52 protein-coding genes and 1 tRNA gene (1 of these 53 only partly in view) are annotated in these 57,291 nt (G+C 57.0%); 27 read left to right on the forward strand and 26 right to left on the reverse strand.

All coding sequences use genetic code 11. From position 1 onward, the window contains the following. From GQF00_RS14200 to GQF00_RS14235, 8 genes are all read left to right on the forward strand, one after another. A protein-coding gene (locus tag GQF00_RS14200) for a bifunctional prephenate dehydrogenase/3-phosphoshikimate 1-carboxyvinyltransferase (RefSeq protein WP_161319796.1) crosses the window boundary here: on the forward strand, positions 1-173 show its 3' end. Its footprint begins 2,071 nt before the window's first position; only the last 173 of its 2,244 coding nucleotides appear in the window; its start codon lies off the left edge, out of view; it ends in the stop codon at positions 171-173. Further along, positions 170-847 carry a (d)CMP kinase gene (cmk, locus tag GQF00_RS14205; RefSeq protein WP_161319797.1) on the forward strand — a complete coding sequence of 226 codons (678 nt, stop codon included), beginning with the start codon at positions 170-172 and terminating at the stop codon, positions 845-847. The genes GQF00_RS14200 and cmk overlap by 4 nt, the downstream gene beginning before the upstream one ends. 177 nt (positions 848-1,024) lie before the next feature. Beyond that, positions 1,025-2,707 (forward strand): 30S ribosomal protein S1, encoded by a 1,683-nt coding sequence (rpsA, locus tag GQF00_RS14210; protein ID WP_161319798.1) that lies wholly within the window; start codon positions 1,025-1,027, stop codon positions 2,705-2,707. Between the two features lie 69 nt (positions 2,708-2,776). Next, positions 2,777-3,127: an integration host factor subunit beta gene (gene ihfB / locus GQF00_RS14215; RefSeq protein WP_161319799.1), complete on the forward strand. Its 351-nt coding sequence runs from the start codon at positions 2,777-2,779 to the stop codon at positions 3,125-3,127. A gap of 46 nt (positions 3,128-3,173) precedes the next feature. Beyond that, positions 3,174-3,404 (forward strand): lipopolysaccharide assembly protein LapA domain-containing protein, encoded by a 231-nt coding sequence (locus GQF00_RS14220; protein ID WP_161319800.1) that lies wholly within the window; start codon positions 3,174-3,176, stop codon positions 3,402-3,404. Next, on the forward strand, positions 3,401-4,570 hold the full coding sequence (lapB, locus tag GQF00_RS14225; RefSeq protein ID WP_161319801.1) for a lipopolysaccharide assembly protein LapB: 1,170 nt from the start codon (positions 3,401-3,403) through the stop codon (positions 4,568-4,570). The genes GQF00_RS14220 and lapB overlap by 4 nt, the downstream gene beginning before the upstream one ends. Before the next feature lie 460 nt (positions 4,571-5,030). Next, positions 5,031-5,726, forward strand: coding sequence for an orotidine-5'-phosphate decarboxylase (gene pyrF, locus GQF00_RS14230; RefSeq protein ID WP_161319802.1), 696 nt, complete (start codon positions 5,031-5,033; stop codon positions 5,724-5,726). Positions 5,727-5,816: 90 nt separating this feature from the next. Further along, positions 5,817-6,137, forward strand: a complete 321-nt coding sequence (locus GQF00_RS14235) for a helix-hairpin-helix domain-containing protein (protein WP_237440527.1) — start codon at positions 5,817-5,819, stop codon at positions 6,135-6,137. A 138-nt stretch (positions 6,138-6,275) separates the two neighbouring features. On the opposite strand, the gene GQF00_RS14240 is transcribed toward GQF00_RS14235, so the two are convergent. Together GQF00_RS14240 and GQF00_RS14245 are read right to left on the reverse strand one after the other, a co-directional pair. Next, the gene (locus tag GQF00_RS14240; RefSeq protein ID WP_370519508.1) at positions 6,276-7,604 is read right to left on the reverse strand and encodes a succinylglutamate desuccinylase/aspartoacylase family protein; all 1,329 of its coding nucleotides are present in this window, start codon (positions 7,602-7,604) and stop codon (positions 6,276-6,278) included. 20 nt (positions 7,605-7,624) lie between these two features. Then, the gene (locus tag GQF00_RS14245) at positions 7,625-9,505 is read right to left on the reverse strand and encodes an ATP-binding cassette domain-containing protein (RefSeq protein WP_161319803.1); all 1,881 of its coding nucleotides are present in this window, start codon (positions 9,503-9,505) and stop codon (positions 7,625-7,627) included. A 297-nt stretch (positions 9,506-9,802) separates the two neighbouring features. Between GQF00_RS14245 and GQF00_RS14250 the strand changes: the two genes are divergently transcribed. Then, on the forward strand, positions 9,803-10,921 hold the full coding sequence (locus GQF00_RS14250; RefSeq protein ID WP_161319804.1) for a sterol desaturase family protein: 1,119 nt from the start codon (positions 9,803-9,805) through the stop codon (positions 10,919-10,921). Positions 10,922-11,005: 84 nt separating this feature from the next. Then, positions 11,006-11,413 (forward strand): SMI1/KNR4 family protein, encoded by a 408-nt coding sequence (locus tag GQF00_RS14255; RefSeq protein WP_161319805.1) that lies wholly within the window; start codon positions 11,006-11,008, stop codon positions 11,411-11,413. 160 nt (positions 11,414-11,573) lie between these two features. On the opposite strand, the gene trmY is transcribed toward GQF00_RS14255, so the two are convergent. Beyond that, positions 11,574-12,176 carry a tRNA (pseudouridine(54)-N(1))-methyltransferase TrmY gene (gene trmY, locus GQF00_RS14260; RefSeq protein ID WP_161319806.1) on the reverse strand — a complete coding sequence of 201 codons (603 nt, stop codon included), beginning with the start codon at positions 12,174-12,176 and terminating at the stop codon, positions 11,574-11,576. A gap of 300 nt (positions 12,177-12,476) precedes the next feature. Between trmY and GQF00_RS14265 the strand changes: the two genes are divergently transcribed. From GQF00_RS14265 to GQF00_RS14280, 4 genes are all read left to right on the forward strand, one after another. Continuing rightward, entirely contained in the window at positions 12,477-13,172 is a 696-nt protein-coding gene (locus tag GQF00_RS14265) for a hypothetical protein (protein WP_161319807.1), read from the forward strand. Positions 13,173-13,313: 141 nt separating this feature from the next. Then, positions 13,314-14,369: a restriction endonuclease gene (locus GQF00_RS14270; protein ID WP_161319808.1), complete on the forward strand. Its 1,056-nt coding sequence runs from the start codon at positions 13,314-13,316 to the stop codon at positions 14,367-14,369. 131 nt (positions 14,370-14,500) lie between these two features. Beyond that, positions 14,501-15,394, forward strand: coding sequence for an FRG domain-containing protein (locus GQF00_RS14275; RefSeq protein ID WP_161319809.1), 894 nt, complete (start codon positions 14,501-14,503; stop codon positions 15,392-15,394). Between the two features lie 655 nt (positions 15,395-16,049). Further along, the gene (locus GQF00_RS14280; RefSeq protein WP_161319810.1) at positions 16,050-16,265 is read left to right on the forward strand and encodes a TIGR02450 family Trp-rich protein; all 216 of its coding nucleotides are present in this window, start codon (positions 16,050-16,052) and stop codon (positions 16,263-16,265) included. A 156-nt stretch (positions 16,266-16,421) separates the two neighbouring features. On the opposite strand, the gene GQF00_RS14285 is transcribed toward GQF00_RS14280, so the two are convergent. Next, a complete protein-coding gene (locus GQF00_RS14285; RefSeq protein WP_255461770.1) occupies positions 16,422-18,458 on the reverse strand; it encodes a propionyl-CoA synthetase in 2,037 nt (678 codons plus the stop codon). Between the two features lie 208 nt (positions 18,459-18,666). On the opposite strand from GQF00_RS14285, the gene GQF00_RS14290 reads away from it, so the two are divergent. Next, complete coding sequence (locus tag GQF00_RS14290) at positions 18,667-18,969, forward strand: antibiotic biosynthesis monooxygenase (protein WP_161319812.1); 303 nt, start codon at positions 18,667-18,669, stop codon at positions 18,967-18,969. A 235-nt stretch (positions 18,970-19,204) separates the two neighbouring features. On the opposite strand, the gene GQF00_RS14295 is transcribed toward GQF00_RS14290, so the two are convergent. The 3 genes from GQF00_RS14295 to GQF00_RS14305 all read right to left on the reverse strand — a co-directional run bounded on the left by GQF00_RS14295 (position 19,205) and on the right by GQF00_RS14305 (position 24,777). Then, the gene (locus tag GQF00_RS14295) at positions 19,205-20,518 is read right to left on the reverse strand and encodes an APC family permease (RefSeq protein WP_202560505.1); all 1,314 of its coding nucleotides are present in this window, start codon (positions 20,516-20,518) and stop codon (positions 19,205-19,207) included. A 15-nt stretch (positions 20,519-20,533) separates the two neighbouring features. Beyond that, positions 20,534-23,848, reverse strand: a complete 3,315-nt coding sequence (mscK, locus tag GQF00_RS14300; RefSeq protein ID WP_161319813.1) for a mechanosensitive channel MscK — start codon at positions 23,846-23,848, stop codon at positions 20,534-20,536. A gap of 260 nt (positions 23,849-24,108) precedes the next feature. Beyond that, positions 24,109-24,777, reverse strand: a complete 669-nt coding sequence (locus GQF00_RS14305) for a tRNA/rRNA methyltransferase (RefSeq protein WP_161319814.1) — start codon at positions 24,775-24,777, stop codon at positions 24,109-24,111. 175 nt (positions 24,778-24,952) lie between these two features. Here GQF00_RS14305 and GQF00_RS14310 point away from each other — a divergent pair, with 175 nt between their 5' ends. The 3 genes from GQF00_RS14310 to GQF00_RS14320 all read left to right on the forward strand — a co-directional run bounded on the left by GQF00_RS14310 (position 24,953) and on the right by GQF00_RS14320 (position 28,021). Then, on the forward strand, positions 24,953-25,975 hold the full coding sequence (locus GQF00_RS14310; protein WP_161319815.1) for a phospholipase: 1,023 nt from the start codon (positions 24,953-24,955) through the stop codon (positions 25,973-25,975). A 70-nt stretch (positions 25,976-26,045) separates the two neighbouring features. Beyond that, positions 26,046-27,386, forward strand: coding sequence for a peptidylprolyl isomerase (locus GQF00_RS14315; protein ID WP_161319816.1), 1,341 nt, complete (start codon positions 26,046-26,048; stop codon positions 27,384-27,386). Continuing rightward, entirely contained in the window at positions 27,386-28,021 is a 636-nt protein-coding gene (locus GQF00_RS14320) for a YdcH family protein (protein ID WP_161319817.1), read from the forward strand. The genes GQF00_RS14315 and GQF00_RS14320 overlap by 1 nt, the downstream gene beginning before the upstream one ends. Here the strand turns inward: GQF00_RS14320 and GQF00_RS14325 are convergent. The 10 genes from GQF00_RS14325 to GQF00_RS14370 all read right to left on the reverse strand — a co-directional run bounded on the left by GQF00_RS14325 (position 27,988) and on the right by GQF00_RS14370 (position 39,332). Then, complete coding sequence (locus tag GQF00_RS14325) at positions 27,988-28,923, reverse strand: PA2778 family cysteine peptidase (RefSeq protein ID WP_161319818.1); 936 nt, start codon at positions 28,921-28,923, stop codon at positions 27,988-27,990. The two genes, GQF00_RS14320 and GQF00_RS14325, sit on opposite strands and share 34 nt — an antisense overlap. 13 nt (positions 28,924-28,936) lie before the next feature. Then, complete coding sequence (locus GQF00_RS14330) at positions 28,937-29,326, reverse strand: PA2779 family protein (protein ID WP_202560506.1); 390 nt, start codon at positions 29,324-29,326, stop codon at positions 28,937-28,939. A 47-nt stretch (positions 29,327-29,373) separates the two neighbouring features. After that, the gene (selD, locus tag GQF00_RS14335) at positions 29,374-31,545 is read right to left on the reverse strand and encodes a selenide, water dikinase SelD (protein ID WP_161319924.1); all 2,172 of its coding nucleotides are present in this window, start codon (positions 31,543-31,545) and stop codon (positions 29,374-29,376) included. Next, positions 31,545-32,318 (reverse strand): PhzF family phenazine biosynthesis protein, encoded by a 774-nt coding sequence (locus GQF00_RS14340; protein ID WP_161319819.1) that lies wholly within the window; start codon positions 32,316-32,318, stop codon positions 31,545-31,547. The genes selD and GQF00_RS14340 overlap by 1 nt, the downstream gene beginning before the upstream one ends. A gap of 138 nt (positions 32,319-32,456) precedes the next feature. Beyond that, positions 32,457-33,944 carry an ABC transporter permease gene (locus tag GQF00_RS14345; protein ID WP_161319820.1) on the reverse strand — a complete coding sequence of 496 codons (1,488 nt, stop codon included), beginning with the start codon at positions 33,942-33,944 and terminating at the stop codon, positions 32,457-32,459. Beyond that, positions 33,941-34,588 carry an ATP-binding cassette domain-containing protein gene (locus GQF00_RS14350; RefSeq protein WP_161319821.1) on the reverse strand — a complete coding sequence of 216 codons (648 nt, stop codon included), beginning with the start codon at positions 34,586-34,588 and terminating at the stop codon, positions 33,941-33,943. The genes GQF00_RS14345 and GQF00_RS14350 overlap by 4 nt, the downstream gene beginning before the upstream one ends. Positions 34,589-34,590: 2 nt before the next feature. Beyond that, positions 34,591-35,466 carry a putative selenate ABC transporter substrate-binding protein gene (locus tag GQF00_RS14355; protein WP_161319822.1) on the reverse strand — a complete coding sequence of 292 codons (876 nt, stop codon included), beginning with the start codon at positions 35,464-35,466 and terminating at the stop codon, positions 34,591-34,593. A gap of 403 nt (positions 35,467-35,869) precedes the next feature. Next, entirely contained in the window at positions 35,870-38,185 is a 2,316-nt protein-coding gene (locus GQF00_RS14360) for a fatty acid cis/trans isomerase (protein WP_161319823.1), read from the reverse strand. Positions 38,186-38,313: 128 nt separating this feature from the next. Then, positions 38,314-38,766, reverse strand: a complete 453-nt coding sequence (locus GQF00_RS14365; protein WP_370519509.1) for a DUF3429 domain-containing protein — start codon at positions 38,764-38,766, stop codon at positions 38,314-38,316. Between the two features lie 71 nt (positions 38,767-38,837). Further along, on the reverse strand, positions 38,838-39,332 hold the full coding sequence (locus GQF00_RS14370) for a DUF1643 domain-containing protein (RefSeq protein ID WP_161319824.1): 495 nt from the start codon (positions 39,330-39,332) through the stop codon (positions 38,838-38,840). A 57-nt stretch (positions 39,333-39,389) separates the two neighbouring features. Here GQF00_RS14370 and GQF00_RS14375 point away from each other — a divergent pair, with 57 nt between their 5' ends. Further along, entirely contained in the window at positions 39,390-40,106 is a 717-nt protein-coding gene (locus GQF00_RS14375) for a nitroreductase (RefSeq protein ID WP_161319825.1), read from the forward strand. A gap of 143 nt (positions 40,107-40,249) precedes the next feature. Here GQF00_RS14375 and GQF00_RS14380 read toward each other — a convergent pair whose 3' ends face one another. After that, positions 40,250-40,765: an Hsp20/alpha crystallin family protein gene (locus GQF00_RS14380; RefSeq protein ID WP_161319826.1), complete on the reverse strand. Its 516-nt coding sequence runs from the start codon at positions 40,763-40,765 to the stop codon at positions 40,250-40,252. Between the two features lie 186 nt (positions 40,766-40,951). Between GQF00_RS14380 and GQF00_RS14385 the strand changes: the two genes are divergently transcribed. Beyond that, positions 40,952-41,167, forward strand: a complete 216-nt coding sequence (locus GQF00_RS14385) for a dodecin (RefSeq protein WP_161319827.1) — start codon at positions 40,952-40,954, stop codon at positions 41,165-41,167. A 159-nt stretch (positions 41,168-41,326) separates the two neighbouring features. On the opposite strand, the gene GQF00_RS14390 is transcribed toward GQF00_RS14385, so the two are convergent. From GQF00_RS14390 to GQF00_RS14400, 3 genes are all read right to left on the reverse strand, one after another. Next, entirely contained in the window at positions 41,327-42,988 is a 1,662-nt protein-coding gene (locus GQF00_RS14390) for a DEAD/DEAH box helicase (RefSeq protein WP_161319828.1), read from the reverse strand. A gap of 340 nt (positions 42,989-43,328) precedes the next feature. After that, positions 43,329-44,201: a MaoC family dehydratase gene (locus GQF00_RS14395; RefSeq protein WP_161319829.1), complete on the reverse strand. Its 873-nt coding sequence runs from the start codon at positions 44,199-44,201 to the stop codon at positions 43,329-43,331. A gap of 228 nt (positions 44,202-44,429) precedes the next feature. After that, positions 44,430-45,083: a TetR family transcriptional regulator gene (locus GQF00_RS14400; RefSeq protein ID WP_161319830.1), complete on the reverse strand. Its 654-nt coding sequence runs from the start codon at positions 45,081-45,083 to the stop codon at positions 44,430-44,432. Positions 45,084-45,269: 186 nt separating this feature from the next. On the opposite strand from GQF00_RS14400, the gene GQF00_RS14405 reads away from it, so the two are divergent. The 4 genes from GQF00_RS14405 (at position 45,270) to GQF00_RS14420 (ending at position 49,134) form a co-directional block, all read left to right on the forward strand. Beyond that, the gene (locus GQF00_RS14405) at positions 45,270-46,394 is read left to right on the forward strand and encodes a ferredoxin reductase (protein WP_161319831.1); all 1,125 of its coding nucleotides are present in this window, start codon (positions 45,270-45,272) and stop codon (positions 46,392-46,394) included. Between the two features lie 21 nt (positions 46,395-46,415). Next, entirely contained in the window at positions 46,416-47,558 is a 1,143-nt protein-coding gene (locus GQF00_RS14410; RefSeq protein ID WP_161319832.1) for an acyl-CoA desaturase, read from the forward strand. Positions 47,559-47,727: 169 nt separating this feature from the next. Next, positions 47,728-48,744 carry an AraC family transcriptional regulator gene (locus GQF00_RS14415; RefSeq protein ID WP_161319833.1) on the forward strand — a complete coding sequence of 339 codons (1,017 nt, stop codon included), beginning with the start codon at positions 47,728-47,730 and terminating at the stop codon, positions 48,742-48,744. 111 nt (positions 48,745-48,855) lie between these two features. Next, positions 48,856-49,134 (forward strand): hypothetical protein, encoded by a 279-nt coding sequence (locus GQF00_RS14420; protein WP_161319834.1) that lies wholly within the window; start codon positions 48,856-48,858, stop codon positions 49,132-49,134. Between the two features lie 92 nt (positions 49,135-49,226). Here GQF00_RS14420 and GQF00_RS14425 read toward each other — a convergent pair. From GQF00_RS14425 to GQF00_RS14435, 3 genes are all read right to left on the reverse strand, one after another. Continuing rightward, positions 49,227-49,314, reverse strand: a tRNA-Ser gene (locus GQF00_RS14425). 143 nt (positions 49,315-49,457) lie between these two features. Continuing rightward, complete coding sequence (locus GQF00_RS14430; RefSeq protein WP_161319835.1) at positions 49,458-49,895, reverse strand: YiiD C-terminal domain-containing protein; 438 nt, start codon at positions 49,893-49,895, stop codon at positions 49,458-49,460. After that, positions 49,892-50,449, reverse strand: coding sequence for a nitroreductase (locus GQF00_RS14435; protein ID WP_161319836.1), 558 nt, complete (start codon positions 50,447-50,449; stop codon positions 49,892-49,894). Before GQF00_RS14435 ends, GQF00_RS14430 begins: the two co-directional genes overlap by 4 nt. 156 nt (positions 50,450-50,605) lie before the next feature. Between GQF00_RS14435 and GQF00_RS14440 the strand changes: the two genes are divergently transcribed. Beyond that, positions 50,606-52,153, forward strand: a complete 1,548-nt coding sequence (locus GQF00_RS14440) for an adenylate/guanylate cyclase domain-containing protein (protein WP_161319837.1) — start codon at positions 50,606-50,608, stop codon at positions 52,151-52,153. Positions 52,154-52,238: 85 nt separating this feature from the next. Here the strand turns inward: GQF00_RS14440 and GQF00_RS14445 are convergent, their stop codons facing one another. Together GQF00_RS14445 and GQF00_RS14450 are read right to left on the reverse strand one after the other, a co-directional pair. Next, positions 52,239-53,897 (reverse strand): hypothetical protein, encoded by a 1,659-nt coding sequence (locus GQF00_RS14445; RefSeq protein ID WP_161319838.1) that lies wholly within the window; start codon positions 53,895-53,897, stop codon positions 52,239-52,241. 122 nt (positions 53,898-54,019) lie between these two features. Then, positions 54,020-55,621 (reverse strand): GMC family oxidoreductase, encoded by a 1,602-nt coding sequence (locus tag GQF00_RS14450; RefSeq protein ID WP_161319839.1) that lies wholly within the window; start codon positions 55,619-55,621, stop codon positions 54,020-54,022. A gap of 106 nt (positions 55,622-55,727) precedes the next feature. Here GQF00_RS14450 and GQF00_RS14455 point away from each other — a divergent pair, with 106 nt between their 5' ends. After that, entirely contained in the window at positions 55,728-56,363 is a 636-nt protein-coding gene (locus GQF00_RS14455; protein ID WP_161319840.1) for a DUF3047 domain-containing protein, read from the forward strand. Between the two features lie 271 nt (positions 56,364-56,634). Further along, the gene (locus GQF00_RS14460; protein ID WP_161319841.1) at positions 56,635-57,195 is read left to right on the forward strand and encodes an HNH endonuclease; all 561 of its coding nucleotides are present in this window, start codon (positions 56,635-56,637) and stop codon (positions 57,193-57,195) included. The last annotated feature ends 96 nt before the right edge of the window (positions 57,196-57,291 follow it).

The raw sequence follows: 57,291 nt of genomic DNA on the forward strand, positions 1-57,291 counted from the left end.
GTGGTGGCGAAATCCAGTCCCACGGCGATCACCGCATCGCCATGAGTTTTGCCATGGCGTCCCTGCGCGCCAAGGGCACCATCACCATTCATGATTGTGCCAATGTGGCCACCAGCTTCCCGGGCTTTGCCCAGCTGGCGTCCCATGCGGGCTTGCAACTGGAGGAAAAATGACGGAAACCGCCGTATTGACCATCGACGGACCGGTTTCCTCCGGTAAAGGCACGGTGGCCCGGCTGGTTGCTGCCCGTCTGGGTTGGCACCTGCTGGATTCCGGCGCGCTTTACCGTGTCCTCGGTTATCACGCCAGAAATCAAGGGGTTGCGCTTCATGACGAGCCTGCCGTGGTGGCGTTGGCCAAGTCTCTGCCGGTGCGCTTTGTGGAGCAGCAGGGCGAAACGGCCGTGATTCTGGCCGGCGAAGACGTCTCCAACATCATTCGCCAGGAAAGCGTGGGCGAACTGGCCAGCCAGGTGGCCGTATTGCAGCCAGTGCGAGATGCCTTGCTGGCCCGTCAGCAGGCGTTCGCCGAGTCCCCGGGCCTGGTGGCCGATGGCCGTGATATGGGCACCGTGGTGTTTACCTCCGCCCCCCTCAAGGTTTACCTCACCGCCAGCGCCGAAGAGCGCGCCAGACGGCGCTTTGAGCAGTTGAAGCAGAAGGGCTTTGGTGCTACCCTCGCGACCCTTGTTGAGGACATCCGCAACCGGGATGATCGTGACATGAACCGTGAGGTGGCGCCATTGCGCCCGGCAGACGATGCCGTGGTGATTGATTCCACCACCATGACGGTGGATGACGTGGTTAACCGGATTCTCGACGAGGCTGCTGCTCGCCAACTGGCCTGACAAGCAGTTCACACCTATCGGAACCCTTCGGCAGTAGCTGTCGAGGGGTAATTGCGATTCTGTGACCATGCGGTTGATCTGTCGCTCCCTTACAAAGTAAGCCAGCTGGGGAGGGCGGGTCCAACTATCCATAACCCATGTCTGCTGGTTGGCATGTGAATGTAAACAGAGAGACACATGACTGAATCTTTTGCTGATCTTTTTGAAGAAAGCCTCAAGGACCTCGACGTTGCTCGTGGTTCCATCATCAAAGGCACCGTTGTATCCATCGATAGCGATTGGGTCACTGTTAACGCGGGCCTGAAATCCGAAGGCATCATTGCCCGGGACGAATTCATCAACGAGGCAGGTGAACTGGAAATCGCCGAAGGCGATGAAGTAGATGTAGCCGTAGACGCCATCGACGATGGCATGGGCTTCACTCGCCTGTCCCGTGAAAAAGCCAAGCGCGCCGAAGTATGGGGCGAGCTGGAAAAAGCTTTCGACGAAGACGAGATCGTGAAAGGTCAGATTTCTGGCAAGGTAAAAGGCGGTTTCACTGTGGACATCGGTCCGATCCGCGCCTTCCTGCCGGGCTCTCTGGTAGACATCCGTCCGGTGCGCGACGTTGCTCACCTGGAAGGCAAAGAGCTGGACTTCAAAGTCATCAAGCTGGATCCCAAGCGCAACAACGTGGTCGTTTCCCGTCGTGCGGTAATGGAAGCTGAGCACTCTCAAGAGCGTGAGCAGCTGCTGGAATCCCTGCAGGAAGGCATGGAAGTCAAAGGTATCGTGAAGAACCTGACCGACTACGGTGCGTTCGTAGACCTGGGCGGTATCGACGGCCTGCTGCACATCACCGATATGGCCTGGAAGCGTATCAAGCATCCGAGCGAAATCGTGGAAGTTGGCCAGGAAATCGACGTCAAGGTACTGAAGTTCGACCGCGAGAAGATGCGTGTTTCCCTGGGTCTGAAGCAGCTGGGCGAAGATCCGTGGCACGACATCGTGGGCAAGTACCCGGAAGGTGCCAAGGTCAAGGCCAAGGTTACCAACCTGACCGATTACGGCTGCTTTGCCGAGATCGAAGAAGGTGTCGAGGGTCTGGTTCACGTCTCCGAAATGGATTGGACCAACAAGAACATCCACCCGTCCAAGGTTGTAGAGATCGGCGACGAAGTGGAAGTGATGATCCTGGACATCGACGAAGATCGTCGTCGTATCTCCCTGGGTATCAAGCAGTGTCAGTCCAACCCGTGGGATGCCTTCGAGCAGAAATACCAGAAAGGCGAGCGCATTTCCGGCAAGATCAAGTCCATCACTGACTTCGGTATCTTCATCGGCCTGGAAGGCGGTATCGACGGTCTGGTGCACCTGTCAGACATCTCTTGGGAAGAGCAGGGCGAAGATGCCGTGCGTAACTTCAACAAGGGCGACGAGCTGGAAACCGTGGTTCTCTCCATCGACGCAGAGCGTGAGAGAATTTCCTTGGGTATCAAGCAGTTGACAGACGATCCGTTTGCTCAGTATGTTGCAGCTAACGATAAGGGCGCAATTGTTAAGGGCAAGGTTACTGCGGTAGACGCGAAAGCGGCCACCGTGGAGCTGGCTGAGAATGTCGAAGGTACCCTGCGTGCCAGCGAAATCAGCCGTGACCGCGTTAACGATGCGACCGAAGTGCTCAAGGTTGGCGACGAAGTGGAAGCCAAGATCGTCAACGTTGATCGCAAGAACCGTGTACTGAGCTTGTCCATCAAGTCGAAGGATCAGGCTGATGAGCGTGAGGCCCTGGACACCCTGTCTGAACAGCAGGATGCCAATGCGCCGAAGACCATCGGTGATCTGATCAAGCAGCAGATGGAAAACAGCAACGAGTCTTAATCGGCTCCTCCCGAGGGGCCGGCAATGATGCCGGCCCCACTGGGCTGGGAGCCCAGGGAGCAAGCTGTAATGGCGTTAACCAAGTCAGAACTGATTGAGCGTATTGCCGACCGACAGTCCCAACTGTCGCCCAAGGACGTGGAACTGGCAGTCAAGACGCTTATCGAAGAAATGGCCGATTCCCTGGCCGGCGGAGGTCGTATCGAAATACGCGGCTTCGGCAGTTTTTCCCTTCATTTCCGCGCCCCCCGTGTGGGACGCAATCCCAAAACCGGTGCCAGCGTCGAGCTGCACGGTAAATATGTTCCCCATTTCAAGCCTGGCAAGGAGTTGCGCGAACGCGTCAACGAATCCCTGCAGCTGGAAAGTGGTGATAATCAGGAACCGGGATCCGATGGCAGCCAGGTGGCAGCCAGCTAATCACTCCATGCTGTAACCGGCGTTTGCCGGAAAGAGGAAACCTGCCATGCGTAATCTGTATCGCATCCTGGTGATTCTGGCTGTGGTGGCCGTATTTTTTGTCGCATTCCTGTTTGTCACCAGTAATCGAGATCTCGTGACATTGGACCTGCTGGTGGATGAGTGGCACTGGGACGTTTCTCTGGGCGTACTGGTGATTGGTGTATTGGCAATCGGCCTGTTGGCCGGATTACTGGCCGGCATCGGCCTGCGTGGTCTCAAGAGCCTGTTTTCATGAATGAATCCCTTTGGTTGATCCCGCTGTTCTTTGTTGCCATTGGCGCGGGCTTCTTCCTCGGGCGACGCGAGAGCAAGCGTCGCCAGCGTCGTCGCATGGCCTCCCTGTCCAAGGATTACGTGGCCGGCATCAACTTCTTCCTCAATGAAGAGCCCGACAAGGGCATTGAAGCCCTCTTGAAGGGTCTGGATGTGAGTGAGGAAGGTCTGGATACCCATCTGGCCCTGGGCCGTCTGTTTCGCAAGCGAGGCGAGTTTGATCGCGCCGCCCAGCTGCATACCCATCTTCTCGAACACGGCGATTACGCCCGCCCGGTACAGGAAGAGATCCAGCTGGAGCTGGCCCAGGATTACCTGGCCAGTGGCATCTTTGACCTGGCCGAGCAGGTTCTGCTGGAAATGCTGGACCAGAATTGCGAAGCGAAGGACGAAGTCTGCAATCAACTGATGGGGCTGTACGAGCAGGAGCGGGACTGGGTCAACGCCATCAGCATGGGCGAGCGGCTGACGAAGAGTCGCCCGGAACTGACTACCGTGCTGGCCCAGTATTGCTGTGAGCAGGCGGAAAACCTGGTGCGCGACAAGGACATCAATCCGGCTCGCCGTATGCTCCGCCGCGCGCTGTCCTTCGACAACAAATGCGTGCGAGCCAGCTTTCAGGAAGGCGAGCTGGAAATGGCAGAGCAGAACTGGGATGCCGCCATTCAGGCGTTCCAGCGAATCTGGGTACAGGACAGTGACTTCTTCGATGAGGTTCTCGACAAGCTGCGCACCTGTTATGAATCCCAGGGCAAGGAAGAAGACTTCATCCAGATGCTGGCCGATTACAGCGCGGAAAAGCCCAGCACCACTCGTATCCTGTTATTGTCCGAGGCGCTCAAGCATCGATACGGCGATAAGGAAGCGGCCGATTTTATCGGCGAATACATGAAGGCCAACCCGTCCGTGCGCGGCCTCAACAAGATCCTCGACATGAGTTTGGCGGGTATCGTGGAAGGTGAAGCCCGCGAGCACCTGGATGCGTTGCGCCAGCTGTCTGAAAAACTGGTCAACAACAAGTCCCTCTACAAATGCCGCCGCTGCGGCTTTGAAACCCCGCTCATGCAATGGCGCTGCCCAAGCTGCAAACGCTGGGGCACCATCAAACCGGTGGTGAAGGAAGTTTAAAAGCAGCTGTGAGCCATGAGCTATCAGCTGTGAGCTTCTAGCCAGGCTCGACTGGATTGGTATAGGCCTAAAGGTCCTGATTTCCTCGGCCCTTCTACAAAGCTGCTGTAGGAGTTCCCTTCCAGGGGACGAACCGTGCGAAGCACGGAATCGACCGCTGGGCGATCAGACATTTCCGGGCTCGACAGGCCAAGAAAGAATGATCTCCCTTCGGTCGCCTCGCTACGCTCGGTTCGCGGCCGAACGTCCGCTCCTACAGTGGGCTGTCCCCTCTTCACCTTGGCATTTCCGACCTGCAAAGCCCTGCTCCTCAGCAGTTGTGCGCGGCCACTACCCGGTCAGCGGCCGCATAATCTTCCCCGCGTTGCAGCTTGTAGCTTGAAGCTTGCCGTTCCTTTCTTGAACCACTTCCAAGCAACGCCTACCATACCCCCGCCACCCACCACCCAGGATGCCTGCCATGACTATTTCCAGCCCCGTTGTTGTTGCTCTGGATTATCCCGATCAGGCACAGGCCCTGGCCATGGCGGACCAGCTGGATCCGGCCAAGGTGCGGGTGAAAGTGGGCAAGGAAATCTTTACCCGCAGCGGTCCCGCTGTAGTGGAAGCCCTGCACGGCAAGGGTTTCGAGGTATTCCTGGATCTCAAGTTCCACGATATTCCCAACACCGTGGCCGGCGCCGTGGCGGCGGCAGCGGACATGGGCATCTGGATGGTGAACGTGCATGCCTGTGGTGGCCAACGGATGATGGAAGCGGCAGCCAATGCCATTGCCAATCATGCCAACCGCCCCTTGCTGATTGCGGTCACCGTGCTGACCAGCATGGATGCCTCCGACCTTGAGCAAGTAGGGATAGTGGACGCCCCGCAAGTGCAGGTGCGTCGGCTTGCCGAATTGTCCAGGGCTTCCGGCATGGACGGTGTGGTGTGTTCTGCCCAGGAGGCAGTCATGCTCAAGGAGGCTTGCGGCAAGGACTTCGCCCTGGTGACGCCGGGTATCCGTCCTGCCGGTGCCGATGCGGGGGATCAGCGCCGTGTGCTTACGCCGGTGCAGGCCCGTGATGCGGGGGTGGATTACATGGTGATCGGTCGCCCCATTACCCAGGCCGTTAAACCTACAACGGTAGTCGACGAAATATTACAAAGCCTTTCCTGACTCGCTGACATGAATTGCCCCCTCTGACTGATAACCGTTAGGGGGGCAGCCTTTTATGGTGCTCTCTCCAATTATCAGGAGATCAAAACCATGAAAGGAATCAAGATCGTTTTCGCTACCCTCATGCTGGCTTTTGCAGGCCTGTCCCAGGCCGTGGAAGTCACCCCGGTTAAGCCTCAGAGCGATGCCACCGAGCAGGCCGCAGCAAGCGCCGCCGACCGGATTAACCTGAATACTGCTGATGCATCCCAGCTGCAGGAATTGAAGGGGGTTGGCCCGAAAACCGCCGAATCCATCATTCAATGGCGTGACGCCAATGGTCCCTTCACCAGTGTGGATCAGCTGCTCGCCATTAAAGGGATTGGGGAAAAGACCCTGGCAAAAATGCAGAGTCAGCTGACCGTCCAGTAGTTATAAACCGTACCGTCAGAATGACGCCCTGCGCCGGTCGGCGCAGGGTCATTGATCGTTGACGCTTCTGCAATTTCTGCGATGGCGCTGGAATGATTGCGCACGAATGCAGGGGATGCGCCCTGTGTTATAACGGTATTATTCTTCCGTGGTATCGTCCGGATCCACAGGCTCGCCGGACACGGCTACACCCCCGTCGATTTGCGCGCGGCTGGCGGAGTGGGGGGCCGCGTCATTGTCGTCGCCGCTCTCTTCTTCCGGGCCGGGGTGCGACTGTCCCTTTTCCTTGCTGGCCTTTTCCGCCTGGGCTTCCACTTCTTCCGTGGATTTCACCTCACCGATCCGAAAGGCCGCAAAGCCGGCATGAACCACCTGGTTCACGGCCATACCCAGCACCCGGCCATCGTAGGGCGCGATAATGGCGCTGCCGGTATTGCTGATGGGGTCGGTAACGGTACCGAGGATTTCTCCCTTTTTGACCTTGTCGTTGAGCTTCACTTCTGACAGCAGGATGCCGCCCTGGGCAGCGCGAATCCATTCCGATTCAAAGAACACCGCTTGCGGCGCGCTCCAGAACCGGCTCGCTTTACGCATTTCCAGGTTTTCCAGCAGTGTTTCCAGCGCCTGTACACCATAGTTCACGGCCTGAGGTTCAAGGCGATTGGGGCCGCCGGCTTCCATGGTCACGGAAATGATGCTGTCTTTCACGGCTGCGTCGCGCAGCATGCCGGTGGCGCCAGGGCTGTGCAGCACGGTCATGCCACCAAAATGCTTGGCGAAGGCCACCACATCCGGATTGTCCAGATCCGCCCGTAACTGGGGCAGGTTGACGCGCTTCTGGGAGCCGGTATGCAGATCCACCAGATAGTCACAATGGCTGACGATGTTGCTGTACAGGGAATGAGCAACCCGCGAAGCGGCACTGCCTTTGGCATAGCCCGGGAAGTAGCGGTTCAGGTCCCGCCGGTCACTAAGGTAACGACTGCCACTGCGGAAGCCGTCCAGATTCACGATTGGTACCCCTATCACCGTGCCCGCCAGCTGATCCGGTTCCAGCTCATACATCAGGCGGCGCACCATCTCGATGCCGTTGAGTTCGTCGCCATGAATGGCGGCGGTGAGGCAGAGCAGGGGGCCGGGCTTCTGGCCATGGGCGACGAGAACCGGTACCGGAGTGGCAATGGAGGCGAACGACTGATCCGGCGTCCAGTGCAGGGTGGCAAAGCTGCCGGGTTCCACCTTGCGATTGAGCAGGGCCAGCGATGTCTGCTGCGGTGCCGGAGTCTCAGGGGTGGCTTCCTCCCCCGCCGGTGTCACATGGGCGGGTTTGGCGGGTGCAGGGTGGTCGGTTTCCTGTTGGCGCTCAACCGCACGCTCCTCATCTTCCGCCTCATTGGCCTGCAGCGGTGGGCTGACCAGTAACAGGCCGGTGCTGAGGATGACCAGAAAGCGAATCAATGAATGCACAACCACTCCTTTCGTTGGGTTCAGCCGAGCTGGTCCAGTTCGTCCCAGCGGGCGTAGGCGGCTTCCAGTGCCGTCTGCAGCTCGGTTTGTTCCTGTTGGGCGGCAGCAATGTCAGCCGGATCACCCTTGTAGAAAGCGGGATCGGACATGCGGGTCTGTACCGCATCCAGATCGCCCTCCAATTGTTCAATGGTGGCGGGAAGTTGTTCCAGCTCCCGTTGATCCTTGTAGGACAGCTTCTTTGTCTTGGGCGCTTCCTGCTTGGCCGGTGCCGCCGGCTTGAGGCCTTTGACGGCCTTTTCCTTCACAGGTTCCGGCCGTTGGCGAATCCAGTCCTGGTAGCCGCCCACATAGTTGTTTATCTGACCGTGTTCGAAAACCAGAGTGGAGGTCACCACATTATCGATGAACTCCCGGTCGTGGCTGACCAGCAGCAGGGTGCCCTGATAGTTCATCAATTGCTCTTCGAGCAGGTCCAGGGTTTCCGCGTCCAGGTCGTTGGTGGGCTCATCCAGCACCAGCAGATTGAACGGCTTGGTGAACAGCTTGGCCAGCAGTAGCCGGTTGCGCTCACCGCCGGACAGGGATTTGACTGGCTGGCGCACCCGACTAGGGTCAAACAGGAAATCCTGCAGGTAGCCGATCACATGCTTGTTCTGGCCATTCAGGGTGATCACATCGGAGCCCTCGGCCACGTTGTCGATCACGCTCTTTTCTTCGTCCAGGGTGTCGCGCAGCTGATCGAAGTAGGCCACCTGTAACTGGGTGCCTACCTTGACGGTGCCGGTGTCGGGTTCTAGCCGGTCCAGCAGCAGCCGGATCAGGGTGGACTTGCCGCAGCCGTTCGGGCCGAGGATACCGATCCGGTCGCCACGCATCAGGGTGACGGAAAAATCCTTCACGATCTGCTTGCCGCCCACGGCGTAGCTGAGGTTTTCTGCCTCCACCACGATCTTGCCGGAGTTGTCGCTGCTCTGGATGGTCAGGTTGGCGGTGCCGGTGCGGCTGCGCCGCTGGGCAAACTCGTCCCGCATGGCTTTCAGGGCGCGTACACGGCCTTCGTTACGGGTGCGGCGGGCCTTGATACCCTGACGAATCCATTTCTCTTCCTGGCTGAGTTTCTTGTCGAACTCGGCGTTGGCTTTCTCTTCCGCATCCAGCTGGGCCTGTTTGCCCGTCAGGTACTTTTCATAGCTGCCCGGCCAGCTGGTCAGCTGCCCACGGTCCAGCTCGATGATGCGGGTGGCCAGGGCGCGGATAAAGGCCCGGTCGTGAGAGATGAACACCAGGGTGGCACCGTAGCTTTTCAGAAATTCTTCCAGCCACTGGATGGATTCCATGTCCAGGTGGTTGGTGGGCTCGTCCAGCAGCAGAATGTCCGGCTCCTGCACCAGCGCCCGGGCCAGCAACACCCGGCGCTTCATCCCGCCGGACAGCCCGGCAAACTGCATGTCGCCATCCAGGCTCAGTTTGGACAGGGCGGTGTCCACCCGCTGGGACAACTGCCAGGCGCCACGGGCCTCGATCTCGCTGCTCAGCACCTCGAAGCGCGCCAGCATCTTGTCGTCGGCGTCGGCCAGCTGGTGGCTCAGCTCGGCATGCTCGCTGAGCAGGGCACCATGCTCACCGAGCCCCAGGGACACCATGTAATGCACGCTATGGTCCTGATCGTCCGGCACTTCCTGCTCCAGCCGGGCAATGCTCAGTCCCTGGGTTTGTTCGATGTGGCCGTCATCGGCCTGGATTTCCCCGGCGATGACCTTCATCAGGGTGGACTTGCCCGCCCCGTTGCGGCCAATCAGACAGAGGCGCTCGCCGCTGTCGATGGAAAGGTTCACATGGTCCAGCAGGGCCTGCTGACCAAAGCTGAGCTGAATGTCGCGAAGCGTGAGAAGAGGCATACTTTAAGGTGATCAAATATGTGAATATTGCGAGGCTGAGCTGCAAGCAACAAGCCTCAAGCTGCAAGGCGAAATTGAGGCCGGGTGTTATTTCAACATCTGTGCCCGCGCACAGAGTCAGTGCGCGGAACAAAATAGTGAAAATGGCACGACATAACGCGCGCCTTGTAGCTTGAGGCTTGCAGCTTGAAGCTTGAAGCTGTTCTTGAACGCGCAGTGTAGCAGCTTGTTACGGCCCTGTACTGGCACATTTGCGGTGTAGTCAGGCAGGCTTTTGGGGAATGGAGGAGGGAACCGGTGAGTGAGTTTTTGCGAGAACGCTATGAAGAAGTGGACCTGACGCCGGGGCAGGGCAAGATCACCGCCACCGTGTCCATCGGTCTCGGGATCCTGGCCCTGATGGGCAGTTTCTGCTTCCTGTATCCAGAGATATTCACCACCCCGGATTTTCGCGCCTTCTACAACGCTGAAGTGCTGCGCATCGCGCTGTTCATCGGCATCGGTATCGGCTTTGTGTGTGGCTTCTTCAGCGTGTTCCGTCATCAGGAAAAGCGCTACGGCATCATTGGCATGGTGCTGGCCTGCATGGCGGCGCTGATTGGCTCCGGGCGGCTGGATGTGCCGCCTGTGGATGGCCGCAGTCTCTACGCCGGGCTGGATTACTTCATCCTCACCCTGTTGGTGTTGGCGCTGGTGTTCATCCCGCTGGAGCGGGCCTTCCCCAAGGACCCACAGCAGAAAACCCTGCGTGGTGGCTGGGTAACCGACATGAAGTATTTCCTGTTCAGCCATGTGGCCCTGCAGCTGATCAGCTTCTTCACCATCATCCCCATTCAGGTGGTCCTCCACGACAAGGTGGATATCGGCTTCCAGCAGGCCATCGCCAGCCAGCCCCTGTGGTTGCAGTTTATCGAGATCCTCATTGTCATTGATCTGGGCAGCTACTGGATTCACCGCGCCTTCCATGAAGTGCCCTGGCTGTGGAAATTCCATGCCGTGCACCATTCCACCACCCAGATGGATTGGCTGGCCTCCTCGCGCCTGCATGTGGTGGAAATCATCGCCAACCGGTTTGTGGGCTACTTGCCTATCTTCATCCTCGGTTTCGCCCCGTCGGCGGTGTATGCCTACCTGGTATTCGTGTCCTTCCACGCCATCTTCATCCATGCCAATGTGCGCTTCCGTTTTCCGGGTATCCGCTGGCTCATCGCCACGCCGGAATTCCACCACTGGCATCATTCCTCGGAAGACGAAGCGGTAGACAAAAACTACGCCGCCTTCCTGCCCATCTACGATAAACTGTTCGGCACCCTGATCATGCCCAAACACCTGGCTGCCGAGTACGGCACCCGTGCCAGCACCCAGGTCCCGGAAGGGATGGTCAAACAGTTCCTGTTCCCGTTCCGTCGGGGGTAAACCGCTATCCCCGTAGGAGCCTGCCTGCAGGCGATTCTCACCATCGCCTGCAGGCAGGCTCCTACAGAATGATGAAGAGCCAATATGGAAGACGTAATCGAACTGCTGCGCGAACGCCACGACGGTGGCCTTGTAGCTCTGGAGTTACCCGATGAAGACCGACTGGTTGAGATCGAAGAGCAGCTGCTGATTTCCCTGCCCGGGGACTACAAGGAGTTCCTGCTTAATGCCAGCGACATCGTCTGCGGCAGCCTCGAACCGGCCACCGTCATGGACGACTACGCCCACAACTTCCTCCCGGAAATGGCCGCCAACGCCTGGGACCAGGGAATGCCTCGCTACCTGATCCCCGTCTGCGAAACCGCCAACGGCATCTACGCCATGTCACAGGAAGGCGAAGTCCTGCTGTGGGAGCCGGGTAGCGGCATCAATGAAGAAGAGGTGTGGGGGAGTATCTGGCAGTGGGCTCGTGAGGTTTGGCTGGAAAGTTAATGAATAGTTAATAATGAATAATTAATAGCTAAACCCCAAACCTTGCTGACGAAGCCGCTGTAGGAGCTCCTCTCGAGGTGCGAACCCGAGCCCAGGCGAGGAAGTCTGTGGGAGCGGGCGTTCGACTGCGATTAAAGCGTCCGATAATGGGCACTGGCCTTTATAGCCCCGCCAAATCAAGCTCATTATTAATCAACACCACACACTGCGACGCAAACAGCATGGTCGGCCCCAGGCTGATCTTCTCCGTCCCCAGCCGCTTCAAACTGTTAAAGCTCTTTTTCGGCATCGGAATGTGATCGGTGAGCAAGAAGCAGGGCTTATCGGCAAATTCCAGCTCACGAATGCTCTCCCCCTTGGGGTCCATCATGTACAGCTGATGCCCATCCTCCGCCAGTTCCTTGACCAGCTTCTCAAAACTCATGGTGCGCACGGTAATCCCGCTTTCCACCGCCTTGGTCTGCTCCTTGCCCATGCCCGCAGAGGCATCCAGGGCCCGTACCACCTTGGCCAGCAACGCCTGCTCATGAAACCCGCCAATATCCCGGATCTCTGCCGCCACAAAGGTGATGGTGCGGGAATAATCCTGGGTGCTCTCCAGCACCAGATGTACCACCACATCATCCCGGTGTGACTGCGCCACGAAGATGGCATTCATCAGGGTATGGGCGAGGATCTCGCTGTGGGCATCACCACCGACGTTGGCCAACAGGGCCTGGCTGTTGGTGGAGGCGGCGCGGGCGCGGAGGACGAAAGTACGCATTATGAAGGGGCTCTGGAGAGTGTGGGGGGATTGTACATCAGACTGTATGGCTCGTTAGAAGGCGCTTCATGGGACCGGTCGCAGCTCGTTGTCAACGGAACGTTCCTTTGAACGCCGTGTAAGAAGTTGGCTATTTCACTCTAACTGATTGATATGAGAGTATTTTGATAGGTTGAACGGGGTGGCAAGCCTGGAGTTATACGGAACCAGATTATAGGGAACGTTCTAATTAATTCGCTGTTATGTCTATGCGAGGCAAAAACAAGCAGCGCGACTCTGAAATGAAAGTAACTAAATACCATGCGTAATATAGACCAGCTATATAGCGAAATAGACCAAGATGAAGGGTTGAAGTCGAAAAGAAGGCTCTTAACCTTTACTTCACTAATTCTATTAGCTATCCAATTTACAGGTGCGAAAATTGAAGAAGCAAACACCTTCATTGTGAAGCTAAGCTTTGAACATCAGAACGGCATGGCACTACTGTTAATGTTTAGCATCGTTTTTGCTCTAATTAGGTACTACAACTATGCAAAACGTTACCACAATGATTTGTATTTAATTTGGAGCAATAATTTACTAAAAGATAACAAGGTCGAGTATTTCTGTCCTCACTCAGACGATGTAAGTGGTCTTTTGCACGAGTCCTATCCAAAGGGCTTCAACATAGAAATGTTCCTGTATAAATATCCAGATGAAAATCTTAGTTATAAGACACACTATGAATGTGAATTTTTTTTAGTTCGGTATTTCCGTTTTACATGGAATGACCAGCATGAGGATTATTCCGGAAAAGTTAATATTCTAAAAAACATAGGATTTAAGGCGTATCTATCAGTTTTAGGGATGGAGGCCAAGTATCAATTTAGTAGATATTTTACCCATAGAGAAAATTTGGACATACTTTTTCCATATTTCTTAGGAGTCTTTTCTTTGTTTAGCTACATTTTTGCTGATAGTTTTGATGTATTTATTAATTGCCTGCTTAACGCATAGACGGTAGAAATCCAGTGAATAATTTCCAACATAACATTTGCATGCAGGCGACCCGCCTACCGTTCGCTCCGCTCTCAATCGGGCTGTCCCCTGATGCAAGGCGTTAGGTTCAAAAACTACATATCGGCACGGAAGTAGCGAATGGCAAACATTTCTCAAGTTAGAGGAGCTCTACTCGAAGAAGCGGTTCTGTATCTACTAGAGAAGTTCGATTATGAAACGATCGATGCTTCTTCTGCACACAGAGACGAAAGCCTTCGCGGAGGTCATTCAGGACTAGAAGTCAGGGGGCGTGGGTCATGGCATCAGATTGATGCCTTAGCCGCTTTTCGTTCGTCCCCTGCATTCATGTACCCTCTTCGCTTGATGGTGGAAGCCAAGTGCTACCAAGAGCACCGAACCGTTGGTATCGAGGTTGTCCGTAATGCAGTCGGCGTCTTGAAGGACATATCCGAAAATTATTTTTCTATTGCTAGCCGTGGAAGCAAGGTTAAAATGCCGAGGTTTAATTTCCATTCGGCAATATTTTCAACGTCTGGCTATACCAGTGGTGCTATCGACTACGCGTTAGCTCATCAAGTTTTTCTCATCCAATATGAGAATGTTCCGGTAATAAAGCCACTGATTGAAGCAATTATGCAATTCGATGAGACCTGCATAACAAGAGTCGGCAAAGAATCCATTTCGGAAGTTCGAAAACGGTATCGCGAAGCTATCAGGAATCATGCGTACGAAGCCGATATGCGGGGTTTCATCACTGATCGAGGTATTGAGCTGATAAACGGGGCTTTGGTAAGTGCGTTGACCAGAATAGGTGGCTCTTATTTTGGCATGCTCCAAGGTCGTTGGCCCTTGCATCTCTTAACCACAGAAGCGCTGCTCCCCAATGCTTTTGAATCAGATAGAGTTCGTTGTCATGTGACAGGGTACGAAACTGGTGAATGGAAATTTACTCCAGCCGAATTGGAAGAAGATGACCAGGGATGGTTCGAACTTGAATTCAATCTTCCGGAGGGGATCGCAAATCTCGTTGCCGAAAACTGGGGAGATCGAGAAGTAGTCGCAAACATCAAACAACAATACTTTTCCTATATCGATTTAACAGGTCGAATTGGAGGCATCCGTAGGAGTATTCGCTTGGAAATGGATCAGGAATGGATAGAAGCGTACATCGAGAGAGTTCGTCGAAGAACCTAAAAGTGCACCCACTGCGACCCAAAAACCGATACGTAAAGATAAATGGGGTCAGGTCTCCCATTTCCCATCCAGGGGCCGAAAGCGGGAAATGGGAGATCTGACCCCCAATCTTCCCTGTGATGGAGAATAAAATGTATGATTTAGGCATGCCTGACGAAAGGAATTTTCAATCCGTCACGGAGTTTTTTGATTATGCGTCAGAGAAATTAATTACCAGGGACTACGATTATGGATTTCGCGGGCACGCCAATTCAGGATGGCAGCTAGAGACAACACTTTCTAGGTTCGTCAACGAGATTCAATTAAATTACCCTGAACGTGGTGGCTACAATGATAGAGAGTTGTTAACTAAGTTGTGTCTTCAGCGCCTTCATGAAGAATTTGGGAATAATTTAATTACAAATAAGGACTTGCCTCAAGATCGAGTAGAAAAAATAGACCTGTGGCAATATGGCCAGCATTTCGGCTTACCTTCCCCTCTGCTTGATTGGACACATTCACCTTTTATTGCTCTATTCTTCGCAATTTCAGAATCGGCAAAGAAAAACGAAGAAAATATACGGTGTGTTTGGGTTATAAATTTGAACATGCTGGCGCATGTTAATGATCAGGTAATTAATGAAGTAAGGCCAAAATTTGAGAATAAGATTTCTCCTGAGTCTGTGCTGTACCAGCAGTTCCCTACATCAGAAATAGTTCGCGAGAGCAATGAGAATAATCGGAGAATCGCTTTTCAGCAGGGATTCTTCACAAAACATGAATACTACAAATCTCTTGAGATTTGGTTAAAGCGGGTCGTAGACGAAATGACTTTTGGCAAGGGAGACTCGCCAGTTTTGAGGAAGCTCAATTTCCCCTGTTCTGAGAGAGAAAGAGTCTCTATGCTCGACCGTCTTGATAAGATGAACATAAATAATAGAACACTTTTCCCCGACATCTTTGGCTCGGTCAGGGGGGCTGTGGATACCGTTTACCGAAGCTTCCAAGCGCCTAAATTCCGTGGCTTCACATTTTCACAAGACTGAACAAATTCGGGGTCAGGTCTTGCATCGTGCACTCGAGCGCAGCATTTTAGTCCTGATCCCAAGTTTGCTTTACATTAAAATTTAGGAAATTACTTTGCAGGAAGCGAGAAAGTTTGAAGACTGCCTGACTGAGAGGCCAAAGCCTAAAGGCATTGACGTGCTTTGTGGACTAAAACACTTTGCAATTATTACCTGTGCTGTGCCCGCCGAGAGGTTTGAGGGAGTTTTCCCAGATAGGTTCCAACTAGACACTATTCAATTGGATGGACGAACTCTGGGGCCAATGATTCGGGGTCAGGTCTCCCATTTCCCAAACTGACGCTATGTGGGAATTGGGAGACCTGACCCTAGGCTTGGTCTAGGCTTGCTTCCCCTGTTGAAAAACAAGAAGAGAGCGATATTAATGATAGATATTTTCAAATGTATGATGAATTGGAGTCAAAGAGGCGTAATTACGTCAAAGAGAACCTGGAGCTATTTGCAGTCAGCAACTAACAAGGCGCTGCTGTCGGGCAAATTTTCCGCTTCGCTCCAAATTTACCGCAGAGTGCGGCGTTAGATTCCCTTGATAGCGATAAAATCAGAGTGCTTGGGTGAATGCGGCAAGCCAACCTGTATTTCCGTTCAAATAAAGACTGTGCCGTATGGAATGAGTATGAATCAAATTAATCCAGCAAAGTTACACCTTAGTAAATGGACAGCAGTAAACCCATTGAATCGGGAGAAGCACTTTCTGGTCTCAGAAATTGAATTCGATGAGGATGGCACAGTGTTGGTGTGCAAACTGGAGTCTGTTCTTTCCAACAAAGAGTATTCCATCGACTGGGTTGAGCTCAAAGACCAGGAGAAATGGCTCCAAGGCTGGAAGTAGCCAAGCGCCAGGTCACACATCCCAGCCGTCTTTCAAGCAGGTCCTCAAAACGTGGCGCTACAGTTGATTGTGGCGCCGTAAGGAGACGCTAGGCGGCCACGGTTCTGGCCGCCCCTTTGTCGTTTGTGCTATGCCGGGCCCGCGTTGTTATCCGGCTTATCCCGCCACCAGCGCTCGCTCGCGCAGTAACGCTTCAATCTCCGGAACACTGGCCGGATCATCAATGGTGGAGGGGATGTTGTAGCTCTCGCCATTGGCGATCTGGCGCAGCAGTTTGCGCAGGATCTTGCCGGACCGGGTTTTGGGCAGGCGCTGGGCAATGAGAGTGTCTTTGAGACAGGCCACGGCGCCGATATCCTGGCGGATGCGGGCCACCAGCTCCTGGTTGAGGATATCGGACTCGATATCCACGTCATCCTTGAGGAGTACCAACCCGATAGGGACCTGACCTTTCAGATCATCGGCGATGCCGATCACGGCACACTCGGCGACGGCCGGGTGACCGGCAAGCACCTCTTCCATTTCCCCGGTGGACAAGCGGTGACCTGCCACGTTAATCACATCGTCGGTGCGGCCCATGATGAACACGTAGCCGTCGTCGTCCTTGTAGCCGCCGTCGCCGGAGGTGTAATAACCGGGGAACTGTTCCAGGTAACCCGCCAGAAAGCGCTCATGGTTGCCCCAGATGGTGGGCAGGCAGCTGGGCGCCAAAGGCAGTTTGATGGCCACGTTGCCTTGCTGGTTGGGGCCCACTTCGTTGCCGTTGTCATCCAGGATGCGCACATCGTAGCCGGGGCTGGGCAGGGTGGCAGAGCCCGGTTTGCAGGGTTTGGGGTCGACGCCCATGAGGTTGGCGCAGATGCCCCAGCCGGTTTCAGTCTGCCACCAGTGGTCGACCACCGGCAGGCCTGTGATGTCCCGCACCCAATCGTAGGTGGGCGGGTCCAGCCGTTCGCCGGCCATGAAGATGGATTCCAGCGCGGACAGGTCATGCTTCTTGATGCCTTCGGCGTTGGGATCTTCCTTCTTGATGGCACGGAAGGCGGTGGGGGCGGAGAACAGGGCTTTCACCTTGTATTCCTCGGCCACTCGCCAGAAGGCGGCGGCATCCGGGGTGCGTACTGGTTTGCCTTCATAAAGTACGCTGGAGAGTCCGCTCAGTAGAGGCGCGTAGACAATATAGGAATGCCCCACCACCCAGCCCACATCGGAGGCCGCCCAGAAGGTGTCACCCGGATCCATGTTGTAAATGGCTTTCATGCTGTAGCGCATGGCCACCGCATGGCTGCCGTTGTCGCGGACCACCCCCTTGGGTTTGCCGGTGGTGCCGGAGGTGTAGAGGATGTAGAGCGGGTCGGTGGCCAGCACCGGGGTGCAGTCGGCCGGTTCGGCGGCGGCCACGGCGGCCTGCCAGTCCACATCCCGACCTTCAATCAGTGAGGCCTTTACCTGAGGACGCTGGTAGACGATGCAGCGTTGCGGCTTGTGTTCGGCCTGTTCGATAGCTGCATCCACCAGCGGTTTGTATTCAATGATTTTTGCCACTTCTACACCGCAGGAAGCAGACACGATCACCTTGGGCTGGGCATCGTCGATGCGCACCGCCAGTTCGTTGGCGGCAAAGCCTCCGAAGACCACGGAGTGGATGGCACCCAGCCGGGCACAGGCCAGCATGGCGACCACGGCCTCGGGGATCATGGGCATGTAAATCAGAACACGATCTCCCTTTTCAACACCTTGCTGTTGCAGCACACCTGCAAAACGGGCAACCCGGCCGGTGAGTTGGGCGTAGGTGATTGTCTCTTTGCTATTGGTGACCGGGGAATCGTAGTAGATGGCCACCTGATCGCCACGACCCTGGGCCAGGTTGGCGTCCAGAGCCATGTGGCAGGTGTTCATGACGCCGTCGGTAAACCAGCGACCAATGCCGTTGTCGTCTTCGCCGAGGATGGTTGTCGGGAAGGTGAACCAGTCCAGCATCTTTGCTTTTTCGCCCCAGAAGGCTTCCGGGTTGGTGATGGATGCGGAATATTCTTGTTCGTAGCTCATCGGCGGGCCTCGTTGGTCTCGCTGCCACTGGTGGTGGTGCGCTGATCCCCGTGCGTAATGGGTGCCTGGCGAAAGTGTGGCCGGGCTGGCAAGGGGTGGGTTAAAGGTGTCTTCATTGGATGCTATGACATGCCGGTTGGCCAGTGAATTAGACTAAAGTCCTTGGGATTCGCAAGGGTATAAGCGGAGCTAAAACAAAGTGTGGAATTCTGTTTATTCCTGGGCGGGGAGAGGAGGGGCTGAGAGTTGCGAGGGGCGAATTGCGAGTTGCGAGTTGCGGTAGTTACCGTCAATGCAGACCGCCGATCTGTCCGCCACTATAAGACCACATTCAGAATAACAGAGGCCAACCATGTACATCGCCATGAACCGCTTCAAGATCAAACCCGGTTGTGAGCAGGACTTTATCGAAATCTGGAAGGGACGTGACACCTACCTGCAGGAGGTGCCGGGATTCAAGGAATTCCATTTGCTACAGGGGCCGGCCAATGAGGAGTACACCTTGTTTTCGTCTCATGCGGGGTGGGAATCGAAGGGCGCCTTTGAGGGCTGGACCAAATCCGAGGCGTTTCGCAAGGCACACGCCAATGCGGGTGCGCGACGGGATATCTACATGGGCCCGCCGCAGCTGGAGTGTTTTGAGGTGGTGTTGTAGGACGCCAGATGCCAGATGCCAGATGCTGGACGCCTGATGCGGGAAATGTCGGGATTTCCTCCCGTAGGAGCGGAGGTTCCACCGCGATAGGCGCAACGCGCTTTGGTTCCTTAATGCTTTTGCTTTTTCTCGCAGCTCGAGGCTCGTAGCTCGCCGCGGTTTTTCCTCGCCAGGGCTCGGATCGCGCCGCGAGCGACGCTCCTACAGGGGGGCTTGTGGTTAGTCTGCTCGTGATTCAGCGGGCGGTTCTGGCGTAGCCCCAGGCGCCCAGCATCAGTACCAGGTAGAGCCCGCCCACGAACAGCATCTGGCCAATTTCATGGGTGAGTTCGTAGTAGAGAATCATGCCGGTGCCGCCAGCGAGTACGGCGCAGGCGAGCAGGGTGAGGGTGAGGGAAGAGTCGGTTTTGTCCCTGATCCTGAAGTTGGCCCAGGCCATAAGGAGTGAGACCAGCAGAAACGTCATGCTGCCAAATTCCAGTATCAGTTCCAGACCGCCAATCAGAACCAGTGCGAAGGCCAGGGAGGCCATGGCGATGATCGCGTTGACCGGAATATGTTTCCTGCGGGTCGCCAGCAGGCGGGGGAAATAGCCATCATTGGCGATCACTGCCATCAGTCGGGAGGCGCCGAACAGGGTGCCGCTGATGGCGCTGCTGGTTGCCAGCAGCGCGCCGAGAATCACCAGCCGGGCGCCGATGTCGCCGAGTATGTCACCGGCGCCGGTGGCCAGCGCGTATTCCTTGTTACGGATGATATCGGCAAAGGGAATGGCGAGAATGGCGCCGAGCGCGATCACCACATAGATGCCGATGGCCGCGCACACGGCAGTATAGATGGCGATGGGGATATTACGTTCCGGCGTGTCCATCTCGTTCATGGCATGGATGACCAGCTGGAAACCTTCATAGGCGACAAAGGTCAGTGAGGCCACGATCAGGATAGACATGAGACTGACGGGGCCCTGGGCGTCAACCAGCTCGGGGAGGGTGACCTGACCGTTGCGAATGAGGAAAAAGGAGATAAGGCCCAGAATCACCAGCTTGGCGTAGACCATAAGATCCTCCAGCTTGCCCATCCCTTTTACGCTCCAGATGTTGATCACGGCAAACACCAGAATCACCATGCCTGCTACCCCTTTACGCAACCACTCGTTGTCGCCATGGGCGCCGCTGCTGATGGCATAGGACGCAAAGGTGTAGGCATACAGGGCCAGGGTGCTGATATAGCCGAATACCACCCACCAGCCGATCAATGAGGCCGCAAAGTGAGAGCCGGGAAAGGTGCGTTTGAAGAAGGAGTAGGTGGCGCCTTCATCGCGGTAGTAGAGTGCCAGCTTGATGTAGGAGTAGGCAGCGACGGCGGCCACGCCGCCCCCCAACGCAATGGCGACAGGGGTATAGACGCCGATCAGGGCAACGGAGATACCTAGCACGGAAAAAATACCGCCGCCGACCATGCCTCCCAGTGCGATGGCCACCAGTTCCAGAATGCCCAGTGGCTTGTTGCGTTTGCGATGGATAGAGGGCTTTAACGGCAGGCCCAACATGGGCTTTATCCTAGGTTAGCTCTGGGCGTCGTTATCATCGTTATCCGTTGTCTTTTTTTCACCCTCAATGCAGAGGGTTTCGCCATCGTCTCTGCGAATGTGGATATCCAGCTGGCTGAAGGCGATTTCCACGTCCTGTTCCTTGCACAGGCGGTCGATTTCCACGTTCAGTTCATCGGTGGCCGGCAGTCGGTCGCCGATATCGTTCACGTGCACGCGCAGTTCATGATCCAGGGTGCTGGCACCGAAGTTGAGGAAGAACACCATGGGTTCGGGCTCTTTCAGCACGCGTTTATTGTCGCGGGCGGCCTGCATGAGAATATCCCGGCACTTCTTCAAATCCGAGCCGTAGGCAAAGCCCACCTTGATGGTGATGCGTGTGACCGTATCGGACAGGGACCAGTTGATTAGCCGTTCGGTGACAAACACCTTGTTGGGCACAATGATTTCCTTGCGATCGAAATCAATAATCGTGGTGGCGCGGATACGAATCCGGCTGACGGTGCCGTCCAGGTTGCCAATGGTGATCACATCACCAATACGAATCGGGCGTTCGAACAGGATGATGATGCCGGAGATGAAATTGGCGAAGATTTCCTGCAAACCAAAGCCCAGCCCCACACCCAGCGCCGCCACCAGCCACTGCATCTTGTCCCAGCTCAGGCCGAGTGCCCCGAGAGTAATGACAAGGCCGCTGGCGACAATAATGTAGGAGAGCAGGGTAGTGGTGGCATAGCTGGTGCCCTGCCGCAGTTCCAGGCGAGACAGTACGAGCACCTCCAGCAGGCCGGGCAGGTTGCTGGCCAGCAGGAAAGTCACGGTCCCGATCACCAGGGCGGCGATCACATCGCCCAGACTGATCGGGGACATCTGTTCGGTCTGGCCCACCATGTCGGAGGTTTCCCACAGAACGATGCTGTCGGTGTAGGCAAAGGCGTGGAAAACTTCTGCCCATACCCAGTAAACCAGCAAGCCAATGGTGGCAAACAGAGCCAGTCGAATCAGTCGCAGGGACTGCTGGTTGACTTGCTTGAGGTCCAGCTTGGGTTCTTCCACTTCCACGGCTTCCGAACCGGAGGTGTCCTTGTGTTCCGTTTCCCGCTGGGCCAACACCCGCTTGTAGGCAAGCCGCTGTGCAGCCACCGCCAGGCCACGCACGGCAGTGGCATCGAGCACGATCCACAGGACAATCAGATAGAGGCTGTAGATCATGTGGCCGGCCAGTCGCACGGAGGTGTAGTAGTAACCGATACCGGCGAGCACGATCAGTGCCAGGGGAGCGAGAACACAGAGGCCGGTGACCAGCCTTTTCATGGTGCGGCTGACATTGCGGGCAGGGTAGCTCTGGGCCACGCTGGGCAGGCTGATGCAGACCACAATCAGACTGGCCAACATGATGACCAGGCCTAAGCGGTCGTTGCTTAACTGGGCTGGCCATTGATCGCCAAAGGCGACGATGAAGATCACGGGTATCAGCGCCAGGCCAGTGAGCAGCAGGCGACGGCGCATGTTGTGATTCTGGTCATGCCCCCAGCGGAAGTGTCGTTGGGCAATGCCGTCTGTCTTGAGTACCCGGTAGAGAAATTCGAATACCAGCCACAGCAGCGCCAACTGGGTAAGCGCCGCGCCAAACACGCTGGCGAGGGTGCCGGCCTGTTGCCATAGACCTAATCCAAACAGCAGCAGGAACAGTGGAACCGGGGAGGCGATGAGCAGGGTGTAAAGGAGGCTCAGGGGTGTATGCAGCTGGCTGTCCTTGCGCAAGGAGCCCACGTCCTTGTTCATGGTCGTGATGCGGTCTTTCAGGCGGCGGCGGGGAATCAGCAACAGCGCAGAAGGAATCAGGATGGCAATCAGCCAGGGCCACTTGTTCGCGAGCAGGTTCAGGGTGCCTTCTTTGACGGTTTCCCAGGGCATGCCGCGCACCTGGTCCACCAGTTGGCGGGGCAGCTTGGCCAGCCACTCCAGGCTGAGTGCCTGGGTGCTGGGCATCCAGAAAGTTTGTTCTGAAATGGTGGTGTGCAGACTGTTGCTGATTTTCTGCAATTGTTCGTGGTTGAGTTGGGTGCGTGTCAGGATGGCGAGCTGACGACCGATCTCCCGGTCAAGCTGGTCGTAGAGCGTCATGCGCTCTTCTCGCAACACGGCAAAGGCCTTTTCGAGCTCTGGCGTCAGTGTGCTGTCCAGCTCCTGTCGAGCCGGTAACGGGCTGTCATCCAGGGCACGGATTTCCTTGTCCATTTCGAATTGGCTGATGCGGGCGTCGGCGATCTTCTTTTCCAGATCCAGAGGCGTATCGTCTTGCGGCAGGCTCTTCTGCTGGTCATAAAGAATGCGCGAGAGCAGCAAGCTGCCTTCGAGCATGCGAATCTGGTCGTTGACCGTGGAGGAGAGGGCGCGAGCCTTGTCCAGCTCGGTCTTGGTGTTAACGGCGGTGCGCAACAGAGCGTTGGTGTCTTCGTTATGGCGAGCCAGTTGTTCTCGCAGGGCACGGTTCTTGTCCATGGCCTTGCGCACCTGAGGGTGCTCAAGTACCTCTTTGGGGAGAGCGGCCTCAGGGGTGTTGGCAATGTCTTTCAGCTGATTGCTGCGGCGCTCGTTGATCAGCGGCTGCAGGGCATTGAGCCTGGCTTCGATCTGGTTCTGTTCAAGCTTGAAAAGCTGTTGGCGCAGCCGGGCAATATCCTGGGACTTTTCCACCACCGCCAGTTCCTGGTTGAACCGGTTGATGCGGGTTTCCAGCGCATGAAGTTCGGTGTTCAGCATCACTTCGTAAATGTCGGAGAGCGGCTCTCCCTGTTCATCGGTGCGCTGGTTAAGTATTCCACGGATCGTGTCCATGCGATCCATGGCCTTGCTGATGGCACTTTGCGCCTGTTCAGGCAAGGTTTGGGCGCGGGTCAGTTCACTGCTGGCTTTGGCCAGACCCTGTTGGTTCTCCTCCAGCGCGTCCAGCTGAGCGATCAGTGTCTGAATCAGTTTTTCCAGTGGCAGGTCGGCATACTGCTCTGACCAGTTGGTGTCTTTATCGTTTCGGGCGCGGGTGAGCTCAGCTTCCAGGCGGATGCGTTCATTGGGGGCCTTGGCCGAAAACGCTTTGAGGGACTCGATTTTTTCCTGGTTTTGGTCGATTTCCTTGCGCAGAGACAGGGTCTTTTCCAACCGTTCCTTGTCGGGATTGGGGCTGCCATCGTTCTTTTTGCTTTCCGTCTGGGTCAGCTGCTTTTGCAGATCCCCGACACCGGGCAATGAAAAACCGGATTGTGAAATCTGACCCAGTGCCAGTGCGGGTAAAAGCAATAGCAGGATCAGGGGAAGTCGTCGATCCATAACAAAAAACACTCCGGAGGAAATCTGCGATATTTGTACCATACACAGGCGCGGCACGCCTCACGGATCATGTAAAACGCGCCTCTTCTTTTGGCGCTGTTTGTGCTGTTTAGGGGATGTCTGCAAGAGATCCGAACGAAAGCAAGGGCAGAGTGGCAGAAGCGAGTGACAGGTTTCGCGTTGCGAAAGGTCAGACAGGGCGGGTTGTCCGGTTTTGGGGGCGAACCTGTCCTGGACTCGAATCGCCAGCAAGCTGGCAGCTACGGGGAGCTCAGTCGTCGCATCAATTGCCGGATCAGCCCGAGCTCCCGGTCATCGGCCAGCGGGAGCAGTTCCAGTAGCCACTGATGCAGGTTTTCTCGCTGTTCTATGCCTCGCTCCAGGAGCAGCTGTTGCAGGGCGTTATGGGTATGCCGGTAGGTATCCGGGGTGGGGGCTTCTTCGATGGTATTACCCTGTGTCTGTTTACGTAGCTCCCAGGCATAAACCATGACTGCCTGGGCCAGGTTCAGGGAAGGTTGGGGATGTGCCAGGGGGATGCTGCTGGCCAGATCGCAGCGGGCCACTTCGTCTCCAGTGAGGCCACTGGATTCGCGTCCAAACACGATCGCAACCCGGTTCACGCTAGCCGCCTTTTCGGCCACCAGGGCAGCGCATTGATCGGCGTCCACGTAGCGGTCTTTCTGCAGCCGGTGGCGGGCAGTGCAGGCAATGCTCAGGTCCACGTCGGCCAGGGCGTCATCCAGCGATTCAAAGTGACGGGCCCTGGCAAGGATATCCTGGCTCTGGTGGGCCACCCAGCGGGCTGCGGTCATGTCCCCGGGGCGGACCAGCCGCAGGTCAGAAAAACCCATGGTCTTGATGGCACGGGCGGCGGCGCCGATGTTCTCTCCCCTTGCGGGCTCTACCAGTACAAACGCGATGTCCATGGGTTGTCATATCTGTTGGGTAGCAGGGTGGCGGGCATTGTAACCGCTCCGTGGGCCGTGGCAGAAAATGTCCATGAATTGTCCGTGGGCGTCCTAGGGTTGGCTGCCCGGTTTGGTTATTGTTTGAACAGTAATAACAAAAAGTTACACAACAAAAATAGGGAGGGGACCCCCCATGAAGAAGCTCGCGATTGTCGGCGTTCTGAGCGCCGCCGTTCTGGCCTCACCGGCCCAGGCCTTTCAGCAGATCACCCACAAGCGTATTGCCATTGATGCGGTGAACTACATGAAGGCGAATCCGACCACCACCGAATACAACCGCCTCAAGTCCTGGGTGAACGCCGCTGGCTACACCATGGACCAGTTTGCCGAGGTGATCGGGCAGGGCGCCTACGATGTGGATGACTTCCAGGATACCTACCTGTGTGGTGCCACCACTGGCGACTGCGTGTACGCGCCGGTATTTAACGCCGGGTCCTCCCTGGTGAACTACACCTCCTACTGGCATTTCCAGAACCACACGCGCGGTTCGGATGTTCACGGTAACGATTTCGGCGGCTACAACTACGACCTGCTCACCGTATGGGGCGACATCGATAACATCGCCGCCACCTGGCTGTACGGCGATTACATGGACGACGGCAACGGTGGCATGACGGGCTGGTGGTGGTCCGATGACTCCGAGTACAACACCTACGGTGTGACCGAAGCCAACTATCGTCAGGGCAGCTATTCCAGCAAGTCCATGTACGATGATTTCGAAGAGATGCCGTTCCAGCCCATCGATAACCTGGGCCAGTACTGGTACAGCCAGTTCCTGGCCAACCCCACCGCCCAGACCCTGGGTTTCGTGATGCACACCACGGACCTGTTGCAGCCGCACCACGTATGGACCACCTCGGCACTGAACCACAGCGGTTGGGAAACCTGGGTAGCGGATTACTATGACAGTGAAAACCTGAACAACCCGACCATGGTGTCGGTGGCTTTGCAGGACTTCACGCCGCTGTCCCCGTCCAGCAATGATATTCGTCCGCTGCTGACCGAGGGGGGCGCTCTGGCTTACGGTAATGGTGGTATCGTGTTGTCCAGCACCGATCATTCCGATCGACTGCAGGTGGCACAGGTGGTGATTCCCCACGCCATCGCCATGGTCGTGCACGTGCTTAACCATGCGGCCCTGAAGGTGAATCCGTAAACCCCTCGCGGCGGCTCCCCCGGAGCCGCCACGTCTACCTCAATAATCAAAACAAAGAGGGTGGACCAGAATGAAACGACTCTTTCGAATTGTATTGGCGGTGTCGGTGTTATCGGTACTGACCGTCATTGGCTGGCGACAATGGGGGCCGTTGCCGGACTCCGTCGCCGCGCGGGTAAACGGCGAGGTGATTCCCGCCGAGACCCTGGAAATTTTTGTCGCTGCAAGCCGGCGCGCCAACCCCCAGGCCAGCCGGGAGTCCGTGCTCAAGGGGTTGATCGAGAACCGTCTGTTGGCAGATATGGCACAGGATGAGCATGCTCACGGTCATGGCCACGATGAAACGCGGATGGGAAGCGTTGGCTATGACGCCCAAAGTCGCCATGAACAGCAACGCTTTCGTCTGTTGCGCACGGCCTATGCCAAAGAGATTCAGGCAGCTGTCCGTGAGACCGGCAATGCCGACAGTCTCGCGTATCTGACCGCGCCTCTGGATCTTTCCTCCGACACGCTGTTGCCCATGCTGGCGCTTGAGCAAAGCCTCTACACCACCATGACCGAATCCCAGCAGGCCCAGGCCGCAGAGCATGTGATTGCCCGCTATCGGTTTGCCGATGGGGAGGCGGAGCAGACGCTGTCATTGTGGGATCTTTACCGGCGCCAGAATATTCAGTTGAAGGTGCAGATGCACAATCTCAACATCGGCTTTATTCGTGAGGCCATCAAGCAACAGCTGAACATGGAATTCGTGTTCCACTGGTTTGAAAATCACTCCGGCGTATCGGCTACCGCCATTGCCGCCATGGATCGGTGTATCGATGATGCCCAGGAGCGTGAGGTCATGCTGCATGAGTATGGTCTGATGCACGATATTCATGATGACAACCCGGCACTGCGTGCCCGTGCCGAGACGGTCACGCCTGAGCAGGTGGCGGCGTACTACCAGGTGCACCGTGATGAATTTGTGCGGGTAGAAAAAGTTCGCGCCCGTCATCTGCGTATCGGCAGCCAGCAACAGGCGGACCGCGTCGTTGCAGAAATCAGGCAAGGGCTTGGGTTTGAGGAGGCGGTGCGTCGCTATTCCATGGCGGATGATGCCGCCAGTGGCGGTGATCTGGGATGGGTAGACCGTGACAGCCGTAACGACGACTGGATTCGTGCCATGGCCTTTGTTCAACCGGAAGGGCGTGTGTCTGCCGCTTTCCGTAGCCCAACCACCACGCAGACCCCTTACTGGGAAATTCTGTGGGTGGATGAGCGGGTTACCGGTTTTCAGCCTAAGGACAGCGAATCGGTTCGCTATCGTGCCTCCATGGCGATTGCCAAGGTAGAGCTACAGAAGGCATTCAAGGCGCGGCTGGCGGACGCCACCGCAGCGGCCTCCCTGCGTGTGAATCCGGAGGTGCTGTGATGCGCCCGCTGTTGCTGTCAGTGGCGGGCCTGGGGTTGCTGGCGGTCGCGGCAGGCGCTACCTGGTGGCAGGGTGGGCCCGTGGCCGAGCCGGCCCCTGAGCTTGCCTCCACGGTGCAGGAAACGCCGGATGCCGAGCATGAGGTGCTCACCCCTGACGGGGAACCGGCAATGGTCGAGATCATTGGTGAGCGGCATGTGGCGGCGCCGGGGGATAACCGGGTAGCGCTGAATAATGCACCAGGGTTGGTGCCCGTGCCGCCCGCAGAGACGGTAGCGGCTTTGCGGGAAAGCATGAAGAATGGTGATCCGCGCACGCCACCGTTGGCCCGCAGTGAGGATCTGCGTGAAATGCCCAGCGCGGCAGAACTGGCGGACCCGGGTCTGTATCAACAGTACGAGCAACGCCAGAACCAGAAGGTCTATGCCTCTTTTGTGACGGCAGCGAACCAGAAAATTACTGAGCTGGAAGCTCAGATTGCCCGTGCGGAGGCCAGTGGTTTGCCGCCGGAGCAGCTTGAGGAGGGGCGGCAAAAGCTGGAGGGGCTGCGTAGTCAGCGTGACGAAATCCTGCAGACCCATCCTGATGTGGCTGCCGAGATTCAGTCCGGGGCAGTGGGCGACGGGCAGGAGTAACCCAAATCCCTGGCGCTATCTTGCAGACCGGGATCATCCGGTGCCAGCGTCATGGCCTGGCAAAGGCTTGCTCTGGCGTCGTTGTCATGGCCGAGAGCATGCTGGGCATAGGCCAGGTTGTTCCAGGCGGCCACGAATTCCGGTTTGAGCGACACCGCTTGCTGGAAGGCTTTCAACGCCGCCTCCCGTTGCTGTTCCGCCCACAGGCTGTTGCCATAGCCAAACCACAGCTCACCACTTTGTGGAAAGTGTTCCACGGCCACTGGCCAGAAATCTTCCCCGTTGGGTGCAGCAGAGATCGCGCGGAACAGGCCATGGGCGGTGGCGCTGGCCGGCAGCTCGCCGGGTTGCACCAGGGTAAAGCCCCAACGATCGGCCCGGGCCCAGGTGCGAATAAAGCGGTTCCAGTGGGTGGTCTCACTTTTGTTGGTGCCGCTGTGAAGAATGATGGTCTTGCCGGCCTTGTCATAACCGGTGACAACGGCAAAGTGCCATTTGGGCCAGCTTTGCAGTGCCAGGTTCTGTAATACCAGCACAGGTCGCCCGGCCTGGAGTTCCTGAAACAGGCTGTCTTCATCCTCCACCGGATACGCAAGCAGGCCGCGGCTGCGTGCGGCGGCTTTCAACTCTATACCCAGACTACCTTCCCGCTCCGGCAGCCAGACTTCATCCACCAGGGCCTGCGCGCTATCCGTTTTGCCCGCCCATTGCAGCATCATGGCCAGGGCTGCAGGGCCGCACTGGTATTTCTCTTGAGGCACAAAGGGAACCAGAATCTGCTGTTCAGGATGCAGTTCAGCGCGTTGGGGGGGCGGAAGTGTCTGGCAGGCGGCCAGCAAAAGCAGGAGGCTGGCGGTGGCAACAGGGCGAACCTGTTGCCACATGCCAGAGAGGGCGGACATGGGCACCACCCGATCAGTTAACCGGGTGGATGGCCGGGAAGATATTGGTAGCACCCAGCAGATCCAGCAGGATCAGAATCAGGATAATCAGCAATACGGCACCGAGAACGCCCTCACCGGCAGGCAGCTCGTCAGCTTTCTGGGCCAGCTGTTGCAGCTCCTGATCTGTAAGGCGGTCCAGACGCTGACTCACCTGTTCTTTCTCTACACCGTATTTTTCCAGGGTTTGTGCGGCGGCCTTGTGGTCCATCACCTGCATCACTTTGGCTTTGAGTTCAGCACGATCCTGTTGCTGAATCACTGCGTCGTTACCCACCATGGCTGCCTGGGCAGCGGGAACAACCAGAAGCTGCATGAACAGCAGCACGAACGCAGTAACAAGGCCTGTCAGACGCTTGGTCATGAAAATCTCCTGTTGTGGAAATGTTGTATCACACTATCAGTTTGATGCTACTGAAGATAAATGGCTTCGGGATTCTCGCCATCTTTTACAAGGACTTTACCGATCACCGTCCCCATTACACCGTTATCCGCCATTTTTTGCAGTGAAGTGGTGAGGGTTTCCTGCGCCAGGCAGAAAAGCAGGCCGCCGCTGGTTTGTGGATCGCAAAGGGCGGTGAGCAACATGTCTGAGACGGCGTTGCTCCAGCGGCATTGCATCAGGCTTTGTCGGTTGGCCTCGCTGAGGGAGCTTGCCACTCCGTTCTCGATCAGGGACAGGGTGCCGGGTAACAGGGGGATCTTGTCTGTTTCCAGAGCCATGCTCACATCACTTTGCTGGCAGATTTCCAGCAAATGCCCAAGCAGGCCGAAGCCGGTGATGTCAGTACAGGCGTTTACCGGTTGATGCTGGAGGGCATCTCGGGCGTCCCCATTACTTTTTAACAGTGTGTCGAACGTGGTTGCCAGCCAGTCTCCATGAAGCTTGCCGCCGTGCATCATGGCGGCCAATTGTACGCCGCTGCCGAGTGGCTTGGTCAGCACGATGGCATCGCCGGGACGGGCGCCGGATTTTTGCCAGATGTTGGCTGGCAAGGCTGCCCCGTTAACGGTGAAGCCCGCCGCCATCTGCGGCCCTTCAGTGGTATGTCCGCCCACCAGGGTGCAACCCGCCTGGTTCAGTTCCTCCACGGCCCCTGCCATCAGCCGTTGCAGATCGCGGCCCTGCAAACGTGGGTGGTGCCAGTTCAGGGTAATGTTGGCCAGCGCCGAGTGGGGGCGGGCATTCATGGCATAAAGATCACTGAGGCTGTGTAACGCTGCAATGCGACCGAACAGATAAGGATCATCGATAAAAGCAGGAAAGAAATCCAGACTCTGCACCAATCGCTGATCCGCAGGCCAATCGATCACGGCGGCATCGTCGGCGGTATCCACGCCGGCGTCGATGCCTGGATTGAGATGGGGTTGCAGCGTAGAAAGCGCTTCACTCAGAGCATCGCTGCCGACCTTGGCGCCACAGCCTGCACAGTGCAGGGCATGCGGGTCCGGTTGCGGCGGGGCCATGGTGGGCAATTGATCCTGAAACTTGTCCATGAAGGCGCGATCGATGCGATCTTTCCAGCGCCAGACCCAGCCACCGGACAGGCTCAATGCGCCGCCCCGGCTGGCCACTGCATCCTTGCCTCCGGCAGATAGAAGGGAAAGAAACCTGGTTTGCGGTCGGTATGGTTGCAAGGGGTGGCCCTGAATCGCCGCACGCAGGTTGGCGGCCAGGGTCTTGGCCTGTCGCACCGCATAGACCCCTGCCTTGGGCAGGGGACGGGGAAAGGCGGCGCAGTCGCCGGCGGCAAATACGCGGCTATCACTGTGGCTTTGCAGGGTGTCGTGAATCTTGACGAAGCCTCGTTCATCGCAGGCCAGATCACTGTTTTCAAACAATCCGATGCCGCGTACACCAGTGCACCACAGCACCTGATCTGCCTCAACAGGCTTGCCGTTGGCCACAAGGGTACCATGCTGATTTTCCACCACGGTGTTTGGCTGCAGGCGGATGCCATAGGCATCGAGGCGGGCCTGCATTTTTTTCCGAACCCTGTGGGGAAAACCGGGTAACAGGTCACTGCCAGAAATCAGGGACAGGGATGTCGACTTCTGTTGCTGGCGGAGGTACTCGGCGATGGCCAGCACCATTTCGGTGCCGCCTGCGCCGGCGCCCACGACCGCCAGAGATGTTTCATCGCTTTCGGCCAACCAGCGCCGCCAGCGTGAATAAAAGTCGCTCACCGGTTTCACGGGCACTACCTGCTCAGGTACAGCCTGCCCCAGCGGAGACAGGTCCGGCGTGGCGCCCACATCGAGACTGAGCCAGTCGTAATCCAGTTGGCTGCCATCGCTCAGGAAAAGCCGCCGTTGCGCGGTGTCGATACGGGTAACGGCGGCCTGAATGAAGCGAGTGCCGGTGGCCAGACAAAGCCGATAGAGATCCACGTGGGTGTCTTCCAGGCGGTAATGCCCGGCGATCAGTCCCGGCAACATGCCGGAATAGGCACTGAGGGGATCCGGGGACACCAGGGTAATGCGCAACCCGGGTATCGGATCCATGGCCAGCATGCGCAGGGCCAGACAGTGGCTGTGGCCACCGCCTGCCAGCACCAGATCCAGATTGGCAGGAGAGGTCATCACAGCAGTATCTCGCCTTTCAGATAGCAGCGTGCTTCACCGCTGATACTCACCCGGTCGCCATTGAGATTGCAGAACAGCTCTCCGCCCCGGGGCGAAACCTGGCGAGCGTGCAGCTGTGTCTTTTCCAGTTGATCAGCCCAGTAAGGCACCAGGGAGCAGTGGGCTGAACCGGTAACCGGGTCTTCTGGTACCCCTTTGGCTGGAGCAAAGAAGCGACTGACAAAGTCACAATCATCACCGCGAGCGGTGATCATCACGGCAAAAGTGTCCAGCTGTGCGATGGCGGCCATGTCCGGTTGAAACTGACGCACCTGTTCGGCGCTGTCCAGTACCACCAGAGTGTCGCGGGCCTGGAGCGCGGTCTGGATGCTGACCCCCAGTGCCTTCTCAAACGGCTGTACATCGACCACCGGCTTGCCGGGGCGGGCAGGAAAATCCAGCGTCAGGCGGTTGCCATCCCGACTCACAAAAAGCGGCCCGGAGGCGGAGCTGAAGCTTACCCGTTCGCCGGGAAAACCCAGGGCATTGAACACGACCCAGGCCGCCGCCAGGGTGGCATGGCCACACAGGTCAACTTCAACGGTGGGGGTGAACCAGCGCAAGGCATATCCCTGTTCGTCCGGCACGATAAAGGCGGTTTCAGACAGGTTGTTTTCCTGGGCAATGTTCTGCAAAAGGGCATCATCTGGCCAGGCCTCAAGCGGCACTACCGCCGCAGGATTGCCGCTGAACAGCGAAGAGGTGAAAGCATCAACCTGATAAAGCTTCATGAGGGTCCTTGTTTTGTCGCTGGAAGCCAGACGCCTGGAGCCAATAATCAACAAATGGGTTGCAGACAATGAGGATAAAGGGGGACCGCGTTCTCCTCCAACCGTTAGCCTGGTTTGTTCTGGCGTCCGGCACTCTACTCACATCACTCCGTGTCCCGGTTTGAGTCGTAATCGTTTGCGGATTCCCCGTGACAGGGCATCCACCAGCAGATTCAGCATTACGGTGGCAAGAATCAGTATCAGGGTGCGGTCAAACCGAAACTCCGCCACGCTGGAATCAATGTAGAAGCCAAGGGTGTGAATGCCAAGGATTCCAAGAACGGCGGTTTCCCGCATGATTACTTCCCAGCGGTAGAGCAGAAATGCCAGCAGGTTGGGGCTGATGCGCGGTAGCACTTCCCAGGCGTAGCGGTTGAGGCCGGTGGGTGCATCGTCTCGCAAGCGCAGGCTTTCGCTGAAACGGCCGGTCAGGTGCGCGACGATGGCGCCAGTATGCAAAGCCAGTGCGAGTATGCCAGGGAGCATGGACGGGCCGAGCAGAATAAGAAAGAAGAAGGCGAGGAAGAATTCCGGTGTTGTGCGCAGTATCACCAACAGGCCATGGCCACCGAGACGGGAAAGACGATTACCGAATAGCGGTGAGATCAGCGGGAACAGCAACAGCGATAGCAGTGCGGTCACCAGCAGCGCCCCCATGCCCAGCACCAGGGTCTGCCACAGGCCCGGCCAAAGTTGCTGGTGCCAGAGAACGTTCAGCCATTGCAGGAGTTCGTGTAGCCCACCACCCTGACGCAGGGGGGCGGGCACCAGGTCCTCGGTAACAAAGCGAATCAGAATCTCGGGTTTGAGATGCAATGCGGGGGGCGCCCAGGCCACTGCGGCAAGTACATAGGCTGGAATCAGGGCGGGGCGCAACCACCAGCGCAGGGTGAAGATAAGCAGGAAAAACAGATAAAGCAGGGCGGCGCCCTGATCGTAATGGCCCTCGCGAAAGGCGGTTTCCAGATGGAAACCGAGGGTGGGCAAGCCGATGAAACCAAGAATGGCAGAGGCACGAATGGCGCATTCAAGCCGGTAGCCGCCGTAGGCCTTGAAGGCGTTCCACACCAGAGGCAGTCGGGCATAAAAAAAGATGCTGATGGCGCTGCTGCGACTGGGAAGTGCAGCGGCAGGGGCCGGGTCCGCCTCTTCCAGAAATTCGCCAAATACCTTGGCAAAAATACCGCTGTAGGGAATGGCGATGGCCAGCACGGCGGTAACGGTGCTGAGACCAGTGAGCTGCAACAGCAGCAGCCCCCAGAACAGTTCATGGACCGCGCGCACGCTGGCAGCCACGGCACGGACGGCACGCCACTGCCAGCACATGGCCATGAGAAAACCGGCAAGGGCGCCCAGTGCTGTGCCTTGCCAGGCAAACGCCAGGGTATTGGCAATGGCCCGCCAGAGAAATTCCGTGGAGAAAAAATCCGGAGCCAGGAAGCCCTGTGCCATACGCATCAGTTCCTGACCGGGAGAGGCGCGAGCGATGCTCAGATCGGCAAATGCGAACGCAAGCAGGCCGACCAGTGCCAGGGCGCCGCTGGCACGACGCCAGCCGCTGGCGGTGGTGTTAAGCGCCGGGCTCATTGGTAGAGCGTGTCCAGATCCGACAGGGTCAGACTGTCGCTGGCAGCATCCAGGACGATCTCCCCATCACGCAGACCGATGATTCGCGTGCAGCATTGCAGGGCGAGACTGCGATCATGGAGCGCCACCACGGCGGTGTCATGACGCGCCAGTATCTGTTGCAGTAAGGCCAGGCCATGATGCTCGTCGACGCTGGATACGGGTTCATCGGCCAGAAGAATCGTACGCTGGCTGTAGATTGCCCGACCCAGGGCAACACGTTGTGCCTGGCCTCCTGACAGTCGATCCACGCTAGTGAACAATTTGTCTTGCAGTCCAAGCTGCTCAGTGAGTTCGGCAATGGCCTGTTTGTGCTGGCGGGAAGGAAGGATCAGGTTACGCAGATTGCTGAGACTGTTATGGCGGTCCAGTGCACCCATGTAGATGTTGTGAAACACGCTGAGCATGGGGACCAGGTCCGCATTCTGCGGGCACCAGGCGACGTTGTCGGCCTGTTGCTGGCGCAGGGCGGCAAGCAGTGTGGATTTACCGGCCCCGGAAGGGCCCAGCAAGGCGACCTGTTCGCCCGCTGCGATCTCAAGGCTGAGGTTGTCGAACACGGCTTGGCCGGGGTGGCCAAGCCGTGCTTGCTGGAGCCGGAACACGATCAGGGCGCGTCCAGCAGTCCGATTTCCTGAGCAGTTTCTTCAATGGGTGCATAATCCGCGTTGCTGGCGGGAATGAATTTCTCCCGCGGGAACGCGCTCAGGAGCACTGGATCCTGAATGGCCAGAAGTGCATCCGTGACACGCTGGCTGAAACCTGCGCCAAAATTTTCGTCCAGGTCGCCACGAATTGTCCAGTGATAATCCGGGTACGCCGGGGTTTCCCAGATAACCTGAACCTTGCTGGTGTCGATCTTGCCTTCTTCCAGCTCCCGCTCCCAGACCTTGAAGTTTACTGCGCCAGTGGCGTAAGCGCCGCTCTGAACCAGGGCGATGGTACGACTGTGATCACCGGAAAAACCCACTTTGTCGAACAGGGCTTCCGGCGTTTTGCCAAAGGTGTCTCGCAGATAGAATTCCGGCATCAGGCGCCCGGAGGTGCTGCCCTTGGAGCCGAAGGTGAATGATGGCTGTTGGGTAAAGGCTTCGGTGAGTGTGTCAGTCGCTTCAAGGCCGGTGCTGGTATTGGCAATGAAGTAACTTTTGAACGCGGTGTCTTCCTGGCCTTGGGCAATGGCCTGGGAACCGGGAACCAGACGGCGGGCTTGCACACCGGACAGACCGCCAAACCAGGCCATCTGGACTTCGTCGTTACGGAATGCGGTAACCGCGGCGGCGTAGGATTTTACGGGTACATACTTCACCGGTACGCCCAGTTGCTCTTCCAGATACTGGGCCACTCCGCCGAAGCGTTTTTCCAGTTGTGACTCATCCTGGTCCGGGATAGCGGTAAAGGTGAAAGTGCTCTGGTTGGGCTCTTTGCTACAGGCAGACAGCAGCACTGCCGCCAGCAGGGTGGCAAGAATCTTGAAACGCATTGTCAGCTCCGTTCAATAGGGAGGCTTACCGGACAGGAAGGCGAATGATCAATGTCACGGGCCCGGCGATACGCGACAGGTTGATTATATAGAAGTGGGACAGTGGGGCGCCACTGAAGCGACGAGCTACGCTCGGTCGGATAGACAAACCCGAAAAGTTCCCGGGCTTCAGAGTATCTGCGGAGCTACTGCAGGAACGTAGCGGAGCGGAGTAACGCACGCAGTGCGGCCCCGAAGGGGGGAGCGCAGCGAATAACCTGACTGCAAGCGATCCGGGTCTGGGCGAGGAAGCTGAAAGAGCTAAAGCGGAGGTGTGTTGCGACATGGGGCGATGGGCATTCGCCCATTACCGCCCAACAGAAGAAGACTGTGGTCACCCCGGTTTTGGTTTTGCTTTCAGCGTCTACAGATTCTTATAACGATTCATGTCCAGCACACCGGCCTGGGTGGGTTCGTTGGCTTCCATGTAGCGGGTCATGGCGTGGAAGTAGTGCCAGAACTGTGGATGGGTACGACGCACGCCATATTGGTCTACGACCCGGGTAAAGGATTCTTCATCCTCCACTGCATTCATCTGTCGAACAAAATCCGCCAGGGCGCCCTGTTCGATATTGAACATGAAATTGGGATAGCTACTGAGAACGCCGGGGTAGAGGGTCAGGGTGTCCAACTCAGGCTGAAAGCGCATGTCTTCGTTGAACATGAACGCCACGTTGCTGTGGGCACGATTGCGGAACAGGGTATAGATTTCTTGCTCGCCGTTTTCATTTTCCACTCGAATCATGCTCACTTCCGGCAGGTAGTCGATAGCCTTGAGATTACCGGCACGTCGGGATGCCAGTTGGCTGAGGACAATGTCTGCCTGCTGTTGCCAGGCAGAGACCTGCTTGCGGTGGCACTGTTCTCCGTCGCAACGGTTAAGTGGATCAGGGCGTGCATTGATGCTGGCAAAGCGTTGCACCAGGTTGGCATTGAATTCATTCACCGGGGTACTGGTCTGGTAGGGAATACCGGTGGGGTGGCTGGTGTCGATGCGGGCATAACTCAGTTTGAGTTTCAGTTTGCCGCCATCCTGATACCAGTGATTGAGCACCGGTGTCCGAAGTTCGGCGGGGAAATAGCGCAGAGTGTTCTGCTCGGCACCGTTGCGGATCAGGTCAAAGTAGAGCCGGGTCTGGGCCTGATGGGTAACGGAGCCGAACACATTAAAGTTGACCACCAGGTTGTAATAGGTGCGCTCAAAGAGTGGGTAGTCCATCACCCAGGTGGTCAGCGGGTAATCACCAAGCAGACCTTTACGAACGGATGCATTGTCATGGTTGCGGAAGATGGTGAGCAGGGCGTTGCGGTTGTGTCCGTCGCCATCCCACAGGCTTTCCCAGCCGGGACCTTTCGGCTCGTATTCCCGGTAGGCCGCCTGCCGGGCTTTCAGGTAGCTATTGCGATTTTCACTGTACTTGATCCATTCCGCCCCCATTTTCAGCAGATCCACGTTCTGGCCGGGGAGGCCGAGCAAAGGACTGACCTGTTGGCGATAGTCGGCATTGGTGATGTAAAGATCCTGTTGCGGATCCTGAAATACTGCCCAGAACTGATCGCGAATGACATCAGTGGCGATCTGGCCACGACACACCGGGCCACGAATGAAGGTGCGTACGAAGTACTCTGCATTATCCAGCATGAACTGATAACGGGCTTTCGCCGGAATGGCTGCAAAAGTCAGGAAGGGATTGGCCTGGTCTGCATATTCGTATCCGGGAAGGCTTTCTACCTGCCAGCTATCACTGAAAAACAGGTCGCGGGTGCGCGCCAGTTTTTCCGGGTTGAGCGCGAAGGTGATGTGGGTCTTGTGAACCAGGGTGCCAGTGACCGGCGCTAATCTGTACCAGAAATTTTCCGGTGGTGCGTCGTTGGGGCGCACCGTGGGAACCGGAGCCATGGGTTCACCGGGAGGTGTTGAGGAGCGCACCAGTTTGAAAAAATGATCCGGGGCAGAGCCGTCTTCCTCGCCAAAATAGAGGTGAGCCAGATAGAGGTGTTCGAATAGCCAGCGAGCCACCAGTGCTTCCCGTTTGCCGCTGGCGTTTAGCATTGCTTCCCAGGCTTGAATCTGTTCCCTTTCTGCGGCTGACAGTGAGAGGGGTTCCGGCTCCCTGGGGGCGCCGTCCTGCATCCAGCGGCTGAGGGTGTCGAATTCTTGGTCGGTCAGTCCGGTAACAGCCAGTGGCATGCCTTCCAGGGGATGATCATCGGCATAATCATCGAACTCTTCCGGATTGGGGCAGGTGTTTTCACGATTGATACCCAGCTGGATATCTTTAGGCAGTTTTTCGTTGGACGGAAATTGATGGCTGTGCCCAAGCTTGAGCATTCGGTAGAGCAACGAGCCTTGCATGCCATAGGCGCTTTCCACCACGGAATAAAAGCCCTTGTCGCGCCACTGGGATGTATTCTGGGCATCAACACCAAGACGGGTAGGGTTGGCATTGTCTTCGCGGCCACCATTATAGACAGGTAGCTTGCTGGCACCCCGGTCCAGCCCATCCAGGTTTTCCATCTTGAGCTGGCAGGGAGCGTCATAGCAGCCGTGGCAAGCCAGGCATTTCTGATCGAAGATCGGGCGGATATCTTTTTGATAATCCGGTGTGGCTGCCAATGCGACGGTGCAAAGTCCAAATACTCCTGCAGCCAGTCCACCTAGTTTACGTGCCAGTGACATCCGCCGTGTCCTCTTGATCTCGGGATTTTTTTGAGTCTACCGGCGGGGTTGGTGACTGGCTACCGTGGCGTCTGGAAGTAACGAAAAAGTGCGTAAAACAGTTCGTCTGTGATGCCGGAGGCTGCGAGTTAGAACATGGGCATCATGGCGGCCGCCCATCCGATCAACATGGCCAGCACGGCTCCGGCCGTGAGCTGGGTACGCAATTGCACGTACCAGCGCGGCAGTTCCTCATTGAACAGCATCTGTTCGGTACCCCAGAGGAACATCAACCCGGCGGAAAGCATGGGCAGGGCCAGTTCACGGGGCAGCATCAGGCCTGCCCAGCCGATAAAGGCTGCGAACACGCCGAAAAGCTGGGTGGGAAACTGGTTGGACTGGTTGAAGCGGCCGAGTACACGTCCCCAGTGAATCGCGCCGGCAAATGTGAGGGAAATGGCTGCGTAACTGACCAGCCCCAGCAATGCAATATTGCGCCAGGATTCTGCCCAGGCCAGAGCGGCCATGAGGAACATGGGTGCAAGACTCACCAGCGTCAGGGTGCGAGTTCGGCGAATGTTGTCAGCGCGGGGTTTGGACACGTCAGTTCCTCGGTACGGGCCTGTCTTATTATCCGCCTGGTGAGTGAAGGTTGGGGCAAGGCGATGATTTGTCAGCCATAGCCTGACCAGGGCTGGGGCCTGAGGTGCCCGGGCAAGTAAAGCGGATGTGCAGGGTCTCCGGAGGCATTCACCCGGATGGCATGCAGCGCTCCCAGCCCGGCAGCGACCTGATGGGCCCGGTTCATGTGATGACCCAGATTACCCCAGGCGGCGACCACCAGATCGGCCTGGCGAGCCAGCTTGCGCAGCCAGGCATCGTTTTTCGGGCCGATCGGGTCTGCCGCAGCAAACAGATCTTTGGGATAGGTGGCCCGGTAGGCAAACAGGTTGGCCACGCAGAGACCGGAATAGCCCCAGTCGCGGGCAAAGCCCATGCAGCGGCGGATGGTGGGGTCATCCTGGCGGTGGTCCGCCGTTGACGGGTTCAGACCTATCAGGAGCATGAAGTTCTCGCCCTCGTCCCAGCGCCGCCAGAGGGCATAGCGGTACTGTTTGCAGCGGGAAAAATTGGCACTGCGTTGCAGAAGATCGGTGGTCTTGGTCATGGCCGGCTATTGTAGGGATTTGGCATAGTCATGCCACTAACCCCTGCGGAGTCGCCCATGGAATTCAAGGACGCGATGGCTCAGCGCCACAGTGTACGAGCCTTTTCAGACAAGCCGGTGAGTGATGAAGTGCTCACTGAACTGCTCACCACTGCTACCACTGCGCCCAGCTGGTCCAATACTCAGCCTTACCAGATTGCGGTTGCCAAGGGCGAGGTGCTGGAGGATCTGCGTGAGACGCTACCGCCCCTGTTTGATGAGCTGGTGGCTCTGGCTCGGAGCTCAAAGTTCAAGCAGATCAAGGCCAAGCTCACCAATGACGGCATGCCGGATGGTGATTTTCGCCCGGTGATCAATTACCCGAAGGAGCTGCAGCCGCGTCGTAATGCCACCGGACAGCAACTGTATGAACTGTTGGGGATTGAACGCGGTGACAAGAAAGGGCGCCATGAGCAGATGCGGGAGAACTTTCGTTTCTTTAACGCGCCAGTGGCATTGTTCGTCTTTGTTCATGAGGGGCTGGATGTGTACAGCCCGCTGGATGCCGGCATTTTCCTGCAGAGCCTGATGCTGGCGGCCACGGATGCTGGCCTTGGCACCTGTGCCCAGGGCGCACTGGCGCTGTGGCGCTCCCCTCTGGAAAAGCATTTTGCTATCCCGGAAAACTACAAACTATTGTGCGGGTTGTCGTTGGGCTATGAGGCGGATGAGACCATTAACCGGTTCAAACCCGACCGCGCGCCGCTGGAAGAGTTGCTGATCAGGGAGAAGTAGGGGCGAACATCCCTGCCGGGCTGGCCTTTTGCCAACAGGGTTAATACCTGGAGTCGCGCCAGTGGTTGGGCGCGGCTCCGGTATTGCTTAAGCACATACCTGCCCGGTGTTGCTGTGTGAAGTGTGTTCTGTGCAGCAACAGATCAATGAATTTCAATCTTCTTTTTGCCGTGACCGTGCTGCTGGTGACGGGGAATGGTCAGTGACAGCACGCCGTTATGAAAGACGGCATTCATCTGCTCTCCATCCGCATCGGCAGGCAGGGCCAGCATGCGCTGGAATTGCCCATAACGCCGCTCGCTGTAGTGATAGCCGTCCCGGTCAGACTCTTCCAGCTTCTGCTTGTGGCCGCTGATCTGCAGGCGGTCGTCATCCAGCGTGATTTCCAGATCCCGTTTATCCACGCCCGCCAGTTCTGCTGTGATCAGGTAGTGGTCGTCGCGCTCGAGAATATCCAGATTGGGGCGAAAGGGCGTGTTGTTCTGGGCCTGGGGCGCAGGGGTGGTCCAGGCCATGTCGCCAAGCATCTGTTCGAACCAGTTGTCGAATTCACGCTCCCAGCGCAACAGGGGGTGGCGGGGTTGTCGTTGGGGCAAGGGTCTTGTGCGGTTGCCTTCGTCACTAAGCCAGTTCCAGGGCGTCATTTTGTGCATATCCATCGCGTTGCCTCCTGATTGGGTGTCCAGAAAAGCACTGTTGTCCTTTTCATTTCTGAGGCATTGGGCGTGGGCTTTCAATGCTTTTTTGCCTGTTTTTTGATCAGTGTCATGGGTCTGGGTGGTTGTTGCCTGGCGGATTCAGAGCGCAAGATGGGGAGACACTTCGCGACAGAAAGGAGAGCTGTCATGTCAGACCATCATGTATACAAGAAGGTGGAGTTGGTAGGCTCATCAAAGAAGAGCATTGAGGATGCCATCGAGAATGCCCTGACCACAGCCAGTGAAAGCCTGGAACTCACCGAATGGTTCGAAGTCACTGAAACCCGAGGTCACATCGTCGATGGCAAGGTGGGGCACTATCAGGTGTGTCTGAAAGTAGGGTTCCGGATTTCCGGATCCTGAGCAGCAGCTACAAGCTACAAGCCGCAAGCTACAAGGAATAAAAAAACCGCGCCAAATGGCGCGGTTTTCTTGGCGTTTGCAGCGCGAGGCATTAGCCGGTCAGTTTGTTGCCAGCCTGGCCTCGTGTTGCAGCTTGTAGCTTGAAGCTTGCTGCTGTGTTTAAACCACTTCCAGTCCGAGAGACCGCTGACACACCCGCGCGGTGCGGATGGTGTGCAGCTGTTTCGGGGACAGATCGTCCGGCAGTTCCACGGTGCTGTGGTCCTGATGGATCTTGATCGGACCGATCAGGCGGCTGGGCAGTTTGGCTTCGTTGGCAATGGCGCCAACAATGTTGCCCGGCTTGACGCCGTGATCATGGCCTACCTGGATGCGGTAGCAGCGCATGGGCTTCTCGTTGCGCTTGCCACGGGCGCCACCACGGTCATCACGGCCATTGGCTCTGCGCTCGCGACGTTCACGGGGTTCCCGAGGCTCGCGAGCCTGCTTGACGAACTTGGGTTCCTTGAGGATCAGCGGTTCGCGCTGGAACATGGCCGCGGCCAGGGCGATGGCCATGTCTTCACCGGACAGGTCCATGCTTTCCGAGATCTGCTTCACCAGTGCACGAGTCTCTTCGATATCGTGATCCTGAAGGCGGGCGGCAAGCTGTTCCTGGAAGGCGGCAATGCGCTTGGCATTGAGATCATCCACGGAAGGCAGGGCCATCTTCTCGATGCTCTGGCGGGTGGTGCGCTCGATCTGACGCAGCACGTGCTGCTCGCGACGGCTGACGAACAGGATGGCGTCACCCTGACGGCCAGCACGGCCGGTACGACCGATACGGTGAACGTAGGCTTCCGGATCACCTGGCATGTCGTAGTTGATGACATGGGTGATGCGCGGTACGTCCAGACCACGGGCAACCACATCGGTGGCAACCAGCAGATCAAAGCGCTTGTCTTTCAGGCGCTGTACGGTTTTCTCGCGCTGCTGCTGCTGTATGTCACCGTTGAGGGCGTCAGCACGCAGGTTGCGACGGTTGAGCTGTTCTGCCAGTTCCAGAGTCGCTTGTTTGGTACGCACGAAAATGATCACGGCGTCGTGATCTTCGGCTTCCAGAATGCGGCTCAGGGCATCCAGCTTGTTGAGACCGGCCACAGGCCAGAAACGCTGGCGAATGGTGGTTGAAGTGGTAGCGCTACCACTGTCGATCTGAACCTGTTTGGGGTTTTTCAGGTGCTTGTCCGCAACCTTTTTGATAACTGGCGGCATGGTGGCGGAGAAAAGAGCCAGCTGACAGTCGTCAGGCGTACGCTCAAGAACCCACTTCACGTCATCAATGAAGCCCATGCGCAGCATTTCGTCGGCTTCATCCAGCACCATGGCCTTCAGGTTATCCAGTTTCAGAGAGCCGCGTTCCATGTGATCCATGACGCGACCGGGGGTGCCGACAATAATCTGGGCTCCGCCACGGAGTCCCTTCAGCTGGGTGCGGTACTCACCGCCCCCATAGATTGGCAGGACCTGCAGGCCCTTGATGTCGGCAGCAAATTCTTCGCAAGCCTTGGCTACCTGAATAGCCAGTTCGCGGGTTGGGGCCAGGATCAACATCTGCGGTTCACGCAGGCTGGGATCCAGCCGGGCAAGTAAGGGCAGGGCGAAGGCAGCGGTTTTGCCGGTACCAGTTTGGGCCTGACCCAGGAGATCATGACCATCGAGCAACAGCGGGATGGCTTTCGCCTGAATCGGCGAGGGCTCTTCGAAGCCCTGACGGGCAATAGCGGAGAGCAAAACCTCGGGCAGGCCAAGACTGGCGAACCCGGCACGGGAATCTGACATGGTGTACCTATGATTTGGGGGGAGGGTGCCGGGCTCACTGCCGGCGAAGAGCGCGGAGTATACGCTTGCGGGTTGTTAATTGCACGTTATTTCACCAATTTCAGGTGCAGGCTAGTGCCTGAATTGGAATTTTCCAACGTTTTCAGGCTTCTCCATTTTCCATGAAGCCGCTGAGGGTAGCTGGCCCCGCGGATTAACGCTCAGAGTGCGGCCCGGAGCGAAGGGGGGGCGTGCCTGCAGCAGATTTCCGTTCCTCGCGATACCACTGCGAAAAACATAAAAAGGCCCACCCGGTATCCCGGGTGGGCCTTTTGGGGGTGTGCTTGAGGTCAGTGGGCTGTTAGCTTTCCACCGCGCGAATCTGCCCCGCCAGGTGCGGCTTGATGCCGTCCTTGGCCAGCAGGCGGAAGTCGCTGCCACCTTTCGCTTCGGTATTCTCGAACTTCACAGTGGCCGGGATAAACATGGGCAGCTTGAACTGCACGTCCACGGTGTAGGCGGTTTCTGGCAGCTGGTTCTGCAGCTCAGCCAGGCAACGGGCCTTGGACCACATGCCGTGGGCGATTTGACGCTTGAAGCCAAACAGCTTGGCAGACAGCGGGTAGAGGTGAATCGGATTGCGGTCACCGGATACAGCACCGTAACGGCGACCGGTATCACCGGGCACTTTCCACTCCACCGTGTTCACCGCCGGTTCTGGCTTGGGCGCTTCCTTTTTCTTGCCGCTACCGCCACCGCCGGTGCGGAAGAAGTTAACAGACTCGCTTTCCCAAACCCGCTCACCACCAGTGCTGATGCTGGTGAAGATAGAGAACTCGTAGCCCTTGTCTACCTTGTTCAGGTTGCCCAGGTAGCACTTAACGTTCAGCTGTTCCTTTTCGCTGATCGGGCGGTACTGGGTGATGCTGTTGCGCACATGCACGAGACCCATGGCCGGGAAGGGGAAGCCTTCGGTCATCATCAGGGCCATGTGCAGCGGAAAGGCATGCATGTGGGGGTAGGTCACGGGCAGTTTTCCGTCAGCCGCGAAGCCGCACACCTTGCGGTAGGCCGCCAGATGCTTTTCGTCCAGTGCCACATCATTCAGGCGCAGGCCCACATCAGGGAGGGTGGGGTTCTTGCCCGGTTTGACGGTGGCGCGCAGTACGGCCTTGGCAAAGTTGACGACCATGGGCGGCGGATTACGCAGTTCGCGGAAGGTGACCTCGCTCATTACATGTTCCTTTCACGTTTCTTAAGTAGGGCGACAGCTGGGAAGTTTCTGAAAACTCCGTGCATGCTCAACCTGGAAGCCCTGCAGGGGATGAATGGCGGTATTCAAAGGTTCCCCGGCCGGAATCAGGCCTTATCTGCGAAGCAGTATAGAGCAGGGGAATGGGGGTGCTATTGGCCGAGCAGCCAGGCTCAATGGCACCTTAATCACCTTTGCTGTACGGGTGTGTCAGCTGGTGGCAGGGGAGGAAGATTTCCACTGAGTCACGCCAAGAAAGATGAGTCGCAGCTGTTTTTCTGCAGCGATCAGCACCTGTTGTTGGCCGAACTCGTCGTTTTCCTCAAGCTCGAGCATTTCCTGTGTCAGCGCGGTGACATTGTTTACCACCAGGGCCGCCATCATCTGCAGGTCTTCAGAGCTGAAGTGATTAAGGAAGGGGAAGCGAGCCATGTCCATGGCCAGCTCATTGGTGAACATGCGGATTTCACGGCGGATGGCGTTGCGCATGGTCGGGGTGCCACCAAACAATTCCTTGGCCACGAAGAGAAAATGGGCGCGGTTTTCTCCCACGTAGTTGAAGTAGGTTTCTACAGAGCCGCGCAGCATGTTCTCGTCGGGCCTCTGCTCCTGGCGAACCTGGCGCATCATCTGACGCAGGGTGCGGAAGGACTCGTCCAGCAGGGTCAGACCCAGAGCGCTCATGTCGGAGAAGTGACGATAGAAAGCAGTGGGGACCACGCCTGCCCGCTTGGTGACCTCGCGCAGGCTGAGACTGGAGAAAGGGGCCTTCTTGACCACCAGATCCAGCGCCGCCGCCATCAACGCCTCACGGGTTTGCCCCCGTTTGGGCTTGCGGGTTTTGCTGGGGGTTTCTCGGGTCATCGACTCAAATCTCCAAAAATTACGTTGTAAATTCTCTCTTTTGTGGGCCTGTGATGCAACTGATTCCGAAAATGCAGTTGTAACCACATGAAAAGAAAAGGCTTTATTTTTTTAGTGAACAGGTGTTGACAAAAAGGCGGCCAGAAACAAGAATGAGCACAACTGTTCACTTTAAGGGATTATCCCATGAGCGCAACAACACAGACATCTGGTCGTTTTCAGCAGGGCCTGAGCCGCTTGCTGCAGTCCCGTGTTGCTGAGGTACTGAGCTACCCCCACGGTGTAGATCGTTACCTGGAAGTCTTTAACCCCCTGTGGTCCGCCACGGAAGTACGTGCCCGTGTTGATGCCGTGCAGCATCTTACTGCTGATAGCGTCACGCTTACCCTGAAGCCTAACAGTAACTGGGAGGGCTTTGTCCCTGGCCAGTTTGTGCAGCTGACCGTGAGCATTAACGGCAAGCGTCATACTCGCTGTTACTCTCCTGCCAACTCCCTGCATCGCAAGGATGGCTGCATCGAACTCACGGCAAAGACCCACGCTGACGGCTTTGTTTCCCGTTATCTGCGTGATGCCGTGCGCGTTGGGGATGTGGTGACCCTGTCCCCGGCGGGTGGTGAATTCGCGCTGCCGGCCCAGCGTCCCGAGCGCGTTCTGCTGATCAGTGGTGGTAGTGGCATTACTCCGGTGATGTCCATGTTGCGCACTCTTTGTGACGAGGGCTTTAAAGGCGAGATCACTTTCCTGCATTACGCCAATCGCGCTGACGACATGATCTACGCACAGGAAGTGGCAGACATCGCCAGTCGTCACGAGAACGTTACCCTGCTGCGCGCCTTCCCTGAAAAGTCGGAAGGTGGTGAATTGACAGGCCTGTTTTCCAGTGAACACCTGTTCAAATCTGTTCCTGATTTTGCACAGGCGACCACTTTTTTGTGTGGTCCGCCGCCGATGATGGCGGTGGTGGAAAAAGTCTGGGAAGAGCAGGGCATCACTGACCGTTTGCACAAGGAGCAGTTCACCCTGGCTTCCGCCGCGGTAGACGAAGACGAATCCGCAGAGGGCGAAGTTCGCTTCGCACGTAGCGAAACCCTGGTGACCAACGATGGCAAAACCCTGCTGGAGCAGGCGGAAGCCGCCGGGCTTAACCCGGAATCCGGTTGCCGAATGGGTATCTGCTACAGCTGCACCTGCAAGAAGACCGCCGGCAAGGTACGAGATTTGCGTACTGGCGAAATCACCAGCGGCGATGAAGAAGACATTCAACTTTGCGTCAGCGTGCCGGTGGGCACGGTGACCCTCGACATCTAATAAAGGAAAGGAGTCTGCACCATGAGCATTTACAGCACTCTGACCCCGGAACAGTTTGACGCCATTGGCCAGGAACTGGATGCCATCCGTAACCGTGAAGTGGCTGACCTGGGCGAGAAGGACGAGAAATACATCCGCAATCTGATCAAGCGCCAGCGTCAGCTGGAAGTTGCCGGACGTGGCCTGTTGATGGCCGGTTTCCTGCCGCCGGCATGGCTTGCCGGTGTGGCGTGTCTTTCCGCTGCCAAGATCCTGGATAACATGGAGATTGGTCACAACGTCATGCATGGTCAGTACGACTGGATGGGCGACAGGAAGATCAGTTCCCAACAGTTTGACTGGGACAACACCTGCACCAATACGGCGTGGAAGCACACCCACAATTTTGAGCACCACACCTTTACCAACGTGCTCGACAAGGATCACGACATTGGTTACGGGATCCTGCGTATGTCAGAAGACCAGGAGTGGGAGCCGCGCTTTGTACTGAATCCCATCCTGGCGGTGATTCTGTCTACCTTCTTCCAGCACTTTGTAGCGATTCAGAGCCTCAAGCTTGAGGATTACCTGATCTACAAGACCAAGACCAAGGAAGAGCTGAAGGAAGAATTCAAGCCGACCTGGAAAAAGATGCGCAAGCAGTTGGTGAAGGACTACCTGTTGTTCCCGGCGCTGGCCGGTCCGTTTGCCCCGTTCGTGTTTGCCGGCAACGTGACCGCCAACCTGGCACGCAACCTGTGGGCGTCCCAGGTGATCTTTAACGGTCACTTCCCGGAAGAGGTGGAGCAGTTCCCGGAATCCGTGCTGGAAAACGAGACCCGTGGTCACTGGTATGTGCGCCAGATGCTGGGCTCAGCCAACTTTGAAGGCGGCCGCCTGATGCACATCATGAGCGGTAATCTGAGCTTCCAGATCGAGCACCATCTGTTCCCGGACATTCCGGCTCACCGCTATGCCGCCATTTCTCCGGAGGTGAAGGCGATTTGCGAGAAGTATGGTTTGCCCTATAACACCGGTTCCTTCATGCGCCAGTCCCTGAGTGTGTGGAAGCGGATCGTGAAGCTTTCCCTGCCGGGCAAAAGCAAGCCTGCGGGCAAGGGGCTGCGTGGCAAGGTGGTATCCCTGATCGGTGAACCCAAGTCAGCGACTCGTCAGGCGGCATGACCCGCTAGTCAGCTGTAATGAGCACCCGGTAGAGGCCGGTTAGCTGGTTCCGGCCCTGCCATCCTTATGCTACTCTCAGTCGATCTGAGAGTAGCTTTTTTATTTGGAAACCGGTGCCTTGCGATTTGTCAGGCTAACAGCCGGTTTACCTGAGGGGACAGGCGAACGCATGGCAGAAATGACAGATTCCGGTGTGCTGTTGCGCATGGCTTACAAGGCCATGGTTAACGCCGGTATTGATGCCGATGCCGTTTTGGCAGAAGTCGGACTCGACAAATCCATTCTTCAGGTGCCGGATCTGCGCACCCCCCATGATGCCCAGGAGTGGTTTTGGCAGGCACTTGAAAAAGTGTCTGGCGATGAGCACATCGGTTTGCATCTGGGTGAACACGTTCCCGTCTACAAGGGGCAGGTGCTGGAGTACCTGTTCCTTTCCAGTCCCACCTTTGGTGAAGGCCTCAAGCGCGCGCTGGACTACCAGAGGCTGTTGTCTGATGCCGCCCAGGGTGAGCTGTTCGAGGAAGGCGACAGAGTATTTCTCAAGCAGATGATCTGGAGCCCCAGGCTGAGTCACCTCAATGAATGCATGATGATGGGGATCATCAAATTCTTCCGTTTCGTCACGGATGGCGCTTTTGAGCCCCTGGAGATTCACTTTGGCCATTCTCCCCATGCCGACCTTAACGAGTATCAGCGCCTGTTTGATTGCAGTGTGAAGTTCGACATGCCCAGCGTAGGCATGTACTTCGACGCCAGCGTGATGGGGCTGTCCTCAGCGCACCATGAGCCGGAGCTTTTGCAGCTGCACGAACAGCTGGCCAGTGAGCAGGTGGCACGGCTGGAAAAGCAGGATCTGGTGGCCCAGGTGAACCGTCTCATCGGTGAGCTGCTGGAATCCGGACATGCCAACCTGGAAGAGGTGGCAGAGCGTTTGGGTATCAAGGCACGGCAGCTTCGCACCCGCCTGGCTGACGCTGGCACCAACTTCAACCAGTTGGTGGCCGATTATCGCTGCCGCCTGGCCAAGAGGTTGCTGGCCGGTACTGATGAATCCATTGATGAGATTGTCTATCTCACCGGTTTCTCGGAACCGTCTACCTTCTACCGCGCTTTCAAGCGCTGGGTGGGGATGACACCTATCGAGTACCGCAAGCTCAAGGCAGAAGAGGATGCTGCCGCAGGCTGAAGTGATGTTGCTGTTTTCGGCGTGAAAATTGCTAAAGTAATGAAAGGCGCGTTCAGCGCCTTTCTGCTGTCTGGCAGGGATTGCTGTTTTTGGTGATTACAGGAGAGACCCTTGAAGGACCTGATGAAAAAACTCTGTGCACCCATCCTTAATCTGTTTGAAGAGGGTGAGGAGGGTTATGTGTATCGTCCTTCTCATCGCAAGATCCTGGTTGCGGTTGCGATCCTGTTTCTGATTCTTGCCTTGTCCTCAGTGGCCATGACCTTGAGTTCCGGGCTGCTGGGCGGGCTTGTCCCTGCGGTGTTCTTTGGTGGGGCCGGTCTGGTGTGTCTGATCGTGGCGTGGCTGGGCAGTGATCAGGCAGTGGCGAGAATCTGGAAGAATCGGTAGGCACAGTTGACGAATTTTGGTTGCAAGCGTGCGCGTGATGCAGCCGAGAAGCGGCCACAAAAAAGCCCCGCATTTGCGGGGCTTTTTCGTATTGGCGGTGAGGGAGGGATTCGAACCCTCGATACGTTTCCGTATACACACTTTCCAGGCGTGCTCCTTCGGCCACTCGGACACCTCACCTTTAAACTGTTTTCACTGTCTTGCAGTGATGGAGCAGGGCCTGTGGGCCGAATGCCTTGCTCACTATTGAGGGCGCGTAGAGTACCGGAGGGTGGGGGTGCTGGCAAGTGCTGGTGATGCAGTTGCTCAGGGTTTAAGCAAAATCAGCATCTTGCCAGGTAGGCGGCGGTAAATTCGCATACGGTTTTGCCGTCATCGCCGCATCCTGTTGCGCTGATTCTCAGCGATGCCCTGCCGCGCTGGTTGAGTCGTTCCTCAAAGCGTTCCCGTTGTTCTGTGGTGACAGTGATACGCAGGTCGCTGTCCAGAGGGAGGGTGTACTTGAGCTGGGTTTCCACGGCGACCACATCCGCGGGTTGCCCGATCTGGTGGGTCAGCAGGGTGGTGAGTCCCCAGCCGGCCAGCGTCAGCAGCGCTGCCTGGCTGCCGGCGAAAAAGGTCCCCTTGTCATTGTGATTGGGACCGAGAGGCGCCACTACCGTCAGCATGTCACCGTCAAATTCGTCAAACCGGAAATGCAGGTGGCGGGTCAGGGGAATGGCATCGCGGACCTGCTCTTCGAGGGCTTGCAGGGTAATCATGGCAGCTCGCGGATAAAATCTGCAGGCGATTCGTCCGGCAGGTTTTTCAGGCTGCTGGCGGCGGCGCCAAGATAAAGGTAGGCGATGACCTGATCCTTGGGTTTGAAACCGAGCATTTTCTTGGCCAGATCCGAATTGGCCATGGCGCCGGTGCGCCACATGGCACCGATGCCCAGCTCATAGGCAGCCAGCATCATGTTTTGTACCGCAGCCCCCACCGCCAGCATTTGTTCCCAGGCCGGGATCTTGTGGTTCTCGGTGATGTCAGCCACGGCCACGATAATGGTGGGCGCGCGCAGGGCCTTGTTGCGGGCGATATCGCGGCTGCGCTGGTCCGCCTCTGGCTGCTCTTCAAGCAGTTGAGCTTCCATGATGTCGCCCAGTCGTTCCCGCTGGTCGCCCCTCAGGACAATAAAGCGCCACGGACGCAGCAAGCCATGGTCCGGCGCCCGGATTGCGGCGCGCAGCAGCAAATCGAGCTGGTCGTCGCTGGGGCCGGGTTCCTGCAGTCTGGGGCTGGAGACGCGGGTGGTGAGGGCGGTAATGGTGTCCATTCAGGGCTCCTGTAACGTGGCGGCAATGGTAGCCTGAAACGCAAATGAGTCCCACCCACTACCTCAAGAGCAAAAAACGATCGCGCTTGTCAGGCCAGACTTTTTTCTTAGGTGGGAAAACGCTAAGCTTCGCAAAAAGTCCGTGAAACGGTTCACATGACCTCCTCGCAAAAAAAGAAAGCTCGCCGCCCCCTTATCGGGCCCATGGAGCGGGCACGCCGCCAGGCCAACTATATCCGTCTGCTCGCCTTTCTGGTGGCCGTGATGATGTTGGTGGTGGGGCTCAAGCTGGGGCTCTACCCCGAGTTTTATTTGCTTGGGGTGGCGGGTTTGCTCGCCTATCCGTTATTGGCGCAGGGTATTCTTTTTGCTGCCCATCGCCGCGATATTCCCGAAGCATCGGTGCATAAGGCTTTGATGCAGGTCGACGCCATGATGATCGGGATGACCTGTGCCTTGCTGCATTTTGCCCTAGTGCCGTCGCTGGTACTGTTGATTATCGTCCATGCCAATGCGGTGACCAGTGGGGGGTTGAAGCCCTGGCTGCTGAATCTGCTGATGACCTCAATAGGGGCGGTGGTGATGGGCGCGCTGCTCGGTTTTGTCTATATCCCTCCGGATGCGCCGATTCCTTCCATCATGACGGTGGTGTCACTGCTTGGCCTCGGTATTTATGTGGGCGCCTCATCGGCGTTTGCCCACTATCAGGCCCGTTATCTCAAGCAGGCTCAGGAGCTGGTCCGTCGCCAGCAGCAGCAAGCTGTTGAGTTATCCAAAAAACTGGCCAAATATTTGCCGCCACAGATCTGGGGGTCGATGTTTTCTGGCAAGCGTGATGCCAAGCTGGAGACTCGGCGCAAGCGTTTGACGGTGTTCTTTTCCGATATCAAGGGTTTCAGTGCCATCTCCGAGGAGCTGCCGCTGGAAACCCTGACCAGCATGCTCAACAGCTATCTCAGTGAAATGACCCGCATCGCCCTGCGTCATGGCGGTACCATCGACAAGTTTATCGGCGATGCGGTGATGGTGTTTTTCGGGGATCCAAAGAGTGAGGGAGCTATTGAAGATGCCTACCGCTGCGTGTTGATGGGTATCGAGATGCAGGAGCAAATGAAGCTGTTGCGACAACGCTGGAAGCGTGAAGGGATTGATCACAAGCTGGAAATCCGCATCGGTATCAATACCGGCTATGTGACGGTGGGCAACTTCGGCACCGATTCCCGCATGGATTACACCATTCTCGGTACGGATGTGAATCTGGCCAGCCGTCTTGAATCTGCGTGCCGGCCCGGGGGCGTACTGATCTCCGAGGCTACTCAGGCGCTGGTGAAAGACCGTATCCAGTGCCGCAACATGGGCGACATTCAGGTGAAGGGCTTCAATCGGCCTATCCCGGTGTATGAAGCCCTGGGAGCCAAGCGGGATGCGGGGGCCAGGAACCGCTATGTGTCGGCCCAGACGGCCGGGTTCGGCATTCACATGGATGTGGAGCGTATTCGCAATTTCGACAAGAACAACATTCTCAAGGCCTTGGCCCGATCTGCCACTGAACTGAAGAAGGATAATGCGGTGGCGGTGAACTACGAAGCCGAGGGCTTCAGCCTGCATGTGGACAGTGATGCGATCAAGAAACGTGAACGCGAAAAGATCATCGAGATGATGGGGCGGGCGGCCAAGCGCGTACAGACGCAGGTTCGGGTCTGAAAATCAGCTACGAGCTGCTAGCGACGAGTAAAGCCGAGGCATTGGGATTCCTCGCGGCTCGGAGTTAGCAGCTCGCAGCTTTCTTTTAATTCAACGGATAACTCGTCCATCCATCTGTCCAGTTCTGCACGCTACCGGGCCGGATGGCGCCCAGGTAGTCGGCAGCTTCATCCCAGAATTCTCCCTGAGGAATGGGGCTGGCGCCGTTGCGAGCCGGGGAGCGGGCAGTGGGGGCGAAGTCCGGGTGGGACAGACTGTAAGCATCGCGGGTCAGTAGCGGGTCGGTGCCGAATTGGGCATTGACTGCACTGCTCTGGAAGTAACGCCGTTCGTCAAAGCCGCCGTCATCATCACCCTCCATATTTTCGGCATCAAAGAACGTCAGTCCGCGGCTGCCGACCTTGTGAACCATCATGCTGTTGAAGGTCAGCTGGCCGTTGCTGATACGGCCAACGGTTTCCTTGCCCTTGATATCGATGGTCTCACCGGAGAATCCGTCGATAATCATGTTATGGAAATGGCCGCCGGTGCCGACTTTCAGGGTCATGGCGCGGTGGTATTTTTCATGGCTGCGAGGGCTGATCAGTGTCACATTATAAAGCGTTGGCTCGGAGACCGGCGTTGCCAGTGGATTGGCTTTCAGGTTGTCTCCCTCAAAGGCGTTGTCGCCCAGGTTGGGATGCTGCTGGGCTACCAGAAACTGGACATTGCCACGCCATCCCATGTCCCAATCCAGTGAGTCGTCCCCGGCGCCGGTAATGATGATGTGTCTGAGATTGACGGTGCCACCAAAGACTTCAATGCCGTCATCCAGGGCGCGATGGACCTGCACGTTGCGGATGATGGTATTACTGCCGCAACCGCCCAGAGTCAGGCCGTTGAGCTCATTGTTGGCATAGACTTCAAACCCGGCGTATTCGATACGGGTATATTCCATCACCCCGCAGGACGATTCCACATCACGTCCCCCGAACTGACCACGGCTGTCACCGTGGGGAATCCCTTCGATTTGCGCGTCTGCCACATTCACGGGGGCACTGCCAAGCATGACGACGCCCCCCCAGTCGCCGGCGGTACGGGTTCCTGCGGCCTGGTTACTGGTGAAGACGATGGGGGCACTTTCCTGGCCCCGGGCGAACAGGGTGGCATCACGGGTCACGACCAATGCAGAGCCCGGGCGGCCTTCAATGCGTGTACCGGGTTCGATGGTCAGGCTGCCGTTGCCTTCCACATAGACAATGCCATCAAGAATCCAGGTGGTGTTGGCGGTCCAGGTGTGAGTGCCGGTAAGCGGGCCTTTGACCACATGGCGGCCGGCCACTGCTTCGTGAAGAGGCTGATAGCCGAAGTAGCCGATAACCCCCAACATAATGACCGCAAGTCCGAGCCACGCGTAGGTAGTTTTATGGTTTTCACGGCCGCGTGGTCGGGGCGTACCCTGGCTCAGGGTTTCGGCAATATCGGGATTGGTAATTGGCGGCGAGGAAGCTGTGGGTCCAGGCTTCTTGTTCAGCAGGACGCCATCGCGATTGGCTTGCTGAAGTTTGGCGCCCAGTGCGCGGATCTTCTTGTTGTCGCTTTGTGTGGCGCGCTTGATGATCTCGGCGCGATACACCGGGTCGTTGAGTAGCGTATTGAAGTGAACAAACCGCAGGCTGCTGTCATTTTCCTGGTCAAAATTTTGCTTGAGTTGCCACAGCAGCTCTACCAGCTGCGCACGTGGTGACGATACAGCATCAACCATAAATCCCCCCAAACGGATTAGTTGATAATCGAAAGAAGGGGGAGTGTGTAAAAAAAAGATGACAGTAGCGTGAACGTTGCCACCGGGTTGCTTTGGCAACGCCGGTGGCCAGGCGGGAAGGGTTAGCCAGCGTCGGCGAGAATAAAGTCAGCGCCTTTTTCTGCGATCATGACGGTGGGGGCGTTAGTGTTACCGCCGATCAGTGTGGGCATGATGGATGCATCGATGACGCGCAGACCTTCCAGTCCATGAACGCGCAACTGGCTGTCGACCACGGCCATGTCGTCATTGCCCATCTTGCAGGTGCCAACCGGGTGGTAGATGTTGTCGCACTTGCGGCGCAGGAAGTCGCGCAGTTCATCGTCACTTTGCACATCTTTGCCCGGGAAAATCTCTTCGCCGCGCCATTGGGTCAGTGCGTCCTGACCCATGATGCGACGAACTTCTTTCAGGCCGCGCAGCATGCCTTCCATATCGTCAGGATGCTCCAGGAAGCGCGGGTCGATCAGTGCCGGTGAGCGGGGGTTGGCATCACGCAGGGTGATGTTGCCGCGACTCTTGGGACGCAGGATGCAGACATGGCCGGAGTAGCCGTGCCCCATGCTGAAGCCCAGGTTGAGGCCGTGGTTGTCCAGGCGTGCAGCGGTCAGATGCAACTGGAGGTCGGGGATCGGCTCTTCGGGGCGAGATTTGATGAAGCCACCGGCCTCGGCCACGTTGGAAGTAAGCTGGCCATTGCGACGGTAGAAGAAGTCGAATACCCCTTTCAGGCCGGTCATGAGCAGGGCGATCGGATCCAGGCTCAAGGTGTCTTTTTTCAGGCTCTTGTGGACCACCAGTACATCCGGGTGATCCTGAAGGTTTTCACCTACGCCTGGGAGCTCATGCACCTGGGGAATGTTGTGCTCAGCCAGTTCTGCAGCGGGGCCAACACCGGACAGCTTGAGCAGCTGCGGAGAGTTGATGGCACCACCGGACAGGATCACTTCCCGGCTGGCCTTGAGGGTACGGATCTGGCCGTTGTGTTCCACTTCCACGCCGATGGCGCGTTTGCCTTCGAACAATACCCGGTTGGCCAGGCAATTGGTCAGTACCGTCAGGTTGGGACGGTCCATGACCGGATGCAGGTAAGCACGGGAAACGCCACAGCGCTCGCCGTCTTTCTGGTTCACCTTGTACAGGCCAACCCCTTCCTGCACGTCGTTATTGAAGTCATCGGTGGCGGGGTGACCGGCCTCGACACCGGCCTTAACAAAGGCATTGCTGACCGGGTGAGAAAAGCGCAGGTTGGCAATATTCAGTTTGCCGCCGGTGCCGTGGAAGGCGTTTTCGCCATCTTCGTAGTGTTCCGAACGCTTGAATACTGGCAGTACCTCGTCGTAGCTCCAGCCTTCGTTGCCCAGCTCGGCCCAGTGATCGTAATCCCACTTGTGGCCGCGGGTGTAGCACATGGCGTTGACGGCGGAGGAGCCGCCCAGGGTCTTTCCGCGGGGAATATAGATCTGGCGGTTGTTGAGTGCCTTTTGCGGTACGGTGTAGTAACGCCAGTTACGGGAGTTGGATCGCATCATCAGGATGATGCCGGCAGGAATGCGGATAAAAAGGCTGTTGTCAGCAGGTCCGGCTTCCAGCAGGCAAACCCGATTGTCCGGGTTCTCGGAAAGACGGTTGGCAAGCACACAGCCGGCGGAACCGGCACCCACAATAATGTAATCAAACTCCATGGATTGCCCTCTAACAATGAGATATGCGCACAGGACAGGGCTCCGGCAAAATGCAGGCAGAATCCTGTTTCGCGTAAACAATGTGTCTATTTTAGGAAAAAAGCCGATGAACACGAGGCTTGTGACCGACCCGGTGGTCGAATGTTTACTGATTGCAGTTTTTTTGTCGTTGGCCTTCTGGCCGGGTTCTGCGGTTTCACAGGTCCCCGCGGGCTGGGAAGCGGTTAGCTTTGAGGGTGAAACCGCTTATCACTTTAATGGAAATTGCTGGAAAGCACTGGCGAAAGGGACGGCATCGGGTCTTGCCCGGCAAAAACGGATTGATCTGGCTGCGACGCCCTACCTCCAGTGGCAATGGCAGGCATCAGCGTTACCCGACTGGCCTGATCAGGATGAGCAGAGCAAGGCGGGGGATGACTTTCAGGCCCGGGTTTACGTAATAAAAAAAGGGTGGCTGCCCTGGCAAACCCGGGCCATCAATTATGTCTGGTCCCGCCAGTATCCGTCCGGTAGCCACTGGCCCAACCCTTTTGCCAGCCAGGCGCATATGGTGGTGGTTCAGGGGCCGGGATTATCCCCGGAGTGGCAAGCGTTCTCACGCAATGTGCGCGATGATTTTCGCCGCTATCACGGTGTCGATATCAAGGAAGTGGATGCTGTTGCCATCATGACCGATGGGGATAACACCGGCTCAACGGTGTCTGCCTGCTATCGTCTGCCGGCGTTTCAGGCGCAGCCCTAGAGCGCCGCTTGCTACCGGCTGCATCCGCTGGTTATTATTTAATCATCTGTGGTTAGCCTGTCGAGGCAGGTTAACCACAGATTCCATTCCATAGGCAGGGCGATAGTGTTGTTTGGTTCACCGAAACCAGGCTTTCCCTCTCCAGACACCGTCTGCCGGATTTCTCGTCCCCGTTTCTTCGTTTCTCTTTCTGGTTTCGGTTGTCGCCGAACCGTCATTGCTTCATGCGTACCATCACAATCGAACAATAACGGCACTGGAGAGCTTGCCCATGAGTGAACGCATTCTTCGGCTGGACAAGGGGGGGACCCCGATTGAATGGCTGGACTGGCAAATGGCCGCCACGCTGTATGCGCGAGGTCTTGTGACCTGGACGCTGGGAGAGGTGATCTATCGGCCTCGGGGCGGAATTTGTCGACATACGGGGCAACGCTCAACCCTGGCGCTGCATTCCATTATTGCCTGCGATGGTGTGATTCACGGCCACCGCCGGCAGGCTCCGCCGCTGACCAATCGCGCCCTGTTTCGTCGCGATCAGCAGCTGTGCCTGTACTGCGGCAAACCTTTTCCGGAACGCGCATTGACCCGGGATCATATCGTTCCAACGTCACGTGGTGGCAGGGATATATGGTCAAATGTGGTATCGGCGTGCCGCCGCTGCAATCAGCGCAAGGGAAGCCGGCGCCTCGAAGAGATTGAAATGGAATTGCTGGCATTGCCATATGTGCCGAACATGGCGGAGTACCTGGCACTGATTAACAGTCATCGTATTCGGGGGGACCAGATGGCGTTTCTGCGACCTCAGTTTGGCAAGGAGAGCCGTCTATTGTAAAAATATTTGTAAAATTAAGTGGTTAAGCGCAATTTTTACTGATGAAATCGTCATCTTGCCTCTTTGTTCACTGATTGTTGATGTATAAAGCACGCT

Source organism: Alcanivorax sp. DP30 (assembly GCF_009882945.1).
Lineage (GTDB): Bacteria > Pseudomonadota > Gammaproteobacteria > Pseudomonadales > Alcanivoracaceae > Alcanivorax.

Coding starts and splice junctions, on each gene's coding strand:
- cmk (WP_161319797.1), top strand. CDS start 170: ATGACGGAAACCGCCGTATTGACCATCGACGGACCGGTTTCCTCCGGT.
- rpsA (WP_161319798.1), top strand. CDS start 1,025: ATGACTGAATCTTTTGCTGATCTTTTTGAAGAAAGCCTCAAGGACCTC.
- ihfB (WP_161319799.1), top strand. CDS start 2,777: ATGGCGTTAACCAAGTCAGAACTGATTGAGCGTATTGCCGACCGACAG.
- GQF00_RS14220 (WP_161319800.1), top strand. CDS start 3,174: ATGCGTAATCTGTATCGCATCCTGGTGATTCTGGCTGTGGTGGCCGTA.
- lapB (WP_161319801.1), top strand. CDS start 3,401: ATGAATGAATCCCTTTGGTTGATCCCGCTGTTCTTTGTTGCCATTGGC.
- pyrF (WP_161319802.1), top strand. CDS start 5,031: ATGACTATTTCCAGCCCCGTTGTTGTTGCTCTGGATTATCCCGATCAG.
- GQF00_RS14235 (WP_237440527.1), top strand. CDS start 5,817: ATGAAAGGAATCAAGATCGTTTTCGCTACCCTCATGCTGGCTTTTGCA.
- GQF00_RS14245 (WP_161319803.1), bottom strand. CDS start 9,505: ATGCCTCTTCTCACGCTTCGCGACATTCAGCTCAGCTTTGGTCAGCAG.
- GQF00_RS14255 (WP_161319805.1), top strand. CDS start 11,006: ATGGAAGACGTAATCGAACTGCTGCGCGAACGCCACGACGGTGGCCTT.
- trmY (WP_161319806.1), bottom strand. CDS start 12,176: ATGCGTACTTTCGTCCTCCGCGCCCGCGCCGCCTCCACCAACAGCCAG.
- GQF00_RS14265 (WP_161319807.1), top strand. CDS start 12,477: ATGCGTAATATAGACCAGCTATATAGCGAAATAGACCAAGATGAAGGG.
- GQF00_RS14270 (WP_161319808.1), top strand. CDS start 13,314: ATGGCAAACATTTCTCAAGTTAGAGGAGCTCTACTCGAAGAAGCGGTT.
- GQF00_RS14275 (WP_161319809.1), top strand. CDS start 14,501: ATGTATGATTTAGGCATGCCTGACGAAAGGAATTTTCAATCCGTCACG.
- GQF00_RS14280 (WP_161319810.1), top strand. CDS start 16,050: ATGAATCAAATTAATCCAGCAAAGTTACACCTTAGTAAATGGACAGCA.
- GQF00_RS14290 (WP_161319812.1), top strand. CDS start 18,667: ATGTACATCGCCATGAACCGCTTCAAGATCAAACCCGGTTGTGAGCAG.
- GQF00_RS14295 (WP_202560505.1), bottom strand. CDS start 20,518: ATGTTGGGCCTGCCGTTAAAGCCCTCTATCCATCGCAAACGCAACAAG.
- mscK (WP_161319813.1), bottom strand. CDS start 23,848: ATGGATCGACGACTTCCCCTGATCCTGCTATTGCTTTTACCCGCACTG.
- GQF00_RS14305 (WP_161319814.1), bottom strand. CDS start 24,777: ATGGACATCGCGTTTGTACTGGTAGAGCCCGCAAGGGGAGAGAACATC.
- GQF00_RS14310 (WP_161319815.1), top strand. CDS start 24,953: ATGAAGAAGCTCGCGATTGTCGGCGTTCTGAGCGCCGCCGTTCTGGCC.
- GQF00_RS14315 (WP_161319816.1), top strand. CDS start 26,046: ATGAAACGACTCTTTCGAATTGTATTGGCGGTGTCGGTGTTATCGGTA.
- GQF00_RS14320 (WP_161319817.1), top strand. CDS start 27,386: ATGCGCCCGCTGTTGCTGTCAGTGGCGGGCCTGGGGTTGCTGGCGGTC.
- GQF00_RS14325 (WP_161319818.1), bottom strand. CDS start 28,923: ATGTCCGCCCTCTCTGGCATGTGGCAACAGGTTCGCCCTGTTGCCACC.
- GQF00_RS14330 (WP_202560506.1), bottom strand. CDS start 29,326: ATGACCAAGCGTCTGACAGGCCTTGTTACTGCGTTCGTGCTGCTGTTC.
- selD (WP_161319924.1), bottom strand. CDS start 31,545: ATGACCTCTCCTGCCAATCTGGATCTGGTGCTGGCAGGCGGTGGCCAC.
- GQF00_RS14340 (WP_161319819.1), bottom strand. CDS start 32,318: ATGAAGCTTTATCAGGTTGATGCTTTCACCTCTTCGCTGTTCAGCGGC.
- GQF00_RS14345 (WP_161319820.1), bottom strand. CDS start 33,944: ATGAGCCCGGCGCTTAACACCACCGCCAGCGGCTGGCGTCGTGCCAGC.
- GQF00_RS14355 (WP_161319822.1), bottom strand. CDS start 35,466: ATGCGTTTCAAGATTCTTGCCACCCTGCTGGCGGCAGTGCTGCTGTCT.
- GQF00_RS14360 (WP_161319823.1), bottom strand. CDS start 38,185: ATGTCACTGGCACGTAAACTAGGTGGACTGGCTGCAGGAGTATTTGGA.
- GQF00_RS14370 (WP_161319824.1), bottom strand. CDS start 39,332: ATGACCAAGACCACCGATCTTCTGCAACGCAGTGCCAATTTTTCCCGC.
- GQF00_RS14375 (WP_161319825.1), top strand. CDS start 39,390: ATGGAATTCAAGGACGCGATGGCTCAGCGCCACAGTGTACGAGCCTTT.
- GQF00_RS14380 (WP_161319826.1), bottom strand. CDS start 40,765: ATGGATATGCACAAAATGACGCCCTGGAACTGGCTTAGTGACGAAGGC.
- GQF00_RS14385 (WP_161319827.1), top strand. CDS start 40,952: ATGTCAGACCATCATGTATACAAGAAGGTGGAGTTGGTAGGCTCATCA.
- GQF00_RS14390 (WP_161319828.1), bottom strand. CDS start 42,988: ATGTCAGATTCCCGTGCCGGGTTCGCCAGTCTTGGCCTGCCCGAGGTT.
- GQF00_RS14395 (WP_161319829.1), bottom strand. CDS start 44,201: ATGAGCGAGGTCACCTTCCGCGAACTGCGTAATCCGCCGCCCATGGTC.
- GQF00_RS14400 (WP_161319830.1), bottom strand. CDS start 45,083: ATGACCCGAGAAACCCCCAGCAAAACCCGCAAGCCCAAACGGGGGCAA.
- GQF00_RS14405 (WP_161319831.1), top strand. CDS start 45,270: ATGAGCGCAACAACACAGACATCTGGTCGTTTTCAGCAGGGCCTGAGC.
- GQF00_RS14410 (WP_161319832.1), top strand. CDS start 46,416: ATGAGCATTTACAGCACTCTGACCCCGGAACAGTTTGACGCCATTGGC.
- GQF00_RS14415 (WP_161319833.1), top strand. CDS start 47,728: ATGGCAGAAATGACAGATTCCGGTGTGCTGTTGCGCATGGCTTACAAG.
- GQF00_RS14430 (WP_161319835.1), bottom strand. CDS start 49,895: ATGATTACCCTGCAAGCCCTCGAAGAGCAGGTCCGCGATGCCATTCCC.
- GQF00_RS14435 (WP_161319836.1), bottom strand. CDS start 50,449: ATGGACACCATTACCGCCCTCACCACCCGCGTCTCCAGCCCCAGACTG.
- GQF00_RS14440 (WP_161319837.1), top strand. CDS start 50,606: ATGACCTCCTCGCAAAAAAAGAAAGCTCGCCGCCCCCTTATCGGGCCC.
- GQF00_RS14445 (WP_161319838.1), bottom strand. CDS start 53,897: ATGGTTGATGCTGTATCGTCACCACGTGCGCAGCTGGTAGAGCTGCTG.
- GQF00_RS14450 (WP_161319839.1), bottom strand. CDS start 55,621: ATGGAGTTTGATTACATTATTGTGGGTGCCGGTTCCGCCGGCTGTGTG.
- GQF00_RS14455 (WP_161319840.1), top strand. CDS start 55,728: ATGAACACGAGGCTTGTGACCGACCCGGTGGTCGAATGTTTACTGATT.
- GQF00_RS14460 (WP_161319841.1), top strand. CDS start 56,635: ATGAGTGAACGCATTCTTCGGCTGGACAAGGGGGGGACCCCGATTGAA.